At 68.1% G+C, this 55,909-nt stretch carries 58 protein-coding genes and 4 tRNA genes; 25 read left to right on the top strand and 37 right to left on the bottom strand.

All coding sequences use genetic code 11. The features are described from left to right. Positions 1 to 472 precede the first annotated feature (472 nt). The 10 genes from rplL to E1285_RS06430 all read right to left on the bottom strand — a co-directional run bounded on the left by rplL (position 473) and on the right by E1285_RS06430 (position 7,766). Complete coding sequence (gene rplL, locus E1285_RS06475) at positions 473 to 862, bottom strand: 50S ribosomal protein L7/L12 (RefSeq protein ID WP_132149071.1); 390 nt, start codon at positions 860 to 862, stop codon at positions 473 to 475. Positions 863 to 914: 52 nt separating this feature from the next. Continuing rightward, positions 915 to 1,490, bottom strand: a complete 576-nt coding sequence (gene rplJ / locus E1285_RS06470) for a 50S ribosomal protein L10 (RefSeq protein WP_132149069.1) — start codon at positions 1,488 to 1,490, stop codon at positions 915 to 917. Positions 1,491 to 1,792: 302 nt separating this feature from the next. Then, positions 1,793 to 2,638, bottom strand: a complete 846-nt coding sequence (locus E1285_RS06465) for an LppX_LprAFG lipoprotein (RefSeq protein WP_132149067.1) — start codon at positions 2,636 to 2,638, stop codon at positions 1,793 to 1,795. A gap of 162 nt (positions 2,639 to 2,800) precedes the next feature. After that, positions 2,801 to 3,655, bottom strand: coding sequence for a hypothetical protein (locus E1285_RS06460; RefSeq protein WP_243722600.1), 855 nt, complete (start codon positions 3,653 to 3,655; stop codon positions 2,801 to 2,803). A gap of 170 nt (positions 3,656 to 3,825) precedes the next feature. After that, positions 3,826 to 4,713: a hypothetical protein gene (locus E1285_RS06455; protein ID WP_132149065.1), complete on the bottom strand. Its 888-nt coding sequence runs from the start codon at positions 4,711 to 4,713 to the stop codon at positions 3,826 to 3,828. A 201-nt stretch (positions 4,714 to 4,914) separates the two neighbouring features. Then, positions 4,915 to 5,631: a 50S ribosomal protein L1 gene (gene rplA / locus E1285_RS06450; RefSeq protein WP_132149062.1), complete on the bottom strand. Its 717-nt coding sequence runs from the start codon at positions 5,629 to 5,631 to the stop codon at positions 4,915 to 4,917. Between the two features lie 60 nt (positions 5,632 to 5,691). Next, entirely contained in the window at positions 5,692 to 6,123 is a 432-nt protein-coding gene (gene rplK / locus E1285_RS06445) for a 50S ribosomal protein L11 (RefSeq protein ID WP_132149060.1), read from the bottom strand. 222 nt (positions 6,124 to 6,345) lie between these two features. Continuing rightward, positions 6,346 to 7,233, bottom strand: a complete 888-nt coding sequence (gene nusG / locus E1285_RS06440) for a transcription termination/antitermination protein NusG (protein WP_207946442.1) — start codon at positions 7,231 to 7,233, stop codon at positions 6,346 to 6,348. 88 nt (positions 7,234 to 7,321) lie between these two features. Beyond that, a complete protein-coding gene (gene secE / locus E1285_RS06435) occupies positions 7,322 to 7,582 on the bottom strand; it encodes a preprotein translocase subunit SecE (protein ID WP_132149058.1) in 261 nt (86 codons plus the stop codon). 111 nt (positions 7,583 to 7,693) lie between these two features. Then, positions 7,694 to 7,766, bottom strand: a tRNA-Trp gene (locus E1285_RS06430). Between the two features lie 249 nt (positions 7,767 to 8,015). On the opposite strand from E1285_RS06430, the gene E1285_RS06425 reads away from it, so the two are divergent. After that, positions 8,016 to 9,227: a pyridoxal phosphate-dependent aminotransferase gene (locus tag E1285_RS06425; protein ID WP_132149056.1), complete on the top strand. Its 1,212-nt coding sequence runs from the start codon at positions 8,016 to 8,018 to the stop codon at positions 9,225 to 9,227. A gap of 177 nt (positions 9,228 to 9,404) precedes the next feature. Here E1285_RS06425 and E1285_RS06420 read toward each other — a convergent pair whose 3' ends face one another. The 3 genes from E1285_RS06420 to E1285_RS06410 all read right to left on the bottom strand — a co-directional run bounded on the left by E1285_RS06420 (position 9,405) and on the right by E1285_RS06410 (position 11,732). Continuing rightward, entirely contained in the window at positions 9,405 to 10,160 is a 756-nt protein-coding gene (locus E1285_RS06420) for a hypothetical protein (protein WP_132149054.1), read from the bottom strand. A 3-nt stretch (positions 10,161 to 10,163) separates the two neighbouring features. Further along, on the bottom strand, positions 10,164 to 10,673 hold the full coding sequence (locus E1285_RS06415; protein WP_132149052.1) for a SigE family RNA polymerase sigma factor: 510 nt from the start codon (positions 10,671 to 10,673) through the stop codon (positions 10,164 to 10,166). A 114-nt stretch (positions 10,674 to 10,787) separates the two neighbouring features. Continuing rightward, complete coding sequence (locus E1285_RS06410) at positions 10,788 to 11,732, bottom strand: hypothetical protein (protein ID WP_132149050.1); 945 nt, start codon at positions 11,730 to 11,732, stop codon at positions 10,788 to 10,790. A gap of 281 nt (positions 11,733 to 12,013) precedes the next feature. Between E1285_RS06410 and E1285_RS06405 the strand changes: the two genes are divergently transcribed. After that, a complete protein-coding gene (locus tag E1285_RS06405; protein ID WP_279509706.1) occupies positions 12,014 to 13,066 on the top strand; it encodes an adenosine deaminase in 1,053 nt (350 codons plus the stop codon). Positions 13,067 to 13,081: 15 nt separating this feature from the next. On the opposite strand, the gene E1285_RS06400 is transcribed toward E1285_RS06405, so the two are convergent. From E1285_RS06400 to E1285_RS06360, 9 genes are all read right to left on the bottom strand, one after another. After that, positions 13,082 to 13,669, bottom strand: a complete 588-nt coding sequence (locus E1285_RS06400) for a TetR/AcrR family transcriptional regulator (RefSeq protein ID WP_207946441.1) — start codon at positions 13,667 to 13,669, stop codon at positions 13,082 to 13,084. A gap of 11 nt (positions 13,670 to 13,680) precedes the next feature. After that, positions 13,681 to 14,364: a GntR family transcriptional regulator gene (locus E1285_RS06395; RefSeq protein WP_207946440.1), complete on the bottom strand. Its 684-nt coding sequence runs from the start codon at positions 14,362 to 14,364 to the stop codon at positions 13,681 to 13,683. Between the two features lie 155 nt (positions 14,365 to 14,519). Further along, positions 14,520 to 15,587, bottom strand: coding sequence for a UDP-N-acetylmuramate dehydrogenase (locus tag E1285_RS06390; RefSeq protein WP_132149046.1), 1,068 nt, complete (start codon positions 15,585 to 15,587; stop codon positions 14,520 to 14,522). A 124-nt stretch (positions 15,588 to 15,711) separates the two neighbouring features. Then, entirely contained in the window at positions 15,712 to 16,137 is a 426-nt protein-coding gene (locus E1285_RS06385) for a MaoC family dehydratase (protein ID WP_132149044.1), read from the bottom strand. Beyond that, positions 16,137 to 16,574, bottom strand: coding sequence for a MaoC family dehydratase N-terminal domain-containing protein (locus E1285_RS06380; RefSeq protein WP_132149042.1), 438 nt, complete (start codon positions 16,572 to 16,574; stop codon positions 16,137 to 16,139). The genes E1285_RS06385 and E1285_RS06380 overlap by 1 nt, the downstream gene beginning before the upstream one ends. A gap of 357 nt (positions 16,575 to 16,931) precedes the next feature. Next, positions 16,932 to 17,096, bottom strand: coding sequence for a 50S ribosomal protein L33 (rpmG, locus tag E1285_RS06375; protein WP_131876068.1), 165 nt, complete (start codon positions 17,094 to 17,096; stop codon positions 16,932 to 16,934). Between the two features lie 120 nt (positions 17,097 to 17,216). Beyond that, positions 17,217 to 17,290 (bottom strand) — tRNA-Met (locus E1285_RS06370). Between the two features lie 263 nt (positions 17,291 to 17,553). Next, positions 17,554 to 17,626: transfer RNA gene (locus tag E1285_RS06365), tRNA-Thr, on the bottom strand. A gap of 135 nt (positions 17,627 to 17,761) precedes the next feature. Next, entirely contained in the window at positions 17,762 to 18,889 is a 1,128-nt protein-coding gene (locus tag E1285_RS06360; protein ID WP_132149040.1) for an acyl-CoA dehydrogenase family protein, read from the bottom strand. Between the two features lie 88 nt (positions 18,890 to 18,977). Here E1285_RS06360 and E1285_RS06355 point away from each other — a divergent pair, with 88 nt between their 5' ends. Continuing rightward, positions 18,978 to 20,003, top strand: coding sequence for a hypothetical protein (locus E1285_RS06355; protein WP_132149038.1), 1,026 nt, complete (start codon positions 18,978 to 18,980; stop codon positions 20,001 to 20,003). On the opposite strand, the gene E1285_RS06350 is transcribed toward E1285_RS06355, so the two are convergent. Beyond that, positions 20,000 to 20,725 carry a protein phosphatase 2C domain-containing protein gene (locus tag E1285_RS06350; protein WP_243722599.1) on the bottom strand — a complete coding sequence of 242 codons (726 nt, stop codon included), beginning with the start codon at positions 20,723 to 20,725 and terminating at the stop codon, positions 20,000 to 20,002. The two genes, E1285_RS06355 and E1285_RS06350, sit on opposite strands and share 4 nt — an antisense overlap. 143 nt (positions 20,726 to 20,868) lie before the next feature. Here E1285_RS06350 and E1285_RS06345 point away from each other — a divergent pair, with 143 nt between their 5' ends. Genes E1285_RS06345 through E1285_RS06320 form a run of 6 tightly spaced genes read left to right on the top strand, consistent with a single transcriptional unit; the run spans position 20,869 to position 26,475 of the window. After that, a complete protein-coding gene (locus tag E1285_RS06345) occupies positions 20,869 to 21,705 on the top strand; it encodes an STAS domain-containing protein (protein ID WP_207946438.1) in 837 nt (278 codons plus the stop codon). Continuing rightward, positions 21,705 to 22,067, top strand: a complete 363-nt coding sequence (locus E1285_RS06340; protein WP_132149034.1) for an STAS domain-containing protein — start codon at positions 21,705 to 21,707, stop codon at positions 22,065 to 22,067. The genes E1285_RS06345 and E1285_RS06340 overlap by 1 nt, the downstream gene beginning before the upstream one ends. Next, positions 22,064 to 22,474 carry an anti-sigma regulatory factor gene (locus tag E1285_RS06335; protein ID WP_132149032.1) on the top strand — a complete coding sequence of 137 codons (411 nt, stop codon included), beginning with the start codon at positions 22,064 to 22,066 and terminating at the stop codon, positions 22,472 to 22,474. The genes E1285_RS06340 and E1285_RS06335 overlap by 4 nt, the downstream gene beginning before the upstream one ends. Next, positions 22,462 to 23,523: a SpoIIE family protein phosphatase gene (locus tag E1285_RS06330; RefSeq protein WP_132149030.1), complete on the top strand. Its 1,062-nt coding sequence runs from the start codon at positions 22,462 to 22,464 to the stop codon at positions 23,521 to 23,523. The genes E1285_RS06335 and E1285_RS06330 overlap by 13 nt, the downstream gene beginning before the upstream one ends. A gap of 4 nt (positions 23,524 to 23,527) precedes the next feature. Then, complete coding sequence (locus E1285_RS06325; RefSeq protein ID WP_132149028.1) at positions 23,528 to 24,901, top strand: ATP-binding protein; 1,374 nt, start codon at positions 23,528 to 23,530, stop codon at positions 24,899 to 24,901. Next, positions 24,898 to 26,475 (top strand): fused response regulator/phosphatase, encoded by a 1,578-nt coding sequence (locus E1285_RS06320; protein WP_132149026.1) that lies wholly within the window; start codon positions 24,898 to 24,900, stop codon positions 26,473 to 26,475. The genes E1285_RS06325 and E1285_RS06320 overlap by 4 nt, the downstream gene beginning before the upstream one ends. A gap of 127 nt (positions 26,476 to 26,602) precedes the next feature. Here E1285_RS06320 and E1285_RS06315 read toward each other — a convergent pair whose 3' ends face one another. After that, a complete protein-coding gene (locus E1285_RS06315) occupies positions 26,603 to 27,202 on the bottom strand; it encodes a TetR/AcrR family transcriptional regulator (protein ID WP_207946437.1) in 600 nt (199 codons plus the stop codon). 68 nt (positions 27,203 to 27,270) lie between these two features. Between E1285_RS06315 and E1285_RS06310 the strand changes: the two genes are divergently transcribed. After that, positions 27,271 to 28,116 carry an alpha/beta fold hydrolase gene (locus E1285_RS06310; RefSeq protein WP_132149022.1) on the top strand — a complete coding sequence of 282 codons (846 nt, stop codon included), beginning with the start codon at positions 27,271 to 27,273 and terminating at the stop codon, positions 28,114 to 28,116. Between the two features lie 13 nt (positions 28,117 to 28,129). Here E1285_RS06310 and E1285_RS45370 read toward each other — a convergent pair whose 3' ends face one another. Next, complete coding sequence (locus E1285_RS45370) at positions 28,130 to 28,273, bottom strand: hypothetical protein (protein ID WP_165966482.1); 144 nt, start codon at positions 28,271 to 28,273, stop codon at positions 28,130 to 28,132. 373 nt (positions 28,274 to 28,646) lie between these two features. Here E1285_RS45370 and E1285_RS06305 point away from each other — a divergent pair, with 373 nt between their 5' ends. After that, the gene (locus E1285_RS06305) at positions 28,647 to 29,072 is read left to right on the top strand and encodes a DUF6210 family protein (RefSeq protein ID WP_132149020.1); all 426 of its coding nucleotides are present in this window, start codon (positions 28,647 to 28,649) and stop codon (positions 29,070 to 29,072) included. Positions 29,073 to 30,512: 1,440 nt separating this feature from the next. After that, entirely contained in the window at positions 30,513 to 31,295 is a 783-nt protein-coding gene (locus E1285_RS06300; protein ID WP_132149018.1) for a hypothetical protein, read from the top strand. A gap of 309 nt (positions 31,296 to 31,604) precedes the next feature. On the opposite strand, the gene E1285_RS06295 is transcribed toward E1285_RS06300, so the two are convergent. Both E1285_RS06295 and E1285_RS06290 read right to left on the bottom strand, forming a co-directional pair. Beyond that, the gene (locus tag E1285_RS06295) at positions 31,605 to 32,009 is read right to left on the bottom strand and encodes a hypothetical protein (RefSeq protein WP_132149016.1); all 405 of its coding nucleotides are present in this window, start codon (positions 32,007 to 32,009) and stop codon (positions 31,605 to 31,607) included. A 90-nt stretch (positions 32,010 to 32,099) separates the two neighbouring features. Then, positions 32,100 to 32,354, bottom strand: a complete 255-nt coding sequence (locus E1285_RS06290; protein WP_132149014.1) for a winged helix-turn-helix domain-containing protein — start codon at positions 32,352 to 32,354, stop codon at positions 32,100 to 32,102. A 354-nt stretch (positions 32,355 to 32,708) separates the two neighbouring features. On the opposite strand from E1285_RS06290, the gene E1285_RS06285 reads away from it, so the two are divergent. Together E1285_RS06285 and E1285_RS06280 are read left to right on the top strand one after the other, a co-directional pair. Beyond that, positions 32,709 to 33,584 (top strand): GntR family transcriptional regulator, encoded by an 876-nt coding sequence (locus tag E1285_RS06285; RefSeq protein WP_132149012.1) that lies wholly within the window; start codon positions 32,709 to 32,711, stop codon positions 33,582 to 33,584. A gap of 38 nt (positions 33,585 to 33,622) precedes the next feature. Continuing rightward, complete coding sequence (locus E1285_RS06280) at positions 33,623 to 34,642, top strand: hypothetical protein (protein ID WP_132149010.1); 1,020 nt, start codon at positions 33,623 to 33,625, stop codon at positions 34,640 to 34,642. Between the two features lie 225 nt (positions 34,643 to 34,867). Here the strand turns inward: E1285_RS06280 and E1285_RS06275 are convergent, their stop codons facing one another. Further along, positions 34,868 to 35,389: a hypothetical protein gene (locus E1285_RS06275; protein WP_132149008.1), complete on the bottom strand. Its 522-nt coding sequence runs from the start codon at positions 35,387 to 35,389 to the stop codon at positions 34,868 to 34,870. 5 nt (positions 35,390 to 35,394) lie between these two features. After that, positions 35,395 to 36,009 (bottom strand): GntR family transcriptional regulator, encoded by a 615-nt coding sequence (locus E1285_RS06270; RefSeq protein WP_132149006.1) that lies wholly within the window; start codon positions 36,007 to 36,009, stop codon positions 35,395 to 35,397. A 248-nt stretch (positions 36,010 to 36,257) separates the two neighbouring features. Between E1285_RS06270 and E1285_RS45365 the strand changes: the two genes are divergently transcribed. The 10 genes from E1285_RS45365 (at position 36,258) to E1285_RS06225 (ending at position 47,202) form a co-directional block, all read left to right on the top strand. After that, a complete protein-coding gene (locus E1285_RS45365; RefSeq protein WP_165966481.1) occupies positions 36,258 to 36,401 on the top strand; it encodes a hypothetical protein in 144 nt (47 codons plus the stop codon). Between the two features lie 91 nt (positions 36,402 to 36,492). Beyond that, positions 36,493 to 36,804, top strand: coding sequence for a WhiB family transcriptional regulator (locus E1285_RS06265; protein ID WP_132149004.1), 312 nt, complete (start codon positions 36,493 to 36,495; stop codon positions 36,802 to 36,804). A gap of 357 nt (positions 36,805 to 37,161) precedes the next feature. Further along, positions 37,162 to 37,311: a hypothetical protein gene (locus E1285_RS45360; protein ID WP_165966480.1), complete on the top strand. Its 150-nt coding sequence runs from the start codon at positions 37,162 to 37,164 to the stop codon at positions 37,309 to 37,311. Further along, entirely contained in the window at positions 37,311 to 38,435 is a 1,125-nt protein-coding gene (locus E1285_RS06260; protein ID WP_165966479.1) for a DUF2637 domain-containing protein, read from the top strand. Before E1285_RS45360 ends, E1285_RS06260 begins: the two co-directional genes overlap by 1 nt. Then, the gene (locus tag E1285_RS06255; RefSeq protein WP_132149000.1) at positions 38,432 to 40,636 is read left to right on the top strand and encodes an FtsK/SpoIIIE domain-containing protein; all 2,205 of its coding nucleotides are present in this window, start codon (positions 38,432 to 38,434) and stop codon (positions 40,634 to 40,636) included. Before E1285_RS06260 ends, E1285_RS06255 begins: the two co-directional genes overlap by 4 nt. A 505-nt stretch (positions 40,637 to 41,141) precedes the next feature. Next, a complete protein-coding gene (locus E1285_RS06245) occupies positions 41,142 to 43,124 on the top strand; it encodes a DUF3987 domain-containing protein (RefSeq protein ID WP_132148996.1) in 1,983 nt (660 codons plus the stop codon). Positions 43,125 to 43,363: 239 nt separating this feature from the next. Next, positions 43,364 to 43,561: a helix-turn-helix domain-containing protein gene (locus E1285_RS06240; RefSeq protein WP_132148994.1), complete on the top strand. Its 198-nt coding sequence runs from the start codon at positions 43,364 to 43,366 to the stop codon at positions 43,559 to 43,561. After that, positions 43,561 to 44,997: a tyrosine-type recombinase/integrase gene (locus E1285_RS47180; RefSeq protein ID WP_132148992.1), complete on the top strand. Its 1,437-nt coding sequence runs from the start codon at positions 43,561 to 43,563 to the stop codon at positions 44,995 to 44,997. The genes E1285_RS06240 and E1285_RS47180 overlap by 1 nt, the downstream gene beginning before the upstream one ends. Before the next feature lie 466 nt (positions 44,998 to 45,463). After that, positions 45,464 to 46,687: a hypothetical protein gene (locus E1285_RS06230; protein ID WP_132148990.1), complete on the top strand. Its 1,224-nt coding sequence runs from the start codon at positions 45,464 to 45,466 to the stop codon at positions 46,685 to 46,687. 245 nt (positions 46,688 to 46,932) lie between these two features. Continuing rightward, positions 46,933 to 47,202, top strand: a complete 270-nt coding sequence (locus tag E1285_RS06225) for a hypothetical protein (RefSeq protein ID WP_243722598.1) — start codon at positions 46,933 to 46,935, stop codon at positions 47,200 to 47,202. Positions 47,203 to 47,332: 130 nt separating this feature from the next. Here the strand turns inward: E1285_RS06225 and E1285_RS06220 are convergent. Further along, positions 47,333 to 47,414 (bottom strand) — tRNA-Tyr (locus tag E1285_RS06220). A gap of 128 nt (positions 47,415 to 47,542) precedes the next feature. On the opposite strand from E1285_RS06220, the gene E1285_RS06215 reads away from it, so the two are divergent. Beyond that, entirely contained in the window at positions 47,543 to 48,031 is a 489-nt protein-coding gene (locus E1285_RS06215) for a YajQ family cyclic di-GMP-binding protein (protein ID WP_132148988.1), read from the top strand. 108 nt (positions 48,032 to 48,139) lie between these two features. On the opposite strand, the gene htpX is transcribed toward E1285_RS06215, so the two are convergent. From htpX to E1285_RS06180, 7 genes are all read right to left on the bottom strand, one after another. Next, positions 48,140 to 49,000, bottom strand: coding sequence for a zinc metalloprotease HtpX (gene htpX, locus E1285_RS06210; protein ID WP_132148986.1), 861 nt, complete (start codon positions 48,998 to 49,000; stop codon positions 48,140 to 48,142). Positions 49,001 to 49,066: 66 nt separating this feature from the next. Beyond that, positions 49,067 to 50,557: an NADH-quinone oxidoreductase subunit N gene (locus E1285_RS06205; RefSeq protein WP_132148984.1), complete on the bottom strand. Its 1,491-nt coding sequence runs from the start codon at positions 50,555 to 50,557 to the stop codon at positions 49,067 to 49,069. Beyond that, positions 50,557 to 52,065: an NADH-quinone oxidoreductase subunit M gene (locus E1285_RS06200; RefSeq protein ID WP_347814058.1), complete on the bottom strand. Its 1,509-nt coding sequence runs from the start codon at positions 52,063 to 52,065 to the stop codon at positions 50,557 to 50,559. The genes E1285_RS06205 and E1285_RS06200 overlap by 1 nt, the downstream gene beginning before the upstream one ends. Further along, entirely contained in the window at positions 52,062 to 54,053 is a 1,992-nt protein-coding gene (locus E1285_RS06195; RefSeq protein WP_132148982.1) for an NADH-quinone oxidoreductase subunit L, read from the bottom strand. Before E1285_RS06195 ends, E1285_RS06200 begins: the two co-directional genes overlap by 4 nt. After that, on the bottom strand, positions 54,050 to 54,439 hold the full coding sequence (gene nuoK, locus E1285_RS06190) for an NADH-quinone oxidoreductase subunit NuoK (RefSeq protein WP_132148980.1): 390 nt from the start codon (positions 54,437 to 54,439) through the stop codon (positions 54,050 to 54,052). Before nuoK ends, E1285_RS06195 begins: the two co-directional genes overlap by 4 nt. After that, positions 54,439 to 55,050, bottom strand: a complete 612-nt coding sequence (locus tag E1285_RS06185) for an NADH-quinone oxidoreductase subunit J (RefSeq protein ID WP_132148978.1) — start codon at positions 55,048 to 55,050, stop codon at positions 54,439 to 54,441. Before E1285_RS06185 ends, nuoK begins: the two co-directional genes overlap by 1 nt. Then, positions 55,047 to 55,559, bottom strand: coding sequence for an NADH-quinone oxidoreductase subunit I (locus E1285_RS06180; RefSeq protein ID WP_207946436.1), 513 nt, complete (start codon positions 55,557 to 55,559; stop codon positions 55,047 to 55,049). The genes E1285_RS06185 and E1285_RS06180 overlap by 4 nt, the downstream gene beginning before the upstream one ends. Between the last annotated feature and the right edge of the window lie 350 nt (positions 55,560 to 55,909).

The following is a 55,909-nucleotide window of genomic DNA, read 5'->3' as shown; positions in this document are numbered from 1 at the left end:
CCAGATCAGCGGCTAAATGCGACGTCGTAAGACAATCGTTACTTACGCGCCTATGAGACTAGCGGTCCAAGAACCGGCGTCTCAAGCGGGTCGTGCTGTTCACCGGGGACCGGACGGCTCCGTCGCGGCCACCGTGACAAGGCGGCCCTCCTGTGGCCACAGCGTCGGAACGGGACGCTACGCGCCGTCCCGAGAACCGCACAACCCGCGCGGGCACACGGTTTCCCACAGACGTTTATCACTCCCGCACAGGAAATCGACGGCCGCCCGACCGCCCCTTCACCCCTAGCGACAACCGCTCTGTCAGCGGACGGCGAACACGATCCGTACGTCCTCGAAGAGGGCCCGCTGCCGGCCTCCGGGGAACGCGGAAAGCCTCCAGGAAACGAAAGAGGCGGCCGTCCCACCGTGGTGGAACGACCGCCTCCTGAGGAGCGGTGGAGCCCTGCGGGCCCTCCGGCTCTGAAGCGCCCTACTTGACGGTGACCGTCGCGCCGGCCTTCTCCAGGGCCTCCTTGGCCTTGTCGGCCGCTTCCTTGTTGACCTTCTCCAGCAGCGGCTTCGGCGCGCCGTCGACCAGGTCCTTGGCCTCCTTCAGGCCGAGGCTCGTCAGCGCGCGAACCTCCTTGATGACCTGGATCTTCTTGTCGCCGGCGCCCTCGAGGACGACGTCGAACTCGTCCTGCGCGGCGGCCTCTTCCTCGGCCGGGGCGGCCCCGCCCGCGGGGGCGGCGACGGCCGCGACCGGCGCGGCGGCCTTGACGTCGAAGACCTCTTCGAACTGCTTCACGAAGTCCGAGAGCTCAAGAAGGGTCATCTCCTTGAACGCGTCGAGCAGGTCGTCGGTGCTGAGCTTCGCCATGATCTTTCCTCCGCTATGGCTTGAAAACTGGGGATTACGGAACCGCGGATGCCTACTCGGCGGATGCCTCGGCAGGCGCCTCGGCGGCGGTCGCCTCGGCGGTCTCGCCGCCTGCCTCGCGCTTGGCGCGCAGCGCCTCGGCGAGCTGCGCCGTCTGCGTCGGCAGCGCGTTGAAGAGCGCGGCCGCGTTGGACAGCGAGCCCTTCATCGCACCCGCGAGCTTCGCGAGCAGCACCTCGCGCGACTCCAGGTCCGCGAGCTTGGTGACCTCGGCCGCGCTCATCGCCCGGCCGTCGATGAACCCGCCCTTGATCACCAGCGGCGGGTTGGCCTTGGCGAAATCACGCAGGCCCTTGGCGGCCTCGACCACGTCGCCCCGGACGAACGTGATGGCGGACGGGCCCACGAGCAGGTCGTGGAACTGCTCGTCGACACCGGCCTCGTTCGCGGCGCGCTTGGTCAGCGTGTTCTTCACCACGCGAAACCGTGCGGTCTCGCCGAGGTTGCCGCGCAGCTCCTGCACCTGCGCGACCGACAGCCCGCGGTACTCGGTCAGCACGGCGCCGTTGGAGCTCTCGAACTCGTTCTTGAGCTCGGCTATCGCCGCGTCCTTATCGGCCCTGGCCATCCGGCCTCCTTCCGATTACCTGGGTGGGTACCAAAAAACGCCCCGGCGCAGGCGCACGGGGCGTCCAGGCAAGGCACGGAGGCCAAGCGGAAGCTCTCGTCTCACCTGCGCAGGCCGCCCGAACGAATCGGGACCTTCGGTCACCTCGGCATGAGGTGACGACCGGCGGTCTTCGGCACCGAACAGGGTACGTGCTGGGAACCTGCTTTAACAAATCAGCGGAACGGGCGAGGGACCGTCCCCTTTCGGAGTGCAGTCCCTCGCCCGTTGGCCGGTCGTGCGTCAACCGCCGGGTCCGCGCATCATCCCGGCATGTCGGTGACCTGGCCCGCCGGCGGCGCGGCGATCTGCACCGGCTTTCCGTAGTCGCGGTACGTGATCGTCATTGCCATGGAGCCCGCGGCGGACCTGTCCGCCTTTACCGCCAGCTTGCGGGGAAGCTGCTCATCGTCCACCCACAGGTCGAAGTGCGCTTGGCTCATGCCCGACGCGCCGACGCTCTTGCGGTACGCGTCCTGCGACTCCGCCGGAAGCTTCGCGATCGCGTCCTCCGTACGGTATGTCCCGGTGTAGCGGGTCGTCTCGACCCCGTCCACCGTCTCCTCACCGACCTTCTTCACGTCCTTGGACGCGGTCAGCAGCACGGTGTTCTGCAGCGGGTCCATATCGCGCGACTCCTGGAGCAGCTTGTCGAAGCCGATGCCCGACCCGGACTTCTGACCGATCGCGTCCAGCGACATCTTGACCCACGGCTTGGAAGACTGGACGCCGCCGCCGTCCGTCGGCGCGGGCAGTTTGATGTACATGTTCTGGCCCACGAGGCGCTGCTCGCCGCCCGACAACGACTTGCCGGCAACCGATATCTCGTCGAACAACATGCTGTAGGCCAGCTCCGGCTTCAGCTGGTACTTCATCGTGCCGTTCTGCGTGATGTCGCCCTGCGGTGAGCCCGTTACCTTCAACGACACGCCCGCCTGGAAAGAGTCGACCTCTCCAGTCTTGTCCGCGGCCTTGCCGAGCACCTGCGAGGCGGTGAGCTTGAGGTTCTCGCCGGCCTCGTCCACCGTGTTCCCGGCCTCACCGCAGCCGGTCACTGAGAGGGCGAGGCCGGCGGCCAGCGCGACGCCCGTGGCGAAACGACGGATCATCGTGGGGGTCTCCTTGCTCTGCTTGCCCCGGCCCGCTATGTGTGCGCCGGGGCATTTGGGTCGAATGCTAGGTCAGACGCCCAGGAGATCCTCGATGTTCGCACTGTCCTCTTATGGCTAATGTGCTGGTCTTACTTGTTTTTTTCGGATGTACCGTAAAGGTCAGTTCCCGCCGAGGAACGAGCCGAGCGACAGCTGCCCGACCTGGTCGGACGGCGGCGGATTCACGGTGAACGACTCGCCGTAGTCGCTGTAGAGGACGGTCACCGTGCCGTTCTCACCCTGCGAGCCGTTCGTCTTCGACACGAGCTTGCGGGGCAGGTTCTCCCCGTCCGTCCACAGGTCGAAATTGATCTTGCCGTTGGCCTTGTCCTTCGGCAGCCACTTGCCGACGTCCTCGCGCGCCTCCGCGTCGAGGCGGTTCAGCGCGTCCTGGACGGTCACCGTCCCGGTGTAGTGCGTCGTCTGGACCCCGTCGACCGACTCGGTGCCGACCCGCCGGGCGTCCTTGGAACCGGTGAACATCTTCGTCTGCTCGGCCGGGTCCACCTTCTGCACCTGGTTGACCAGGCTTTGGACGTCGAACCCGGTGCGCTGCGACGCCTCGTTCACGTCGATCTTCACCCACGGCTTGCCGCCGCTGACGAACTGGCCGAGCTTCGGGACCTTCGCGTACAGGACGTTCCCGGTGAACAGCGCCTGGCCGTTGGCGCCGGGAAGCGTCTTCCCGCCGCGGCTGACCTCGTCCAGCTTCGCGCTGAACTTCAGCTCGGGACGCAGCTGGAACTGCCCGTCGGCATGGATCTCGCCGTTGCCGCCCGCGTCGGTGCCGGTCACCGTGAGGTCGGCCTTGAACGTGTCGGCCTCACCGGTCTTCTTCGATGTCTTCAGCAGCGCCTCACTGGCGCTGAGCCGCATGTTCTCCGTGCTCTCGGTGCCACCACCGCCGCATCCGGTCAGGAGGAGCGCGGCGCTCACGGCGGTGCCGCCGGCCGCCACCACGAGTCGTCGGTTCATGAGGGTTGAGCCTCCCTTGTCGCCCTGCTGGTGTCCCCAGTCTGTCGGCGCGCTAACAGCGCCACATCCCCCGGTGGTACGAACAGCCGAACGAAGCGTACGACCTAGGGGCTACGGGCGGACGCGCCGGTCGGCACCGCCGTCGAGCCGATTCTGGAAGGGCTGCGGGGTCAGCGGTAGGAGCCGAAGGTCATTGCGCCCTTGAGGGTGGCGCCTCCGGACTGGGCGTCCAGGCCGATCCAGGTGGGGCGGGCCTTGCTGTCGGCCCACAGGTCGAGCCCGCAGGCGGCTTCCGCGGGTATCCACTCGCGGATCGCGGCGGCCACGTCCTGCGGCAGCAGCGGATACACGTTGCCCATCCCGGCCTGCGCGGTGAACCGGGTCTTGCCGCTCCCGTCCGGCTCGCTCGCGGTCACACCCGGGAGCGTCCCGATCAAGAAGGTGAACTGGCGGGGGTCGGAGCCGTTCTGCAGCGTGGCGAGCTGCTTCGCCGAGAGCTTGGACTGGGTCCACTTCTCGCCGTCGAAGCCCTTGACCGAGCTGCCGCTCACGATCACCTTCTCGGTGACCTTGCTGAGTTCGCCGTCCTGCATGGTGCGCGTGACGCCGGTCGCGTTCAGCGCGAACTTCGGCCACAGCGTGAACGTCGCGGTCTCGGTGGCGTGCCGGTAGTCGTCGCCCGATCCGAGCGTCACCTTCACGTCCGTCTTGCGGGTGAAGGCGTGCAGGCTCGGGCCTGGTTGGGGCGGCGCCGTGGGCAGGCCCTCCAGTCCGCTTCCCGACGGGGTCCCCGGGGCGCCGGAGCCGTCGCCCGCTCCCCCGGGGCCACCGGAACCGTTGCCCGTACCCGGCGCCGCGGAGGCGCCCGGGGTGACGATGCCGGTCGCCGTGCCGTTCGGGTTGGCCGGGTCCTGCTGGGCCATGGCCGCGGACGCCGGAACCGAGCCGTCCTCGGTCGAACCGCCGCCGACCTTGACCACCATCAGGACCGCCGTGGGCACGACGGCGACGGCGGTGACTACGGAGATGGCGATGGCCCGATCGGTTCGACGCTTCACGAGGAAGATTCAACACCAGATTCCCCATCGGTAACAAAGCAATCTGGTTACCAATTTGTCCGGTACCGGACGCCGATCTATGTATCCACGGCGTTCGGTGCTAAGGGCACCGGAAACGAGCAGGGCGCCCCCGGTGTGTCGGGGACGCCCTGCTCGGTGAGACGAACTCGGTGAGACGAACTCGGTGAGACGATCGCGCGGTCAGGCGCCTTCGAGGTCCGCGGTGAGGTTGCGGACCGCGTTCGGGTCCACCGGGATGCTCGGGCCCATCGAGGTCGTCATCGACGCCTTCTTGACGTAGCGGCCCTTCGCGGCGGACGGCTTGAGCCGCTGGATCTCATCGACCGCCGCGGCGTAGTTCTCCACCAGCTGGAGCGGGTCGAAGGACGCCTTGCCGATGATGAAGTGCAGGTTCGCGTGCCGGTCGACCCGGAACTCGATCTTGCCGCCCTTGATGTCGGACACGGCCTTGGCCACGTCCATCGTGACCGTGCCGGTCTTCGGGTTCGGCATCAGGCCGCGCGGTCCGAGCACCCGGCCCAGCCGCCCGACCTTGCCCATCTGGTCCGGCGTCGCCACGACCGCGTCGAACTCCAGGAAACCGCCCTGGATCCGCTGGATCATGTCGTCGGAGCCGACCAGGTCGGCGCCCGCCGCCTCGGCCTCCTTCGCCTTGTCGCCGACGGCGAAGACCAGCACGCGGGCGGTCTTACCGGTGCCGTGCGGCAGGTTGACCGTGCCGCGCACCATCTGGTCGGCCTTGCGGGGGTCGACGCCCAGCCGCAGGGCGACCTCCACGGTCGGGTCGAACTTGACGACCGTGGTGTCCTTGGCGAGCTTCACGGCCTCGGCCGGGCTGTACAGCCGGTCCCGGTCGATCTTCTCCGACGCGGAGCGGTAGCTCTTGCTGCGCTGCATTCTCGTTCCTCCACTGGAACTCGTGGTACGGGCCGCGCAGGCCCTTCCACCGGGGTTTGCCTACTTGACCTCGATGCCCATGGACCGCGCGGTGCCGGCGACGATCTTCTGGGCGGCCTCCAGGTTCTTGGCGTTGAGGTCGGGCATCTTGGTCGTGGCGATCTCGCGGACCTGGTCGGCGGTGACCGAGCCGACCTTGGTCTTGTGCGGCTCGCCGCTGCCCTTCTCGACGCCCGCGGCCTTCAGGATGAGCTGCGCGGCCGGCGGGGTCTTGGTGACGAAGCTGAACGACCGGTCCTCGTAGATGGTGATCTCTACGGGGATGACGTTGCCGCGCTGGGCCTCCGTCGCAGCGTTGTACTGCTTGCAGAAGTCCATGATGTTGACGCCGTGCGGACCGAGCGCGGTACCGACCGGCGGCGCCGGCGTCGCGGCCCCAGCCTGCAACTGGACCTTCACCAGTGCGGCGATCTTCTTCTTCTTGGGAGGCATGCCTCTCCCTCAGTGTTCCGTTTGCTGTGGTCCCGACTCCCGGATACCGGGCAACGCGGCGGGCGGAACGTAACCGCCGTGTTGGGACCCTTGTTGACCCCAGGCCCCGCATGCGCGGAGTGCAATGACGCTGGACGTTCACGAACGCAGCGATCTTGGGGTCATCCCCGCGTGCGCGGGGAGACAACCCGTCCAGGATACGGCCTGGTCGAGGTGGGTCGGTCAGATCTTGGAGACCTGGTTGAAAGACAGCTCGACCGGCGTTTCGCGGCCGAAGATCGAGACCAGGACCTTGAGCTTCTGCTGTTCGGCGTTGATCTCGTTCACGGTGGCGGGGAGGGTGGCGAACGGGCCGTCCATGACGGTGACCGACTCGCCGACCTCGTAGTCCACGGTGGCCTGCACCTTGGCCTGCTCCTTGGCCTTGACCGCGCCCTCCTCGGGCTCGGGGGCCAGCAGGTTGGCGACCTCGTCCAGGCTCAGCGGGGACGGCTTGTTCAGCAGGCCGACGAACCCGGTCACGCCCGGCGTGTTGCGGACCGCGGCCCACGACTCGTCGGTCAGCTCCATGCGGACCAGGATGTAGCCCGGCAGGACCTTCTCGTTGACCTTCTGCCGCTTGCCCTGCTTGATCTCGGTCACCTCGTGCTGCGGGACCTCGATCTGGAAGATGTAGTCCTCCATGTTGAGGGTCTGCGTCCGGGTCTCGATGTTGGTCTTGACCCGGTTCTCGTAGCCCGCGTAGGAGTGCACGACGTACCAGTCGCCCGGCTGGAGCCGGAGCTGCATCTTGAACTCGGCGTACGGGTCGACCGGCGGTCCGGCGGGCGCCTCTTCCTCCGGCTCCCCTTCTTCCCCCGGCTCCCCTTCGCCTTCCTCGGCTTCGACGGCCTCGGCTTCGACGGCCTCGGCGAGATCGCCGGCGTCCGCGGCGGGGTCCGGCTCGGGGCCCTCGCCCTCGAGCTTGGTGTCCGCAGGCTCGCCCTCACCGGCGATGACGGCCGCCTCGGCCGCCTCGTCGGCGGGCTCGGCCGCCTGATCTGCCGCAGCAGCCGCAGCGGACTGGGCCTCTTCAACGGCCTCGTCGTATGGCTGTGAGGACTCGGACACGGTGTCTCTTTCTCTCGGTCAGCGGTGATAGAGCTTGCGATGGTACGGCGGTGGCTCGTCCGGGCGCCGCGATACCGCGGCCGCGACGTCAGCCGAAGATGGCGTAGACGCCCTGCTGCAGCCCGTAGTCGACGCCGGACACGATCCCGACCATGATCAGCACGAAGATGAGAGCGGCGACGGTGTAGGTGATGAGCTCCCGCCGCGTGGGCCAGATGACCTTGCGCAGCTCAGCGATGATCTGGCGCACGAAGAGTGGCGGAGTCGTCCGCTTCGGGGACTTCTCCTTCTTGCGCTTGCCTTCGCCCTTGGCCTCAGGCTCGTCGCGCTCGTCGGTCTCAGTCGCCATTTGCCGCCGTTCACCTCATAGGTCGTGATCCAACCACCATGTGGTTGCCGCACGGTCCCGTGCCGCGGGGTGCGGCCGCACCGCCGTGACGGGTGCGCGCACCGCACCTCGCAGGGCAGGAGGGACTCGAACCCCCAACCGCCGGTTTTGGAGACCGGTGCTCTGCCAATTGAGCCACTGCCCTTCATTCTCCGGGTCACGGAGAACCCCCGGCCATGGGACCGGGATGGTGCCGGACCCCAGCTTACGGCCTCTGGTGACGTCCGCGTGCGGACAGGCTCGTATACCGGTGACACGCCACTAGGAAGTGGAGTCTACGTCTCGGAGCCCCCCGCGTCGAACCGGATGGCCGCAGCGCCATCCAACCGACGAGCTCCGCCGAGGCCTGGATATATGGCTCGGGTGGTGGGAGGCCATCTGTAACGATGGGGACATGAGCATTGACCGTCCTCGCATCTCCAAGCGCATCGCCGCGATATCCGAATCCGCCACGCTGGCCGTCGACGCCAAGGCCAAGGCGCTGAAGGCGGCGGGCCGCCCGGTCATCGGGTTCGGCGCGGGCGAGCCCGACTTCCCCACGCCCGACTACATCGTCGAGGCGGCGGTGACCGCGTGCAGGGTTCCGCGGTTCCACAAGTACACGCCGGCGGGCGGGCTGCCCGAGCTGCGCACCGCCATCGCCGAGAAGACCGAGCGCGACTCCGGCCACAAGGTCGAGGCGTCCCAGGTCCTGGTGACCAACGGCGGCAAGCAGGCGGTGTACGAGGCGTTCGCCGCGCTGCTCGACCCGGGCGACGAGGTGCTCGTGCCGACGCCGTACTGGACGACCTACCCCGAGTCGATCAAGCTGGCGGGCGGGGTGCCCGTGGACGTGGTCGCCGACGAGACCACCGGCTACAAGGTGAGCGTCGAGCAGCTCGAGGCGGCCCGCACGGACCGGACGAAGGTGCTGCTGTTCGTGTCGCCGTCCAACCCGACCGGCGCCGTGTACTCCCGCGCCGAGATCGAGGCGATCGGGCGCTGGGCCGACGGGCACGGGCTGTGGGTCGTCACGGACGAGATCTACGAGCACCTCGTGTACGGCGACGCCGAGTTCCACTCGATGCCGGTCGTCGTCCCGGAGCTCGCCGACCGGACGCTCGTCCTGAACGGCGTCGCCAAGACGTACGCCATGACGGGCTGGCGGGTGGGCTGGATGGTCGGCCCGGCGGACGTGGTGAAGGCCGCGGCCAACCTGCAGTCGCACGCGACGTCCAACGTGGCGAACGTGTCGCAGGCGGCGGCGCTCGCGGCGGTGACCGGCGACCTGTCGGCGGTGGCGGAGATGCGCGCGTCGTTCGACCGGCGCCGCAAGACGATCGTGCGGATGCTGAACGAGATCCAGGGCGTGGTCTGCCCCGAGCCGGAGGGCGCGTTCTACGCCTACCCGTCGGTGAAGGCGCTGCTGGGCAAGGAGATCCGCGGCAAGCGCCCGGAGACGTCGGTGGAGCTGGCGTCGCTGATCCTGGAGGAGGCGGAGGTCGCGCTCGTGCCGGGCGAGGCGTTCGGCACACCGGGCTACTTCCGGCTCTCGTACGCGCTGGGCGACGACGACCTCGTCGAGGGCGTCTCGCGCGTGGCGAAGCTGCTCGCCGAGGCGAGCTGACACTCCCCTGCCGCGAAAGGACCGGCCCCGGGCACGTGCCCGGGGCCGGTCCTTTCGCGGAACGGGCGGCCGCCTCCGCCCCCGTTCCCAGGAGGTCCCGGCCGGGTGTCCCGCCGCGGCCCCTCTCCGCCGCAGGACACCCGACCGGAACGGGTCATCGTCCGGCCGGCGCGGGGATCATGGGCGGACGCCCTCGGCTATGCGCATGAGGCGCCCCTTGACCGAGCCGCCGCCCGACACGGTCACCCCGACGCCGGGCCTGGCCAGCCAGGAGATCTGGCGTCCCGAGCCGGGACGGTCGCCGATGAGCGCCGGCATCCCCCGCACGGACGTGCGGCCGGGGAGTCCGGGTGTCTTCATCAGGTCCTGCGGGCCGGTGAGCCCGCTCCCCTTCACCATGCCGATCTCAAGCCACCCGGTGCCGCCGCGCCACTTGCACGTCGTCGTCCTGCGCTTCGCGTCGCCCTTCACGGTGCACGGCCCGGTGGCGGTGAGACCGTCCGGGACGTAGGCGATCCAGCGCGGCAGGCCGTCCAGGGCCCCGCCCGTGCCGGGCTTGCGCGGCTCGCCCCCGGACCCTCCCGGCGACGGGTGGGTCTCCGGCTTCCGTGAGGTTCCCGCCCCGGGCTCCTCCTTGGCTGACGGGGACGCGGAGGCGCCCGGGGCGGGAGGCCGTTCCGGCTTCCGGAGCGTCGAGCCGCCGTCCGCGGGGCCGGCGGTCTCGGGGTTTCCGGCAGGTGTGGCCCGGAACGACTGATAGGTGGGCACGAGGGCGAGCGCGGCGACCGCGGCCGCGGCGACTCCGGCGGCGGCGTGGATCCGGGCCTTCCTGCGCCGGTGGCGGCGTTTGACGTCCGCGGCCAGCGACGGCGACGCGGTCGCCTCGGCCGCCCGCTCGGCCATCGCCCTGCGCAGTTCACTCTCCAGATCCATCGCTCATCTCCCCAGTGGCGCCAGGTTCTTGTCGAGGCGCTCCCGGAGCCTGGCGAGCCCCCGGGACGCCTGGCTCTTGACCGTTCCGACCGAACAGCCGAGCGCCTGCGCCGTCTCCGCCTCCGAAAGGTCCTCCCAGAAGCGCAGGACCAGTACCGCCCGCTGCCGCGGGCCGAGCTTGCGCAGTTCGTCCATGAGCGTCCCCCTCAGCTCGACGGCGTTGTCCGAAGAGACCGCGGGTGTCTCTGGGAGCCGCGCCATCTGGATCTCCCGCAGCACCTTCCATCGCCGGGACCGGCTGATCACGAGGTTGACCAGGATCCGGCGGACGTAGGGCTCCGGGTCGCTTCCGGCCTCCAGCCGTCCCCAGTGCCGGTAGGCCTTCTCCAGTGCGGTCTGCAGGATGTCCTCGGCGTCCTGCCGGGCCCCGCACATCAGCGCCGCGGTGCGCAGCAGGGCATCGCCGCGTGCCGCCACGAACTCCACGAACGACTCGTCGTCTCGACGCCCCACTGTGCTCCATCCCGGGCTAGAGCAAATCCGGCTCGTCTTTGTCGGGGAGGGTGGGCGGCTCCGCGCCGAGCCGCCCACCCGTCTCTTGTCGGGCCCGCTTGCCGGGCCCCGCCCCTACCGGCCCTGGCGCAGGGCGGTCGCGACGTCCTTCAGGGCACCGCCGGTCAGGGCGGGGCTGCCGTTGACGAGCATCGAGGTGCCGTTCGGGTCGAACAGCAGGACGCCGTTGCCGCCTTCGGGGAGCCTCATCGCCTGCCGGAGCTGATTCTGCGTCATGCCTGCGGGCGTCTTCAGCGTTTCGACGGTGATCCACCGGGCGTTGCCGCCGACCGTCCCGGCCTTGGCGACCCACTTCTGCGTGACGGCGCAGATGTTCTTCTTGCGCAGGTCGGCGGAGCCGGGGACGGTCGAGACGTGGCGCAGGCCCTTGGCCAGCATGACGGTCTTCTCGACCGGGCCGCCGACCTTCACCGCGGGTGCCAGCTTGCTGCAGTCGAGCTTGGGGACGGCGGGCAGGCCGGGCTTGGCGGGGACGCGGGCGTCCGGCCTGTCCACCGGGCGGCCCTTCGGCAGGTCCTCGGTGGAGGGCGCGCAGGTCGGCAGGTCGGCCGGGAGCTTCGACCTGGCGTCCGGCGCCTTCACGCCGGGGACCCCGGTGTCGGGCAGGCCGGTGTCGGGCAGGCCCGTGTCCGGCAGGCCCGTCCCGGGCAGGCCGGGCTTGGGCAGGTCCTTGGGCGGGACGTCGGCGCCGGGCAGGTCCCTCGTGGCCCTGTTCTGCTCCAGCTGCTTCTCGACCTGCTGCTTCTGCTTCTCGAGCTGCTTCTTCGCGCCGGTCTCCGGGACCTTGGCCTTCGGCAGGTCGGGCCTGGCCGGAAGGCAGGTCGGGTCGGCCTTGGGCACGGCGTCCTGGACCTTGCGCTCCGCCGCGGGGGCCTTGGCTCCGTGGGACTGGAGGCCCGCCTCCTGATGGGTGCCGGTCATCGCCCACGTCGCTCCGCCGCCCACGGCGACAGTGCCGATGGCGGACGCCGCGATCACGGCGGCCTTCAGCGTCATCATGATGTATCCCTTCGCCCGTCGTTCCTTCTGCGGGGGTGCCTGTTCTCTCTCTGGCGCCCCTCGTATACGCACGGTGGCGGGATGGGGTTGCACGCGATTCCAAAGTTTTTTCGGATGCCCATGGGTGGGGATGGCCGTGGCGTGTCATAGGAGGTAGTCCGGTGTGGTGATCCTGGCCGCATGGGGGTACGACGAGGACGATGATCCGGCAGCATTGGCTCATGGAGGCCCGTACCGTTTCAGCTCGTCCGGCCCAGGAACGTTCCACGCAAGATCCTTCGGTGCCGGACCATCGGAGGCCCGCCCCCGCGCGCGGCCCCGCCCGCTCGGACGTGGCCCTGCTCCCCAAGGCCCACCTGCATCTGCACTTCACCGGGTCGATGCGGCATTCCACGCTCGTCGAACTCGCCGGCGAGCGCGGCGTGCACCTGCCGGACGCCCTCGTCGAGGACTGGCCGCCCAAGCTGCACGCGACCGACGAGCGGGGATGGTTCCGGTTCCAGCGGCTCTACGACATCGCCCGCTCGGTGCTGCAGACACCGGACGACCTGCGCCGCCTGCTGCGCGAGACCGCCGAGGACGAGGCGGCGGAAGGCTCGGGCTGGCTGGAGATCCAGGTCGACCCGAGCGGGTACGCGTCCACGTTCGGCGGCCTGACCCCGACGGTCGAGCTGATCCTGGACGCGGCGAAGGAGGCGGCGAGGTCGGCCGGCATCGGCATCGGCGTGGTGATCGCGGCGAACCGGACGCGGCACCCGCTGGACGCCAAGACCCTCGCGCGGCTCGCCGTCCGGTACACCGGCGACGGCGTCGTCGGGTTCGGGCTGTCCAACGACGAGCGGCGAGGCCGGGCCTACGACTTCGAGGGGGCGTTCCGGATCGCCAAGCGCGGCGGGCTGCTGTCGAACCCGCACGGCGGTGAGCTGCTCGGCCCGGCGAGCGTCCGGGAGTGCCTGGAGACGCTGGACGCCGACCGGATCGGGCACGGGGTGCGCGCCGTGGAGGACCCGCGGCTGCTGGCGCAGATCATCGACCGGGGCGTGACGCTGGAGGTCTGCCCGGCGTCGAACGTGGGGCTCGGGGTGGCGGCGACGGCGGCGGACGTCCCCGTACGGCGCCTGTACGAGGCGGGCGCGTCCATCGCGCTGGGCGCGGACGACCCGCTGCTGTTCGGTTCGCGGCTGGCCGTCCAGTACGAACTCGCCCGGACCGAGCACGGCTTCGCCGACGCGGAGCTGGCCGAGCTGGCGCGGCAGTCGATCCGGGCATCGGCGGCGCCGGACGACGTGCGGGCTCGGCTGATGGCGGGGATCGACGCCTGGCTGGCGCGCTGACGCCCGCCCCTCTCCTTACAGCGGGTCGGGGTGGTCGCTGAGCGTTTCGACGCCGCGGAGACCCTCCGCCCAGTCCGCGATCGAGCGGGGAAGGTCGTCCCCGGTGGCGTGGGGGACGCCGAACGCGGTGACGACGTTCAGCAGCAGGCCCGCCGACAGGAAGCCGGCGATCTCGCCGGGCTCCTCGCCGGACAGCTCGCTCACCACCCGCCACAGCCGCGCCCAGCGGATACGGCCGAGCCTGCCGACCTCCTCGTCCCGGACGGCGATCGCGTGCACCTTGAGCTGCATCCGCAGAAGATCGGGCTCGTCCAGCGGCAGCCGTCCGTACGCCTCCGCCATCGCGGCCATCGCGTCCTCGCCGTGCAGGCCGGCGGCGGCGGCGCGCAGGACGTCCTCGATGCCGTCGAAGCAGCGTTCGGCGGCGGCGAGGAACAGGGCGTGCTTGGTCGGGAAGAGCCGGAACATGTAGGGCTGGGAGACGCCGACGCGCCGCGCGATGGTCCACGTGGACGTGCCGTCGTAGCCGCCGTGGGCGAACTCGGCCATCGCGGCCTCGACCGCCAGCTCGCGGCGCGCCCCGGCACTCATCCTCGGGCTCATGCGACCCCAAGTTAGTCGGTGAGCGGAGCTCGCCCTGCAACATGTTCAGAGGTCCACAGTCCGCGGCGTTCGAGATGGGCGACCAGAAGTTCACCGGCCCGGACGATGTGGTCCCGCATCTGCGCGCCCGCGGCCGGCGCGTCCCCGTCGCGCAGGGCGGTCAGGATGCGCTCGTGATCGCGGACGGCGAGGCGGGGCCAGTCTGGGAGCCTCCCGTACAGCCCGCGCGGGACGTACCGTGCGGCGGTGCCGAGCGACCAGGCCAGCTTCGCCGAGTCGGCCGCGAGATTGATCTCCCGGTGGAAGTGGTGGTTGTGCTCCTCCATCAGGTCGGGCCTGCGGGCGGCATCGGCACGTTCCAAATCGTGCTGGAGCGCGTCCAGGGCCCGGAGGGTCTCGGGGCCGATCCGCGGGGTGGCCCGCGTGGCCAGTTCGGCGGCGATGCCCGCCTGCACCCAGAAGAGGTCCTGTACGTCGCGTTTCGACAGCGGCGCGACGACGAACCCGCGTCTCGGCTCCAGGACGACGAACCCCTCGCTGCGCAGCGATTTCAGCGCCTCCCGGACGGGGGTGACGCTGATACCGAAGTCCATCGCCAGCCGTTCGAGCCGCAGGTAGTCGCCGGGACGGACGCGCCCGTCCATGATCAGCTCGCGGATGCGGGCGGCGGCCTCGTCGCTCAGCTGGAGTCGCATGCCGGGTGTCCGCCGGGGGGCGGGTGCGGGTAGGGCCACTTGTCGTACTCCCGTCCGGGCCCTTCCGCGGCCCCGGGCCGCGGTCGTCGAGGGCCCTGACTTCATGGTTCCCGCTCGATGCCCGTTTCAGCCCGCCCGCCGTCGCGGAAGGGGAGTCAGAGGGTCACGCCCACCAGGACGGGCTCGTTGACCAGCTCGACGCCGAACGCGTCGCGGACGCCTCCGCGGACCTCGCGGGCCAGTGCCAGCAGATCGGCGGTGCTGGCGCCGCCCGGGTTGGTGAGCGCCAGGGTGTGCTTGGTGGAGATGCGCACCGGGCCGACGGTGTGGCCCTTGGTGAAACCGGCACGGTCGATCAGCCAGGCGGCGGACGTCTTCACCCGGTCGCCGATCTCCGGGTAGCGCGGGAAGGCCGCGTCCGGGCCGAGCCGGTCGGCGACGCGGCGCTCCAGCTCGGTGAGCTGGCCGGGCTCCAGGACCGGGTTGGTGAAGAAGGATCCGGCGCTGCGGGTGTCGGGGTCGGCGGCGTCCAGGACCATGCCCTTGCCGCGCCTCAGTTCGAGGACGGCGTCGCGCGCCTCCTTCAGCGTCACCCTGTCCCCCGGGTGGACGCCGAGCTTGTTCGCCAGCTCGGCGTAGGCGACCGGCTGCGACTCCTCGGCCTCGTGCAGCGCGTACGTCACGTCCAGGACGACGTACCGGTCGTCGCCCTTGAACACGCTGTGCCGGTAGGTGAAGCGGCAGGCGTCGCGGTCGAGCGTGACGACGGTGCGGGCGTGCCGGTCGTAGGCACGGACCTCGACGATCGTCTCGCTGACGTCCTGGCCGTAGGCGCCGACGTTCTGGATCGGCGTCGCGCCGACCCGTCCGGGGATGCCCGAAAGGCACTCGACGCCGGCGAGGCCCTCGGCGACGCAGCGGGCGACGAACGGGTCCCAGTCCTCGCCGGCCTGGACCCGGACGTGGACGGTGCCGCCGGACGACGCGACGCGTTCGGTGCCCCGGGTGCCGACGTGGACGACCGTGCCGGGGAACCCGTCGTCGGAGACGACCAGGTTGCTGCCGCCGCCGAGCACGAGGACGGGCTCGCCCCGCTCGTCGGCCTTGCGGATCTCGGTGACCAGTTCCGCCTCGGTCGTCGCCTCGACGAAGCGCCGGGCGGGGCCGCCGAGCCGCAGCGTGGTGAATCCGGCCAGTTTCACCTCTTCAGCGAACACCGCCACGTCGTGTTCCCCTCCCGTACGTGCCCGGCCACCCACTGCGGCGCCCGTCTTCCGCTCCGCCCGCCTTCCGCCGCCCGCCCGCACCGGCCGGTTCGTCCCGGCCGGTGCGTCGCCCCGGTGCGGTTCAGGCGAGCTTGACGACCGCCTTCGCGCGCGTGAGGACCTTCTGGTCGTTCGACTTGGCGGTGAGCGCGACGACGACCTTGTTGCCGTCGAGCTTCTCCTCCACCTGGCCGCTGATCTCCAGCGTCGCGCCGCCCTCGTCGGGCACGACGACCGGCGAGGAGAACCGTACCCCGTAGTCCACCACGGCACCCGGGTCGCCCGCCCAGTCGGTCACGAACCGGCCGCCCTGCGCCATCGTGTACATGCCGTGCGCGATGACGTCCGGCAGGCCCACGGCCTTCGCGACGGACTCGCGCCAGTGGATGGGGTTGAAGTCCCCGGACGCGCCCGCGTACATGACGAGGTTCGCGCGGTCGACCGCGTACGTCTGCGCGGGGATCTCCGTGCCGACCTCGACGTCGGCGTAGTTCACCTTGGCGGTCATCAGGCCCCCCGCTCCACGATCGTGTTGAAGGTCTTGCAGATCAGCTCGCCCTCGACGGTCTTGACGTCGGTCTCGACGACCATCTTCTCGTTGCTGCCGATCGACTTGATCTCGGTGATCGTCGAGGTGCAGGTCACGACGTCGCCGGCGCGGACCGGGCGCGCGTACTCGAACCGCTGCTCACCGTGCACGACCATCGCGTAGTTCAGCCCGAGGTCGGGGTCGGCGAGGCCCGCGTTGCCGAGCGAGACGACGATCGGGAAGGTCGGCGGCGCGATGACGTCGGGGTGCCCGGCCGCCTTCGCCGCCTCCTGATCCCGGTAGACCGGGTTGCGGTCGCCGATCGCGTCGGCGAACTCCCGGATCTTCACTCGGCTGACCTCGTACGGCTCGCTGGGCGGGAAGCTCCGCCCGATGAAATCACGGTTGAGTGCCATGCAATCCCGTCCCTCCAGGTCCAACAGGGCCTCGGTGCCCGCCCGGGCACACGTCGGTGCCGTTTCGAACGGACGGTAACAGAACGACGTTCAGCCCGCCCTCGCGGGTCTCACCGGCGAGGACGGGCTGATCACGTTGGGGCAAGCGTGCGCCGAAGCAGCCGTTTCGCGGGCCGCGTCGGCGCGCTCAACTGCCGGTTCTTCCACGGCGGACGGCTGGGTCCTGCCGGGCGCTCGATTCGGACGCTCGGTTCGGACGCGGCCGGATCAGCGGTGTCCAGGGTGCAAGCGGTGCGTGCGTGCCGACCCCGCGGGAGCGCAGCGGGCAGTTCGTCTTCCGTCCGGAAGCCGCTGTTGTCAGCGGTGTTCGCGGTGGAGACGGTGCGTGCGGCAGTTGGGGCAGTACTTCTTCATCTCCAGGCGGTCCGGGTCGTTGCGCCGGTTCTTCCGGGTGATGTAGTTGCGGTGCTTGCACTCCTGGCAGGCCAGCGTGATCTTCGGCCGGACGTCGGTGGCAGCCACGATGGAGTGCCTTTCTGAGCTGGTGACATGGGACTGCGAACCTCGGCCGCCCGGGGAGGGTGGCCGGTGGTTCGACCCAAGCCTGCTCACCCCCGGGACGGAGCTGAGAGACATGGGTAGTAGCGAGGGCCGGACTTGAACCGGCGACACAGCGATTATGAGCCGCTTGCTCTGCCTGACTGAGCTACCCCGCCGTGATGGTCGGTGTGGACCGGAATGTAAGGATACCGGATGCTCACCGAACCCCGGAAACACGAAAACCCGGATCGCGATCGGGGAATCGGCTTCGAGGGTTCCCGGACCGCTCCCCAGGTTAACGGGTGCGCCGACGACCTGCGAAACGTCCTACTGGAACCGGTGGGACGCTACCACAGCGCCATGTATGGAGCGAATCAGCCGATGCGCCGCCGGAAACGCCGAAGGCCGCCCCGGTACCGGGACGGCCTCTGCGCTGATGAGCCCCTTTACGGAATCGAACCGTAGACCTTCTCCTTACCATGGAGACGCTCTGCCGACTGAGCTAAAGGGGCCTGCGTCGTTCGCGCAGTGAAACCATACACGGAGTCGGGGCCACTTGCGAACTCGTTAACCGCCCCGCCGCGGGCCCCGGGAGGCGTCCGCCCGGCATGCCGCGACCCCGGCCGGGCGGACGGCGTCTTCGCTGGTCAGCGCAACAGGTTGCGGGCGATGACGAGCTGCTGGATCTGGCTCGTCCCCTCGTAGATGCGGAACAGCCTGACGTCGCGGTAGAGGCGCTCGACGGCGACGCCGCGCATGTAGCCCATGCCGCCGTAGACCTGCACGGCGCGGTCGGCGACGCGTCCGACCATCTCGGAGCAGAAGTACTTGGCGGACGAAGGTCCGATCTTGGTGTCCTCGCCCGCGTCGTAGGCCCGCGCCGCTTCGATGACCATCGAGCGTCCCGCGTACAGCTCCGCCTGCGAGTCGGCGATGAGCCCTTGGACGAGCTGGTATTCGCCGATCACGTTGCCGCCCTGGTTGCGTTCCTTCGCGTAGGCGACGGTCTCGTCCAGGATCCTCTGGGCGAGACCCACGCAGACGGCGGAGATGCTGACCCGTCCGTGGGCGAGGGATGCCATGGCGGTGCGGAAGCCGGTTCCCTCCGTCCCGATCAGGTTGCCGGCGGGGACGCGCACGCCGTCGAAGAAGACCTCGGCGGTGTGGGCTCCGCGCTGGCCCATCTTCTGGTCGGACGGGCCGACCTCCAGGCCGCCGGCGCCCTTCTCGACGAGGAACGTGGAGATCCCGCGGGCGCCTTCGCCGCCCGTCCTGGCGAAGACCATGAAGACGTCGGCCTCGGGGGCGTTGGTGATGAACCGCTTCGAGCCGTTGATCACGTAGTCGCCGCCGTCGCGGACCGCGGACGTGGTGAGGGTGCTCGGGTCGGAGCCCGCCTCGGCCTCGGTGAGCGCGAAGGCCCCGATGACCTCGCCGGACGCGAGCTTCGGCAGCCAGGCGTCCTTCTGCTCGCCGGTCCCCGCGTTGACGAGGACCTGCCCGGCGATGCCGTTGCTGGTACCGAACATGGACCGGAAGGCCGGGCTGGCGTAGCCGATCTCGAAGACCAGCCGCACCTCCTCGCTGAGCGAGAGCCCCAGGCCGCCGTACTGCTCGGGCAGTGCGTATCCGAACAGGCCCATCTCCCGGGACGTGCGCCGCAGCCGCTCCGGGATCGCGTCGGTCTCCTCGATCTCCTCCTCGCTGGGGACCACCTGGTCGCGGACGAAGCTGCGGACGGCCTTGAGCACGTCGGCGAAATCCTGAGACTCCATGGAATCATTCTAGAATCAGATTCCAGGATTGGGGCGGGCTTCCGGAGAGTTCCGCGGTGCGCCGCCCGCCTGTGCCAGGGTGATCGACATGCCGTTCCAGCAACGCGTCGATGATGCCGTCCGCGCCGCGCTCGCCGAAGACCGCTCCTTCGGCGACCTCCTGCAGCCGCTCATGGAGGCGACGCGGTCCGCCTCGCCCGCCGAACTGACGGCCGCGCTCCCCCGGCTCGCCGAGGGCATCGCGGAGGCGCCGCCGAACCTCGGCGGCTGGCTCGCCGTCATCTGCGGCGCCTGGATCGAGAACGGCGCCGACCCGGCGCCGGTAGGCCCCGCGCTCGTCAGGCGGATCACCGAGGTCACCGCCGCCGCGCTCGCGTTCGCGAACGCCTGGGAGGAGGCGACCGGCCAGCCGCCGCCCGACATGGAGGGCCGGCCGTCCCAGCAGATCGTCGACACCCTCGTGCCCGCCCTCGAAGGCGACGCGGTGGTCGTCATGCTGGCGTGGTTCGCGCTGCCGCAGTACGCGCTGGCGGGCTGCACGCTCCTGCAGACCGCACCGGACGTGCGGGCCTCGACGGACGACCGCGACCTCCACATCCGGGCCGCCGGGCGGGCCGCCGAGTACCACGGCCAGATGGACCACTACCAGGCGCTGCTGCGCGTCCTGGACGGCGAGCGCCTGCTCGTCCTCGACCGGGCGAGCCGCAGGGGCTGGACGGTCACGATCGGCGGCATCGGCGACAACTTCCAGCTCCACATGCTGCTCGGCGGGGCCCTCATCGGGCGCCCCGGCGGGCCGTCCGGCGACCGCCCCGCACCGGAGGTCCTCGCGACGTTCCTGAACGCCGACGCCCCGCCCGAGCCGCCGACCGTGTCCAGCCCGTGGAACCTCGTCGACGCCCACGGCGAATGGATCTGGAACGAAGGGGTGCCGGCCGACATCCCCGTCGTCAACGGTACCCGCGTCGTCGTGATCGACCCGCCGTCCTACAACCGGTCGTTCCCGGCCGGGCGGCGCTTCCCGATGATGCCGGCCACGCTCCGCGTCGACGCGGAGCACCAGCCGGAGGACCTCGGCACCTGGTGGACGCACGTCAAACCCGCGACGCGTTAGAAGCGCACGAAGACCGCGGTCGCGTCGTCGTGCCGTTTTCCCCGCGGCCCGGTCTCGGTCGTCTCCTCGGCCTCCCTGGTGCGCCTCACGAGTTCCCGCGGCCCGTGCTCGTCAAGGAGGCGCAGGAGGTCGTCCCATCCCATCCGCCCGAACCGCTCCACGAGCCTGGACGCGCCGTCGCTCAGCACCGCCGCCCGCCTCAGGCTTTCGACCGGGACCTCACCGGTCAGCCCTTCATAGGCGGCCTCCGGTCTCGTGCTCGCGACCCAGAAGCCGCCCGGACTGTTGCGCGACCTCCGGACACCCTCCAGCGTGTAGCTGGGCAGATGATCGACACGATCGTCCCGGAAGACCCGCACCTCGCCGACGTCCATCACGATCGGGGAATCGGCCAGGACGAACCACTCCACCGCGCCGCCGCACCGGCGCAGCAGCGACACCGTCGCCGACGGGCTGTCCGGGTTCTCCAGATCGCACGTACCCGTGTGCGCCTCCCCCGTCACCTTGATCGCCTCCGCCACCAGGTCGGGGAGCGGCTGGCCGTCCTCCAGCGCGAGCAGCGCCGCGATCCGGCCGCCGAGCCTGCGCACCAGCCACGCCGGATCGTGCCGGCACCCGCTGTCCACCCCCGCCGGCGCCGTCGCCCCGTCCAGCAGCACGACCCAGCCGGGTCCCGCCGCGACGAAGTCCTCGTTCTCCCGCCCCGGAGTCGCCTCACTCACATAACTCACCTGCACAGATGGAGGTCTACCCCCTGAACCGCCCCGCCGGTGACCGGTAGACCAAAACTCACCCCCGGTCCACATCGAGCGCGAGGCCGTGGGAAGGAAGCCAGGCGAACACGGCATAGTTGGGAGCACTGACGATGAGCGATGACACGGGCGAGAGGCACATCCCGGGCCTGCTGCGCTCGCGGCGCGACGCCGTGCTCGACCGCTGGGTGGAGCTGGCGACGGAGGGGATACACGGCCGCATCACCGAACGCGAGATGCGAACGGAGCTGACCGAGCTGTACGGCCTGGTCGAGCGGGCCCTCGGCGCGGGCGACGGCGACGCCGCCGGCGAACTGCGGGCGGCTCTCGCGGAGATCTCCCGCAACCGCGCCCGCCAGGGCTTCAGCCCCAGCGAGACCGCGATCTGCGTGTTCACGCTCAAACGGGCCGTCCACGAGCAGGTCGAAGCCTCCGGCGGAGGCGGAGCGTATGCCGGGTTCACCGAGTTCTCCAGCTACATCGACGACCTCGGGCTCACGACGTTCGAAACGTACGTCGCCACCCGCGAGCAGGTCATCACCGACCAGGCCGCGCAACTGCTGGAGCTGTCCACGCCGGTGGTGAAGATGTGGGACGGCGTCCTCGGGGTGCCGCTGGTCGGCACCCTGGACTCGGCACGCACCCAGGTCGTGATGGAGACGATGCTGCAGATGCTCGCCGACACGGGCTCGCGGTTCGCCGTGATCGACATCACCGGCGTCGCGGCGGTCGACACCCAGGTCGCGCAGCACCTGCTGAAGACGGCGAGGGCGGCACGGCTGATGGGCGCCGAATGCGTCATCTCGGGCATCCGGCCGCAGATCGCGCACACGATCGCGGCGCTCGGCATCGAGTTCGGCGACATCGTCACCAAGGCGTCCCTGGCCGACGCGCTGGCGCACGCGCTGCGGGGCCTCGACCTGCGGATCGTCGCCAGGACGGACGCCTGATGGAACGCGTGCCGATCCTCAAGCTCGGGCGGTTCCTGCTGGTGTCGATCCAGATCGACCTGGAGGATCAGTCCGTTCTCAGGCTCCAGGAGGAACTGGCGGAGGAGATCGTCCGCACCGGGGCCCACGGGGTGATCATCGACATCTCCGCCGTCGACATCGTCGACTCCTTCATCGGCCGGACGTTCTCCACCATCGCCGCGATGTCGCGGCTGATGGACGCCGCGACCGTGGTCGTCGGGATGCGTCCCGCCGTCGCGATCACCCTGGTGGAACTCGGCCTGTCGCTGGACGGCGTCCGCACCGCCCTGGACCTGGAGCAGGGGATGCGGCTGCTAGAGGCATCGCTGGACGACCGGTGACCACCCCGTCCGCCGCCGAGGTCCCCATCGCCTCCAACGAGGACGTGGTCCGCGTGCGGCAGCTCGTGCGGGCCGCCGCGTCCGAGGCCGGCCTGTCGCTCGTCAACCAGACCAAGATCATCACGGCGGCCAGCGAGCTGGCCCGCAACACCCTGGTGTACGGCGGGGGCGGCTCGGCCCGCATCGAGCGGACCGTGGGCGCCCGCGGCCAGGCCTGCCTCCGCGTCACCTTCACCGACGACGGGCCCGGCATCGCCGACACCGCACAGGCCATGGCCGACGGATGGACCACCGGCGACGGCCTCGGCCTCGGCCTGTCCGGTGCCCGCCGCCTGGCCGACGAGTTCGAACTGGAGAGCAGCCCGGGCAAGGGCACCAGAGTGGTGGTGGTCCAGTGGATCCGCTGACCGCCACCGGCTGGACGGCCAGCCCGGCCGCGGACGAGTCGAGGTGGTTGCGGGCCGAGGACGCCAGCGCCGCCGCCGGGGCGCGGCGCGAGATCACCGTGCTCGCCGAGCGGCTCGGCTTCGCCGGGGAACGGCTCGGCCAGGTCCAGCTCGTGGCCAGCGAGTCCGCCACCAACCTCGTCAAGCACGCCGAGAAGGGCGAGCTGCTGGTGCGGATCGTCCGCCGCGGCCGCACCGCGGCCCTGGAGATCGTCTGCCTCGACCACGGTCCCGGCATCGCCGACGTGTCACGCTCCCGTCTGGGCGGGTACTCGACCAGCGGCACGCTGGGCCTCGGGCTCGGCGCCATCGAGCGGCTCGCCGACCAGAGCGGGCTGCATTCGCTCCCCCGGGCCGGGACCACGCTGTTCGCCCGTTTCCGGCAGCCGGACGAGGCCTCCGGGACGGCCGCGCCCGTGTCCGGCCCGCCGTTCGCCGGACTGACCCGGCCCATCGACGGCGAGCGGGAATGCGGCGACGCCTACGCGGCGACCGCCGCGGACGGCACGGTGTACGCGATGCTCTGCGATGGCCTCGGGCACGGCCCCATGGCGGCGCATGCGGCCCAGGAGGCCGTCCGCGCGATGCGGGACACCCCGCTCCCGGCGCGTCCCGCCGAGATCCTGGAACGGATCCACCGGCGGCTGCGCCCCACCAGGGGCGGCACGGTCGCCGTCGCGGCGATCGACCCGGACGCCGGACGGGTGCGCTACGCCGGGCTCGGGAACATCGCCGGCTGGATCGTCCACCCGGCCGGCCGGACCGGAATGATCTCGGTTCCCGGCATCGCCGGCACGGGCGCGCACCTGCGCGAACAGGTCTACGACCTGCCGCCGGGGGCGGCCGTGGTGCTGCACTCCGACGGCCTCACCGACCGCTGGGACCCCGCCCGCCTCCCGGCGCCCACCGGCGCCGACCCCCTGCTGTTCGCGGCGGTCCTGTTGCGCGACGCCGGGGTCCGGCACGATGACCGTTGCGTGCTCGCGGTGACCACGCCCGGAAAGGGGTGACGGCGTGCGCGACGACCTGGTGAGCATCGAGATCAGTGAAGCGACGGGCGTCTTCGCCGTCCGGCAGGCCGGCCGGCACGCCGCCGCCGCGCTCCACTTCACCGACCACGACCAGGTCAGGGTCGCCACCGCGCTCAGCGAGGTCGGCCGGGAACTGTTCAGCCATTCCGGTGGGGCCACAGCCGCCTTCACGCTGGACTGGGACGGAGCCCCCGCCCTGGTCATCGAGTTCGACTGCAAGGAACGTCCCGGGGTGGACATCCCCCGGGACGGCATTCTGGCCGCCACCCGGCTGGTCGACCACGTCGAGGAGGACGACACCGGAGACCGCCACCTCGTCCGGGTCCGCAAGAACCTCCCGGCAGGCGGCGCCCGCATCACCGGCACCGAGCTGGAGGACCTGCGCACCATGCTGCGCGGGCTGTACCCCGTCTCGGCTCTGGAGGAACTGCGCACGCAGAACGCCGAGCTGATCGAAGCCCTGGAAGAAGCCCGGCGCAAACGCGAGGAGGTCCGGCACCCCAACTCCGAGCTGGAGGAGACCGACCACGGCGTGGTGGCGCTCTACACGGAGCTCTCCGAAGAGCTGGAGAAGACCAACCAGGGGGTGGTGGCGCTGTACGCGGAACTGGACGAGAAGACCGACCAGCTGCGCGAGGCCGGGGAGTCCAAGAACCGGTTCTGGGCCTCCATCAGCCACGAGCTGCGCACCCCCGTCAACTCGATCATCGGCCTCGCCCGGCTGCTGCTCGATCCGGCCGCGGACCCTCTCCACGACGAGCAACGGCGGCAGATCTCACTGATCGACGACACCGGCCAGACCCTGCTCGCGCTGGTGAACGAACTGCTGGACATGGCCAAGGCCGAACAGGGCCACCTGGAGCCGCACCCGTCCCCGGTGGACCCCCGCGCCCTGGCGGACCAGTTGTCCGCGCTCATGGCGCCGACGGCGGAACGGACCGGCCCGACCCTCACCGTGGACACCGACGGCGCTCCGCCCGTCCTGGTCACCGACGAGGTGATGCTGACGCGGCTGCTGCGCAACCTGCTCGGAAACGGGCTGAAGTTCACGGACGAGGGCGAGGTGCGGCTGACCGTCCGGTCCACGCCGGAGCACGTGGAGTTCGCCGTGGCCGACACCGGCAGAGGCATCCCGCCCGCCGAACTGGAACGGGTCTTCGAGGAGTTCTACCAGGTACCCGGGTACAAAACGGAGGGGACGGGCCTCGGCCTCCCCTACTCCAGGCACCTCGCCCGGCTGCTCGGCGGCGACCTCACCCTGGACAGCACGGTCGGCGAGGGAACGACGGCCACGCTGCGGCTGCCGTCGCGGCCACCCCCGCACGCCGGCGAACCGCAGGCACGGGAGGACCGATGACGGACGGGGAGCACATCACCACGCTGGTCGTCGACGACAACGACACCAAGCGGTACATCATCGCCAGCTGGCTGCGGCGCGCCGGTCACACCGTCGTGAACGCCACCACCGCCGCCGAGGCCTGGCAGCGGCTCGCCGAACACGACGTGAACCTGATCGTCCTGGACGTCAAACTGCCCGACGTGAGCGGCATCGAGGTGAGCGCGCGGCTCAGGGCGGACCCGGAGGCCTCCTCCGTGCCCATCATCCAGATCTCGGCCTGGGCCGTGAAGTCCACCGACCGCACGCACGGGCTCCGGCAGGGCGCCGACGCCTACCTCACCGACCCGATCGACCCGGACGAGTTCCTCGCGACGGTCGAGTCGGTCCTGCGCTACTCCCGGGCGCGGGTACGGGCCGAGCTGATGGCCGAGCGGATGGCCGCGTTCACCCGCACGTCCCTCGCCATCAACGCGGCCGAGACCTTCGAGGAACTCACGATGGTCACGGCGCACGGCGCCTTCGAGATCTTCGGCGAGCCCGCCTCCGTGCTCGTCCTGCCCCCGGACGAGCGCCCCCGGCGGGCGGTCACCCTGGACGGCACCCCCGCCCAGCGCACGAGCCCGGCCAGGGTGTTCGACCGGCTGCCCGGCCTCCTGGAACTCGGCGACGAGGCCGGGACGGACGTGGCCTTCGTGACGGCGGCACAGTGGAAGTCCGTGCTGCCCGACGCGGTCGCCCAAGGCGACGTCGCCGTGGTGATGTCACGCCCCAAACGCGGCGACACCCCGGTCTGCATCGGCATCGAGGCCGCCGGCGAGCCGGACGACGTGGACCTCATCGTCCTGCGCCAGCTCGGTCAGGCACTCGCCCTGGCCATGGGCGCGCTGCGGTCCTTCACCGAACAGCGCCTGATCTCGCTGACCCTGCAGCGCAGCCTGCTCCCGTCGCAGCACCCGTCCGTCCCCGGCTGGACGTTCTCCGTCCGCTACGAGCCCGCCAGCGAGCAGGCCGAGGTGGGCGGCGACTTCTACGAGGTGCTCGACCGCGGCGACCACGTCCTGGTCGCGATCGGCGACGTGCAGGGGCACTCCCTGTACGCGGCCACGGTGATGGCGGAGATCCGGCACGCATTGCGCGCCTACGCCGCCGAAGGCCACGACGCCGTCACGATCCTGCGGCTCCTGAACGGCCTCATGCTGCGCTACCACGACGACCAGACGGCCACGATGAGCCTGATGACCCTGGACCCCCGGACCGGCTCCGTCCAGATCGCCAACGCCGGGCACCTGGCCCCGCTGTACGTCAACGACGGCGAGGCCCACTACGGCGCGGGCGGCGGCGTCCTCCTCGGCTTCCCCATCGACAGGGTGGCGATCGAGCAGACCGAGGTCCCACCCGGCGGCACGGTCGTGCTGATCACCGACGGCCTGATCGAGGACCGCGGCATCCCCCTGTCGGACAACTTGGAACGCCTCCGCACCATCGCCGTCCCCGTCAACGACGACCTGGAACACTACAGCGACCGCCTCATCGCCGAATTCGGCCACCGGGAAGACGACGTAGCCCTGATCGCCCTCCGCCGCTCCCATTGACGGAAGTCTCCCTGACCACGTTCGTCTGGGACGACACGGCGCCCCTCAGCGGCACACCATGCCGCCGCCGCGACCATCAACGAGACCAGGCTGACCATTCCCAGCAGAATCCCCGGGGCGTCGGCGGTCACGGCACCACAAGGGCCCGGACCATGGTCTCGACGATCTGCGCGATCTCCCGCCGCGCGGCGGACCGGTCGGGAGCGGCGTTCAGGTACAGCGCGGCCTCATCAGCGATCGCGAGCAGGATATGGGCCAACGGCTTGACCTGCAGCGGGAGCAGTACGCCGTCGGTCGCGGCCTTCGCGAGCACGAACTCGATCAGCCCGAGGACGTGCGGCTGGCAGATGGCCCGCCAGCGCGCCCAGCCGAGCACCGACGGGCCGTCTATCAGCACGATCTGCTGCACCTCGGGGCTCTCGCAGGCTTCGAACCACGCATCCATGGCGCGCAGCATGACCGCGACGAGATCGTCGTCGCCGTCCGACGGCATCACCGCCACCAGGCGCTGGGTGACGGAGGCCTCGACATCGGCCAGCACCTCGGCGAACAGCTCGGTCTTGTCGCCGAACTGGTGGTAGAGCGCTCCCCGGCTGACCCCGGCCTCACGGACCAGGGTCTCGGTGGCGACGGCCGCGTACCCCTGTTCGGCGAAGAGCGTCCTGCCCGCCGCGATCAGGGCGGCACGGGTCGCCGCAGTCCGATCCGCTTGCGTCCGCCGCGACACTTTCATACACTCTGCCCGTAAGTAACATGCACACTGTATGTTACTTCACCGGGTGAAGGAGTCATCCCATGCCAGCGATCGACCTTCCCAGCGGTACCGTCCACTACCGCGTCACAGGGCCCGGTACACCCGCCGCACCGCCCGTCGTGTTCGTCCACGCGTTCCTCCTCAACGGCGCGGTGTGGTCCGACGTCGCCGACCTCCTCGCCGAAAAGGGCGTCCGGTCGTACGCACCGGACTGGCCGCTCGGCGCCCACCAAGCGCCGATGCACGCCGATGCCGATCAGTCGCCACGCGGAGTCGCCCGCCAGATACTGGCATTCCTCGAAGCGCTGGACCTGCACGACGTCACACTCGTCGGCAGCGACACGGGAGGGGCGCTCGTCCAGTTCCTCCTCGACACCGACCCGAGCCGGGTCGGACGCGTGGTGCTAACGAACTGCGACGCGTTCGACACGTTCCCACCGTTCCCATTCAGCATCATCTTCAGGCTGCTCAAGGGGAGCCGGCGGATGAAGGCCAACCTCCTTCCGATGCGCAACCGGATCTTCCGCCACTCACCACTGGGATTCGGATTGCTCGCGGGCAGCCTCGACGCCGACATGACCCGCTCATGGATCGAGCCTGCCCTCACGCAGCCCGAGATCCGCAGGGACGCCGTCCGCTTCCTCCGTGCCGCCGACCCGCGCGAACTCCTCGACGTGTCGACCCGCTTGAAGAACTACCGAGGACAGGTCCGCATCCTGTGGGGCATGGCAGACCGTTCATTCAAGCCCGCCCTCGGACGGCGCCTCCAGCAAGCCTTCAACGACGCCGAATTCGTAGAAGTGCCGGGCGCCAAGACCCTCGTCCAGATCGACGCACCACACACTCTGGCCGACCAAATCGCCGATGCCTCACTCCCGATGCACTAGGCGCGGTCGACGGTCAACCCTGCTCGCTATTGATAGGAAAGAAACGTTCCGTGCCCGCCATCCAGGCGGCGAGCACAAGCGCACCTGTTTCGAACGCGACGAGATCGGCGTCCCACCGCGAGTCCCTGCCCTGCCGCGCCCGGCGCAGCAGCACCACGCCCCCCACGAGGTTCACCCCCGCCCACACGGCGTTGACGGCCGGCCCGGAGTCCCGTCCTGCCAACGGCGTCAGATGCCGTCGCCCAGTAACCGCAGTAGCGAGATGCGGGGCAACGTTGGCGACCAGTACCCCGGCAACGAATGACTGGACTCGCGAAGCTCTCATCCCGAAAGGCTAATGCCAACGCACCGGCGAGCGCGGCCGGGAACCAGCCATGGCAGGCCTCGTCCTGGGCTCGCTCGGCCTCACGCTCTGGATCATCCTGATGGGCGTCATGGCCGCCTTCTCCCCCTGGCCATGAAGCAACTCCAGCGGCCAGGGCCCCCGTGACCCGGTTGAGGGCGTGGTCAACCTGCCGGAGACTGCCGCTATGGCCCCCACCTTCGTCCTCCTTGATCCCGACGGCACCGGCGGCGCCCGCTGGCTCTACGTCGTGGTCGAAGCCAAGACGCGGGTCATCTACCAGCAGCAGTACGGCGGAACCGCCTGCCGCCTGGGCCAGACGGAGGGCTTCGTCGTCCCGCTGTCCGCCCCCGACGAGCTGGACGCGCTGCGCGAACTGTTCGAGAAGTACTTCCGTGGCGCCGGCACCTGGAACCACACGTGGCCGGATGACGAGCGAGACAGGCTCCGCAGAACCATCGAATCCATCCGCTACTGGGTGTGCGACGGGACGACCGAGGAACCACATGACCTCACCTTGGACGAGAGCCGGATCCACGAAGCCGACGAGGCCTGGATCCCGGTGATCACCCCGGACGGCCCCGGCATGCTCGTGTGGCACAACTCAGACTGACCCCCTGGCCCCCCTCTGAGCGGCCCTGTATCTGAAGTCGACGAAGGACGTCGCATGACGTCGGTCCGGGTACGTCCTGAGCACTGGTACACCCGGGACTACAAGCCTTGCCGGCACCCGGCAGCTCGGCGCGCCCGCCCCCGCTAATGCAGTTGCCGCAGTCCCCAGGCCAGGTCGGCCGGTGGGCTGCGTCCGAGGGAAGGAGCCTCCCGCGAACGCGCGTGCGACACTTCACTACCTAACGCGGTCAGGCCTCTGTATGGCTGCTCATTAGTCCGCTGATGATCGGAGGGCTGCCCCCCTGGGCCGCTCCAGGGGCTCCGGTTGCGCCGGGCCCCTTCGCCGTTCCCGGCGCGACCCGCGGGGACGCACTCGGACTCATTCCGCGTACATTCCGCGGCCGGTGACACCCGGGGGATCTTGGAAAGCGAACAGCCTCTGACCGTTTGCACTGGTCAGAGGCTGTTCCAGCGTGTGTGGCGGGTGCAGGGTTCGAACCTGCGTAGGCTAAGCCGACGGATTTACAGTCCCACCGCCAAACCGTCCTGACCTGCACGTTCGCTGCTCCAGGCCCAAACTTCGGCCCGTATTCGGCCCAAAGGGTGCGTCACGCGAACGGTCGAGTGGTCGGGCGAGGGGACCGAGCCCGCAGAACCCCCGCGCAACAGCGCTGAATGTCGCGCGGCATCGATCGGTCTCCGCCACACACCCGCACCGATCAGGCAGGACGATCGCCTGACCTGGGCAATCTCGAACAAGACTCACCACTGACCTCCCGTTTCACACCTCTTGACGCCGTCCGCACCGGCTGATCCATGTAGATTCACGGAAACCAATTGCGACCATCTCAAACCACTGATAAACACTTAGGGCCTGCACCACACCATCAATGAACGGAGACACGCCATATTCGTCAACACTGTCTTTACTTTGAATACGGAACCGCCAGCCGCAACAGGAGGTCCCCAACGTCGCGAGGCATAATCAATCCAAGCCCTTCCAAGGGCCCCACCCGGCGTATCGAACCCTGCTGCAAAGCCGACTGGAGCAGCGAACCCGGGAAATTGCTTTCTATGGCTGTTTCATCCAGAAAGAAAGGCAACCATGTTTCCCGCACCGCAAACCCCCTCGGGTTCCCCTTCACCAGGAAATGCACCCTCAGAGCCGCACGCCGAGCTATACAGACTAGCTCTGGTCGTGATGCACATTGTTGTATTCTTCTCACTGCTCGGCCAGGGTTACTCCGCCCAGCATGCCGTTGGCCTAGCCTTGGCAGTCAGTCTGAGCGCCACCACTGTCGCCAATCGATTCAGAGACCGAACAGAGGATCCGAGGTAGGCCGCAATGGAACCCTTCCCCTCCGCAGTATCAGTTACAGAGAACACTGATATACGCAGTACGTTATGGGGCACTCCCCTCTATTCTCTGAGGCTAATTGTCGTGAAAGTCGACGACGAAACCTTTAAGGAAATGACAAAGGAGGTGTATACGATTTGGGAGCATACGGTACTTCAAGGCATCGCTTTGCTGATGAATGCAATATGCGACCCAAATCCGAAGATCTCACTATATACCGCAGTAAAAGATGTCGGATTCAAAGCAGACGTGCGCCATGACGATGTCTGGCGTCTCTTGACTCTGGATTACTTCGGTGTCTACCGCGATCGTCTTCGAGAGACAACGCTTCAGCATGCCGTTGAAAGAGCTCGCAAGATTCTCATTGCCTGCGAAAGAGAGGATCTCGTCACGCTTTACGAGCAGGTAATGGAAGAGGTAGAGAACGTCACTGCACGTAAGGCGATCATCAGGGAGCGTCAGCAGCGGGAACGCACTAAAGAGCCCCGCCTCCGACCAAATCTAGTACTGCAACCGACCAATAAGGCCGCTCCCGACGCTAATGTCTCAACGAGACTCATCCCGGATGCTCCCGGACAAGACCTCAAGCCTGATCCAATCGATGTTGCCACAGTCGAACAACTGGTGGAGTTGTTGAGAGAGCTGCACCATTATGCGGGAGATGTGCCTCTACGGGAACTGGCCCGCAGAATTGACCAAAAAGTCGCACACTCGACTTTTAGTGTAATGCTCAGCAATCATAATAAACTTCCGAGGCAGCGAACAATGGTGGCCTTTGTACGCGCTCTTGGATGCACCGAGGAAGACGTTAGCAGTTGGGTGAGCGCATTGCGCCGGGTGGAGAATATTCGTCGCGGACGCTTCTGAAGATCTCGAATAATCCTCGGCCGCGTAGGACTACGACCAGCTCACGTTCGACCGGGACTTCTACGGCACGCTTGATTGTTGCCTAGCTGTCTTCCGGCGAAATGACTGCTTGAGGCTCCCCGCCGGCGTCGCCCTGGGGTGGCTTGGCTACGAACGTGCCCTTGCCGTGCACGGTGACTATCAGGCCACGGTCACGAAACTCCTGTGTCCCGGCACAACCACCCGTAGAAGCCCGCAAACGATCAGCGACAACCGGACACAACGACTCGTCCAGCTTCAACCCGCACTCAGCCCAGTCCCGCTACCGATCTAACGGTCTTCTGGGGTTATGCAGTCCGTGTGTCCCCCAGTGCATGGATGACCGTCGATGAGCATCGCACCCGTATGAGTGAGCAGGGTGTTCGTCCTTGCTTCGTTCGCCTTGTCTGAGGTGGCGTGCAAGCCCGCGATTTCGGCCAGCATGTTGGCCGCCATAGTGGCCATCGTCAGAGCTACAAGGGGCTGGCTCGAACCAGCCTCTTTCCAGACCTCTTGGAAGGACGAAGGACACTCCGGACAGCGGTCGACACTGTGGATCAAGCGCACGGTGGTACGCGTCGCTGCCAGCCAGTGAAGGTCATTAAGCTCTTCCTCGCTGACGACGTCTCGCTTCCCTCCGGTGTCTTCGCCTGATGCTTGCTCTATTTTCGCCGACTCTGGGGTATCGGTGGCCATGGGACGAAGTAGAACCCAAATCCTCCGCAGCGTCGACTAGCCTTGGCGGAACCTTTACGGGACCTTGGCGTGCACGCACCTAGCGCCCAATCATGACTGGCGGCGGACGAAGGTTCCGCGACCGCGTAGGACTACAACCAGCCCGCGTTCAACCAGGACCTCTACGGCGCGCTTGATCGTCATTCGGGCTACGCCGTACTCCTCGCCGAGAGCCGGGATCGACAGCAGTGCGGCGCCCTCAGCAAGGACCCCATCCCTGATCTGCTGCTCGATGTGATCCGCAATCTGGATATAGCGGTATTCAGTGGGATCCCACTCGATCGGGTACTCACGGTCATCAGCCACATAGATCAACCTAGACAGGCCCTGACCTGCGTAAACAGACAGGGCTTTCTATAGTTGTCTACGTCGACCTATAGTGACCCTCATGCAGGTGAAGCGCGTACCAAGGATCGCCGGTTGGTCAGTAGCCCTCGAAGATCAGACGTACGTCGCGACGAGGGCTGACGTCCTCACCGACTATCAGCGCCAGTGGGGCGCAGTCTCCGAGGTAGAGGCACGGACCGACGTGGAACTGTGGGTCCTGTGCGACGCACAGACGCGCCTGGCTGAGCGCCTCACCCTCGCGGAGGCAGCAAGGCCGAGGATCACGCCGCATCCCAAGATCCTCGCTCGTCGGGCTAGCCAGGATGGCCGGTCATGACCGGCCCCGGTGCGCAGGAAGCGCACGGCCGGCGCCCGGCGTACGTGAAGGCGGCGGAAGATCTACGCGACCGGATCCTGAGCGGAGAGTTCGCCAGCGGTTCAGCGCTTCCGAGCGAACTCGCGTTGGCGGTGCAGTACGGCATTTCAAGGACGAGCGTTCGGAACAGCATCCGACGACTCCGAGAATGGGAACTCGTCGAGACCCGGCGAGGCTCTGGAACTTATGTCTTGTGGCGTGCCAAGAGGCCCATAAGTGTGGTCGGTTCCGAGGGAACGCTTAGCGGCAGCCTGGATCCCGAAGATTCACGCGCCCCGTCCAAGCAAATCGCAGACCAGTTGAGATCGGCGATTCTCGCTGGACGCCTTCAACCAAACACGAAGCTACCTTCTCAGAATCAACTCTCCGCGCTGTACGGGGTTGCTCGGGAGACCGTCAAGACGGCTTTGCGGCACCTTGCTGCAGAAGGTCTCATCGTGAGCCGCCAAGGGAGCGGCTCATACGTTCACGCGGGCACCTCTGACGCTAAAGGGTCTGGGGCGGCTTCCTCCGAACACTCGGACGCCGAAGCTTTCAATACGGCGATGAAAAGCTTTGAAGAAGTCCACGGAAAAGTAGCACACGTGATCCAAACGACGCCGGAGCCGAGCCGGGCCTTCGACTATTCGTCACAACTCGCCAACAAGTTGCGCGACTTGGCGGAGGGAGCGGCTGATTTGCGCGCGCAAGCCGCGGTGAGAATCGCCGAACACGAAAAACTCTCACTCACCGTTCTGGCCATGAAGATCAGCACTTCCAGAGCCCGCGCCGGACAACTCATGCAGAGAGGAAAGAGGATAAGGCAGGAGTCGGAGATACCACGTAAGGACTAGCGATGCGTGAACACGGATCAGCGCCTACAAGAGGTGACATGGAACGTCGACAGGTTCTTTCCGGGGTCGCACTAGTTGGGCTAATGCCCGTCATCAGCAAAGGAAGAAATTTGAACCACTCACCACACGTCGAAAAGGTGCGGAACGAACTCGACATCTCCGACTATCGGAAGCGCATCTTCTACCAATGGGCGCCCGCCGCCGCACATGGTGAGCCGACGACGCCACTACTTGGCGAGGTTCATGCCGACTTCCTCGTCACCCGCTCCCTGACCATTCGAGCCAATGACCCCTCACGCCAACGGGAGGGCTACCACGTAATGGCCTGGCAGGGGGTACTTCTCACGGCACTTCACACGAAACTCGGCAACATCATGCAGGCCCGCCAATCGGCGAATGTGGCACGGGAGTTCGGTTACCAATGCGGTGACCGTGCAGCGGTGGCCAGCGCCTACGACCGCGAATCAATCGGCGAGATCTGGTATGGAACGCCGGAGCGTGGTGTGCAGGCAGCCACGCGCGGTATCCACCTCGCCGAGACCGGAAGTGGTGCGCACTTCTGGCCTATTCTCGCCGGTCTCCACTCACAAGCGATGGTCCATTACGCCAGATCATCGAACCACATTGCCCTATCCGAAGAGCATGAAAGGCGGGTGCTGGACTGGCAACAGCGGTTGCCTGAGACGCGCAGGCCGAACGCCTTCGAACTCGTGCCGTCACAAATGTACAACTCGCTGGCAATCGCGCATGCGTTCCGTCGACACGAGGACGCAGCAGAGCTATTCAGCGTCGGTTTCCGGGCGACCGGATACTCAGCGCGAGGGCGAAAGGGTTTCCGGAAACTCCTTCGATTGAATCAGGCATGGGCCGAAGGCTCAAAACAACCGCGTAAGGGGGTCGAAATTGCGTGTGACGTGATGCACTCGTTCGCCCAGGAAGGTGCCGCGCCGGATCCGATCTATCGGCACCGGGCACTCCGGGTGCTTGACGCCCTCCCGGCGTCTTTCCCACAACGAGAGACAACCGAACTGCGGAAACTCATCGACCAGGCTTCATAAGCCTGTTCGTCGCGCGTCCACAGCCGCGCTCGGGTGAGGTCCACACGTGGTCATCTGTCGAAACTGCCGACGGCCCCTCCGATTGTCGAGACACTTGCACTTAGAGTTTTGGGTGCATGAGGACGGCAACGTTGCGTGTCACTGGGGGCCAGACATCATGACGCTTTATGGCACGAACGCAGATCCGGTGCGAACAGATGGCACTGATCCGCACGCAGGTAGCGATCAGGACCCGTCTGGTTGATGATGCTGGTCGTACATACCAGCCAGGGCCGGTGCAAGCCCGGAGAGGTGCCGACGCCAGTTCTCATCGAGTGCGGCCGCGTTCGTGGCATCGGTTTCCAGAAGGAACCTCAGGTGACGGAGGCCATGAATAAGGACGTCGATATGCCGAGGTGCCGGCGGATCCAGAGGCGAATGCGTAGGAGGCTTTCCTACGGCCGTCGCCAGGTCGAGACTGACCGGCAACGCATTCGGCCATCTATCCCGGATAAGGCCGGTGACGCCGATCACTGCCATATAGGTCACTAGAAGGGCGGGACCGTCGACCCGCCAGGAAGTGGAGTGAAGCAAGGCCGCCTTATCGACTGCGTCGTGGTCACCAAGGATGAACTCAACTTCGGTGTGCGGCTCACTGTCGGACCTGACATTACCGGAACGCCATGCGTCTTCCCCGCTGAGTAGCCACATTCCGACTCTGTCGGCAGCCACGGGCCAGATCTCGACACGTACCGGCATGTTCTCCAACAGTCTTATCCTTCCTCTGGATTCTTCGGTGCATGTCGTTGCTTCTTGCCCCGCTGGACGAGTTGTCCCGCTCTTGCCCGTGATGTGCTGATCCGTTTGGCGAGAACCGTGAGCGTCAGCTTTTCGTGTTCTGCAATCCGGACCGCCGTCTGTGCGCGTAGATCGGCTGCGTCCTCCGCCAACAGACGCAACTTGTCGGCCAACTCTGTGGAGTACTCGAAAGCCTGCTGAGGCTCTGGCATCGCCCGGATTACTGAGGCTGCCCTCTCTTGGGCCTCCTCCAGGCTTTCCAGCGCCGCACCGAACGCTCGCGACGCAGACCGATCGGGCACGGCCGACCCTCCGGGCACGGCCGTGCTGCCACGGGCGCTGACGAAGGAACCACTCCCCTGGCGACTCTCGATGAGTCCTTCCGCCGCCAACTGCCGCAACGCAGCCTTGACGGTCTCGCGCGCCACCCCGTACCGCTCTGAGAGCTGTTTCTGGGAAGGCAGCTTGGCCAACGGCCGCAGCCGCCCGGACGTGATCGCCGCCCGCAACTGATCGGCGATCTGCTTGGACGGGGACCGTGGATCCTCCGAGTCCAGGTCACTCAGGTAATCACCAGCACCCGAAGCCATGCGGGGAGGCTACTACATGGCTAGTCAAGATCCTGGGCGGGCTGGCTAGGCCGCAACATACCTGGCTAGCCATGCTAAAAGATCTTCGAATTTTCTGATCACCACTCTGACCTGCAAGTTTTAGACGAACCGTGCCCTTCACTTGTCCATTGAGCGCAAGAGGGGGCTTGACGGTCGCCTAGCCATCTTCCTACGTTCTTCACAAGCCGCTTGGCAGACAGGCCAAGGAGTTCACAGGGAGGCCCGAGATGTTCCCGCAGCCCAAGAAGTACGGCCCCACGGTCTTCGGCGTGGTCGCCCTGATCTTCGCCTTCAACAACCCCGAGAAGGCCGCCCAGTTCATCAACCAGGCGTTCGACGCCATCGAGAGGTTCGCGAACGCCCTTGGCTGACCGTCTTTCCAGCGCCGTTCCGGTTCACAGCCACCAAGCACGAACCCGGATCAGCGGCTCAACCGATCACGAATCGACCAGCGAGGATGTCATGACCGTTCACCCGTCCAAGCTCTCTCTCACGTCCCGTGAGGCTCTCGGCTTCACCGAAGCGGAGTGCCTCTACGACCCGGAGCTTCACACCGGTCCCGAGGCCGTCGACGAGAGCCCGGAGGAAGAGGCTGCCCGGCACCTGATCGCCACTGAGGTGTGCCTCGCCTGCCCGCTCCTGGGGCAGTGCCTCCGCCGCGCGGTCGCCGGTTCGCCGGAGCCCGGTATCTGGGGCACCTTCGACGCCGAGTCGCTGACCGCGATCATCGACGACGGCAACACGGCTGATCACGCCCTGAGCGAGGTGGCCTGAGCCGTGACAGTTCCCATCCCGGCCGTAGACCAGCTACGTAGCTTCGCCGCGTCGGCAGAAGACCTCGCGAGCGCCGTTCTGAGCGCCTACGAGTCCTTTCGCAACACGAGTGACCAGGACGGGGACCCGAACTCCGTTCGCATGCAAGCTTTCCGCTTGCCCCACGCTGCCGGGGAGATACTCCAGGCCGCAGAGGACTTGCGGGTAGCCGCGAACTACGTCGATGGCATCCCGCAGTTCGCCACCAACCCATGCGAGTTCCCTTGGGGCGTGTGCCCCGAACACGGCGCTTCTCTCGTGTCCAGCGGGGGATGCACGTGGTGCCGGACGTGTCGACGCGCGTGGAACTACCCCCGCTTGGCGTTGCCATGCCGCGAGGCGGCCCGGTGGCTGCTAACCGACCAGGCCGGCGACACCCGCCATGTCTGCGACGGGCACGCGACGGCCGCGCGAGCGCAACTCATCGGCGCCCATGTCGTCCCTCTCCCCGACCGGGAGGACGTGTGATGAGCACTATCGAGAGCCTCTCGCCGCCGCCACCGTCGTTCGGGCAGACCGGCTCTGACGTTCGGCAGGCACGCAAGCTGTCCAGCAACGAGTTCACCGCCGTTGCCGTCGTCGCCGCCCTGGTCGCCGTTCTCGGTTTGCTGGGATTCGTCAACAGCTTCGCGGCAGTCGCCGAAGCGGCGCGCCCGTCGTTCGGGCGCCTCGCGTGGACGGTCCCGCTAGGGGTCGACCTAGGGATTGCGATCTTCGCCGCCCTAGACATCGTCCTCGCGCGCCTCAACATGCGTATGCGGTGGCTCCGGCTCATCCCCTGGACGCTCACAGCGGCGACGGTCTACATGAACGTTGCCGGGGAGTCGTCCGCATTCGGCAAGGTCGCTCACGCCGTCCTGCCATGCCTGTGGGTCGTCGCTGTAGAGGTCGCCTCTCATGTCGTTCGGGTGCGGGCGGGGATCGAAGCTGGCACCCGCATGGACCGGATCCGGTTCTCGCGGTGGCTTCTGTCCCCGCTCCGGACGGCCGCCCTGTGGCGCCGCATGGTGCTCTGGGAGGTCCGTTCCTACTCGGACGCGCTCACCCGCGAACGCGCGAGGCTCCTAACGCTCACCGACCTACAGGACGCCTACGGCACGGTGGCATGGCGCTGGCACGCTCCGCGCAGGGTCCGTGCCCTCTACCGGCTCGGCGAACTCACGTCCAACAAGGACGCGGACCGCACGGACGGTCGTCCGGCCGCCGCGCCGATCGAGACGGACAACCGTCCGGCGATCGAGCCGCCGTCCGGCCCGTCGTCCCGGACCGACAAGCGGACGAACGCGCGGACGGCACGCCGGACGGTCCCGGCGAGACCGCGTGGACGGTCCGCACCGAGCAAGCGGGCCGTCCCCGACGTGGACGACCTCATGCAGCTCGGATGGCGCATCGCCGCAGACCTCGAATCGCGCAGCGTCGCCCTCAACCGGGACAACCTCGCCGCCGCCCTGCGTGACAGCGACCAGGCCGTGAGCAACGCGCGTGCCAGCGCTCTCCTCGCCCGACTCAAGACGGAGGCCCTTACCGAACCGACCCGTCCAAACGCCGCTGACGCTCCGGCCGAACACGACCTGATCGAGGGAGACCGATGAACTTCAGCAAGCCCATGGCCGAGGTGCTCCGCCTTCCCGTTCCGTACGCCGACCAGTCGACCGACGCTGACGAGACGCTCACGGACAGCGCCGGAAGTGGCGAGGACAACGGGGGCGACATCGGAGGCCACCCGGCCGCCCCGTCCTCTGCGGACGGCCCGGAGGACGGGGACGACGCCCTAGAGGGGACAGTCCTGGTCGACCAGGCCACGCCCCGCCGCCAAGAGTTCCGGACACGCTTCCTCGCGGGGCGAGGCGCCCGGCGTCGTCCGATCATCGTCCCATGGCTCCGTGACCGCGAGGAGGCGAAGACCACCGTCCGGTGGGCGGTCGACTACGGCGCCCACATCGCCGGATACCACGCCGCCCGGATCCCGCTGTACGCCACGACTCTCGCCTTTCGCTCGCCCCGTGGTGTCTGGCGACTGATCGCCGGAACGTGGCGCTGGACGTGCGACGCGGAGGCCCTGCCGCTCCGCCTGGGCGCGGTGGACGGCAACGACGCAGACACTTACCTCCGGCTACTGCGCGAGCGTGACAACCGCGTCCGGTGGCGTCGCCTGGTCGCCTCCGGCGGTCTGGTCGGCGCCGGTTTCGCCGCCTCCGCTGTGGCGGCCGCGGGAGGGGTCACACAAGCCACAGCCCTCGCCGCCCTGGTCGCGGTACTCGGCTGGATCGGCTCCCCTGCGGACAAGCCGCTCATGGGTCCGGCCGTCGTCTCGACCAGCGCGCCGAAGCTGACGAGTGGGATCGTCGTCCGTGCTCTGGGCGCCCTGGGCATCGCTGAGATCAACAAGGCGCTAGGCAAGGGTGGCGCCGGAATCACGTTCCCCGCGCCGATCACCCGTGACGGTCCCGGATGGCGCGCTGACGTTGACCTCCCGTACGGGGTCACCGTCACCGACATCATGGACCGGCGTGAGCGCCTCGCGTCCGGCCTCCGGCGCCCTCTCGGTTGTGTCTGGCCGGAGCCTGCCCACGACCAGCACGCCGGACGGCTCGTCCTGTGGGTCGGCGACCAGGACATGAACCAGGTCAAGCCTCCGGCGTGGCCGCTGGCCAAGTCCGGTACAGCTGACCTTTTCAAGGCGATCCCGTTCGGCACCGACCAGCGCGGCCGGACGATCACCCTCACGCTCATGTACGCGAACGCGCTGATCGCTGCCATGCCGGGCATGGGCAAGACGTTCGCTCTCCGCATCCTCGCCCTGGCGGCCGCACTGGATGCCCTCGCCGAACTCCGCACCTTCGAACTCAAAGGCTCCGGTGACCTGTCCGCCCTAGAAAAGGTGGCTCACCACTACGGATCCGGACAGGACGACGAGACGATAGCCGCGTGCCTCGCCTCGCTCCGAGAGATCCGTAAGGAACTGGAACGGCGCGCCCAGACTCTCCGCAAGCTGCCCAAGGACGTCTGCCCGGAGAACAAGGTCACGCCCCAACTCGCCGCGAAGAAGTCACTCGGCCTCCGGCCCCTGGTCTTCATCATCGACGAGTGCCAGAACCTCTTCGCCCACCCGACCTACGGCGCCGAGGCCGCCGAACTCTGCACCGCGATCATCAAGCTTGGCCGCGCCTTTGGCGTGATCCTGCTTCTGGCCACGCAACGCCCCGACAAGGACTCTCTACCGACCGGCGTCTCTGCCAACGTCGGGATCCGGTTCTGTCTGCGGGTCATGGGACAAGTCGAGAACGACATGGTTCTTGGCACCTCCGCATACCGCAACGGGCTCCGCGCCACCACGTTCGGCCTCCGAGACAAGGGCATCGGCTACCTGGTCGGAGACGCCGACGACCCCCAGACCGGCCGCTCCTACTACATCGACAACCTGACCGCTGAGCACATCTGCGAGCGCGCCCGCACCCTCCGGAAGGCCGCCGGCACCCTGACCGGCTACGCGGCCGGAGAGGACTCGACGACGGCGGACGCCGGAATCTCGCTCCTCGATGACGTGGCCGCCGTCATCGCCTCCGACGAAGACAAGATCTGGTCGGAGACCGTCGTCAAGCGCCTCGCCGAACTCCGCCCTGGTCTCTACTCCGGATGGACGCCCGGCCAACTCACCGACGCTCTCAAGCCCTATGGGGTCACCACCCGGCAAGTCTGGGGCCAGGACGACGACGGCAAGGGAGCGAACCGGCGCGGCATCGTCCGTGAGGACGTCCAGGAGGCCGCCCGGAAGGCAACCGGCACGCCCTGATCAACGCCGTAGGCGCCGCTAGGTCTAGCGCCCACCCCCGCTAGACCTAGCGGCCCCGCTAGCGGCCTAACTGCCACCTGACCAGCGAACAAGCGTTCTAGCGCCCTAGCTACAGCCTTGCCCGAAACACCCCTAGGAGGCTCTGTGACCCCCATGATCCTCGCCGCTAGCGACGGTGGATCGGACACCGGATCGTTCGTCCTCTTCGTCATCGTCGCTGCCGTCGCGTACGTCGTTCACTGCCTTGTCTGGCCGTTCCGAGCGTGCCGGAAGTGCGGAGGCGCCGGACGATTCCGGTCGCCCTCCGGCCGCGCGTGGCGCTACTGCGACCAGTGCGGAGGGCGCGCCGCTCAAGTCCGTCTAGGCCGACGCGCCTGGACGTACGTGATGAACACACGAGACCGCAGCAAGCACTAGACGCAAAGCGGCCCCGGCGCCACAGCCACCAAGCACGAGCACCGGAGCCGCGCCCCAACCGATCACAACCGATGGAGGCACCTACATCATGGCGTCCGCGCGTCACCCGGTCGATAGCGACCAGGACACACCGGCCGACCTCGCCGACTTCGTTCGGCCCCGTCCGCACAACATCGACGCTGAGCAACACGTCTTGGGCGCGGTCATGATCTCGCCGCCCGCTCTGCCAGAGGTTCGCTCGCTCCTGGACGGAAGCGACTTCTACCGGCCCGCTCATCAACAGATCTGGGCGGCCATCACAAGCCTCGCCGACCGTGGCGCGCCCTTTGAGCCGGTCGCGGTGGCCGCAGCCATCGAGCCGCGCGAGCTAGCCAAGATCGGCGGTGCGCCATACCTGCACACGCTCATCAGTCAGGTACCGAGCGCCACGAACGCCACGTACTACGCCCAGCTCGTTCGCCGCCTCGCCTACGCCCGACGCGTGACCGCCACGGGGACACGGCTCATGCAGATCGGCTACAGCGCGACGGGCGACGTTGACCACGACATGCGCAGCGCCGTCGCTGACGAACTGTCCGCCCTCGCCGCGATGGACGCGCAGGGTTGGCCTTCCCCGGCGCCGCTTTCCGCCACTCCCGAACTGCCGACCTTCCCTGTCTGGGCGTTCCCTGACTGGCTTGGCGAGTATGCGGCCCGCCTAGCCGAGGTCACCCAGACCCCGGCCGATCTCGCCGGTTGCCTCGCCCTCGCCGTCCTGGGAGTGGCGGCCGGAGGCAAGGTTTGGGTACAGGGGCCCGCTTGGGCTGAACCGACCAACCTCTTCACCCTGGTCGTGTTGCCGCCCGGCAACCGCAAATCCGAGGTCTACAAGCACATGACGGCCCCGATCAGGGCGGCGGAAGCAACCCTGATCGAGCAGGCAAAGCCGGGCATCGCCGAGGCCGTCATTGCCCGACGCGTCGCGGAGGCGCACGCCGAGAAGGCAGAGAAGGCCGCCGCGAATGCCGTAGACGCCACGCAGCAGGCCGCCGCCCTGGACGACGCGACGACCGCCCGGCTTGCTCTCGACGAGGCGACCGTTCCGGCCGAACCGTGCCTGTTCTCCGATGACGCCACCGTGGAACGGCTGACGTCCCACCTCGCCGAGCAAGGCGGACGGTTCGCGATCCTCTCGCCGGAGGGCGAAATTTTCTCTATCGCCGCAGGGCGCTACTCCGGCGCCCCCAACTTCGCCATCCTCAAGTCTGGCCACGCTGGCGAGGAAATGCGCACCGACCGCGTGGGGCGTTCGTCGGAGCGCATCCCCGCAGCCACGGTCACGCTCGGCATCTGCACACAGCCCGGCGTCCTCACGCGTCTCGGCGAGACGCCGCAGTTCCTCGAACAAGGGCTACTCGGCAGACTGCTCTACTCGGTTCCCAAGTCCCTACTCGGCTACCGAGAGCCCAACCCCGCACCAATGCCGCAAGAGATTCAGGACACCTACCGGGCCAACGTCACAGCGCTAGTTCTGTCGATGCACATGCTTCCCGAGTCGGAGACGGTTCGTTTCACGCCGGACGCTGAGCGCGCCATCATCGCGCTATTGGCAGAAACAGAACCGCGCTTTCGCCCCGGAATCGGCGACCTCGCCCACATGACCGACTGGGGCGGCAAGTACGTAGGTGCCGTTCTCCGCATCGCCGCCCTACTCCACATCGCGAAACACTTCCGCGATGGCTGGGACCGACCCATCACACTCGCCACATTCCAGAACGCACACCAGATCGGCGAATACTTCACGGTTCACGCGCAAGCCGCTTACGACGCCATCGGAGCCGACCCGGCCGTCAACGACGCGCGCACTCTGCTCGACTGGATCGAGCGAACCGGCACAACACAGTTCGGCGCGCGTGACGTGCTCTCGTCCCTCCGGCGCTTCAAGAAGGTCGCAGACCTGGACCCGGCACTCCGCATCTTGGAGTCGCACGGCTGGATTCGACGCGTGCCCACACCACCGAAGAACGGGCGAGGCCGTAAGGCCGGTCCCGTCTACGAGACCCACCCGGACGCCACAGGGACGACGAGATGACTCCCGCGTCCCGCTCGCGCAGCGTCACTGCGCCCGCGGTTGCCGCGCCCTCCGCCAGCAACGCAGCCCGTCAGCAGAAACCAGCAAAACCGATTCTGCGGGATTCCGCTGACGTGCTTCACCGCTGTAGGCCGCCACCTCGCTCCCGTTGACGTCGCTCCCCGTGACCGGTGCGCAGCCACCAGCACGACACCGGCCACCAGTCCGACCGATCACACGCCGAAGAAATGAGGTAGCAATTGCCCGTCAAGACACAACGCGACGAAAAGCTCACCGTCGCCGAGGTATGCGCCGAACTCAAAATCTCCCCCTCAACCTTCTACGACTGGCGCCTAAAGGAGCGCGCCCCTCGCTGCCTCACGCTCCCGAACAAGTCCCTCCGGGTTCTTCGCTCCGAACTCGACCGCTGGCTCTCAACCTGCGAGGACGCCGCCTGATGAAAGACACCACATTCGACGTACGGATTCACGAGACCCACGTTCGACAGGGCGCGAGGGTCACCACGTACACCGTCCGTTGGAAGGTCGGATCGAAGCGGTGGACCGAAGGGTTCCGTCGAAGCGCACAGGCGGAAAGCTTCCGTTCAAGCCTTGTCACCGCCACGAAGAACGGCGAGGCGTTCAGCCTCCGAACCGGGCGCCCTGTCTCCTGGACGCGCGAGGAGAACGCAATCAGCTGGTATGCGTTCTCACTCGACTACGTCACCGCGAAATGGCCGTACGCCTCGCCGAACCATCGGCGAGGCATCGCAGAGGCTCTCACCGACGCGACGGAAGCCCTTCTGACGTCTCAGAAGGGCGCGCCGTCCCGCGAGGAGATCCGCCTAGCCCTCCGAAGCTGGGCGTACAGTGAACGCCTTCAGAAGGGCGGAGAGCCGCCCGAAGCGCTGTTGCCCACCCTCCGTTGGCTGGAACGCAACACCATCGACATGGGCGACCTGGCGCCCGACCGCGACGGCGCCACCATCGCGAGGGCTGTACTCGACAGACTCAGCAGAAAGAAGGACGGGACCCCGGCCGCCGGCACTACGTCCACCCGCAAGCGGGTCACGTTCAACAACGCCATGGAGTACGCGTGTGAGCGTTCAATCCTCCCTGCCAACCCGCTCAAGCGAGTGAAGTGGACCAAGCCCCGTACGGCACAAACACTCGACATGCGAACCGTTGTGAACGCCGAACAGGCCACGCGCCTCCTCGCCGCCGTCAAGCCGCAGGGCAAGCGAGGCGAACGAATGGTGGCGTTCTTCGCCCTCATGTACTACGCCGCTCTACGCCCCGAAGAGGTTGTGGACCTCCGGCGTGACAACCTCGTCTCTCTCCCGCCGGAAGGGTGGGGAGAGTTGCGCCTCACACACTCGGAGCCGCGTAGCGGGTCTAGGTGGACGAACGGCGGCAAGCCACGCGACCGGCAACCACTCAAGCATCGTGCCCCCGGCGAGACACGTCCGGTTCCCCTTCACCCGGAGCTCGTTCGCCTCCTCCGGCATCACATCGAAGCGTTCCGGGTCCAACCTGGTTGCCGTCTGTTCGTCGGGCCACGCGGCGGGATCATGACCGACCGGACGTACCTGGGCGCATGGCGGACGGCGAGAGCCAACGCGCTCACACCCGAAGAGGCCGCCTCACCGCTCGCTGAGACGCCGTATGCCCTCCGGCACGCCGCCGTGTCCACCTGGTTGAGCGCGGGCGTCCCGCCCGCGCAGGTGGCCGAGTGGGCGGGTCACAGCGTGGCCGTGCTCCTCCGGGTCTACGCCAAGTGCGTGGCCGGGCAAGAGGAAGAGGCCAAGCGCAGGATCACGGAGGCAACCAGGGTCGGCCGGAGCCCGGTCAACGGCGAGGAGGACGCGACCGGAGGCCCTGACCGGGCCGCCTAGGGCGTCGGAGATTCATCCCGTATCCAACCCGCACAGCCGTTGACACCGGCAAACGATCAGAGACGGTCGGACGGAACGAGAACAGCCCCTGACCGGGGAACGCCTGGTCAGGGGCTGTTCTTTGCTGGTGCGGCGGGTACTGGGTTCGAACCTCCGCAGGCTATGCCGATGATTTCCAGAGATCTCGATATCGACGATCATGGCGTCGACCTGCGGCGGAGTCTCTTTTGACCGCCCCACGCCGCATCTCCGTTCCGCCCGTGGTTCCGTGAGCGTTTAATCTGGGCCCCGGCCCACATCCCCCATCATCTCTGTTGGGAGATTCGAAGCGGGAGGCCAAAGGTGGCCGACATGTCTAGAAATGCCACCGTGACGGTTGGGAGTCGATAGCATTCCGTCACGGAACTCTTAACCCAAGCAAGAAGACTACAGGAACATTCTATACAAAAATCACGAAAGGACTTCCATGGAGAACGAAAATGCTGGCGACATTTTTGATGCGATTTTCGGTTTCAATGAGACACTCATCTCGCTCCACCATTTGATTCCAAGTTCAGCCCACAGCAGCCTACGTGCCGCGGATCGAAAGTGGAGGCTCGAAGTCATAGCGAAAGCTTTTCAAGGGGACAGGGAGGATGACTTCCAGGGGTTGCTCAAGAAGTTCGCGGCCAACAAGTTGTCGAGAGAGGAAGCGCGAGCCGAATTGGTCGAGATTATTGGCAAGGGATCAACAAATGCAAGCTTTGAACTCTCACTAAAGCAGTTGATCCTTCGCCCGGAACCTACGGCGGTAGTGCACAGAGCAACTTTAATGGTAATGGTCAGTGCTTTCGAGAGTCTTATTTCGTCGATCGTTGAAGTCTTTATGCGACAGAATCCACTCCAGGCACCCATCCAAGAGAAAGAGTTCAGTCTAGCTGAGCTGATCGCCGCCAACGATTTGGATGAAATAATAGAAAACGCACTGACCAAGCGGGTTGAGAACATCCTAAGGGGCGGTCTTGCATCTTGGACGAAATGGTTTGAGGAGCAAGGTCTTGTACTCCAGAATCTATGTATCAACTGGGACGAAGTGGCAGAAATATTCGAGCGACGTCACGCATATGTCCACACCGGAGGGAAAGTGAATCCCTCATACAAACATAAAGTTGCCGGAGCGGGACCGATAGGAAATCTACTGCCACTTGACGAACAGTACCTGCATTCAAGTCTTGGGCATATTGTCTGCCTGGGCAACCTGATAGCGACAAGATTTCTGCCGAAGACCAAAAAGAATATGTCCGCGCTCGCGGTTAGCGGGACCTCAATACTCTATTTCGATGAGCTAATGAAGCTGGACCAATGGGCAGCCATCCAAAAAATGGCTAACACGATAAAAAACGACGAGATGGAGCTCGATGTAAAACTTGAAGTTCGTTGCTTTGAGTGGCTTGCCGCCAAGCAATTGCACGACCTAAAGAAAATCGAACAGCAAATAAGAAGCTGGGACACTAGTGCTCTCAAGTCGAAGCATGCTTTCAAGAAAGCCGCTCTACTCGAAGACGTAGATGAGATGCAGGACGTTCTGTCCGCAGCACATGCGGCCAACGAATCATGGGTGACCTCCATAGAGGATATGCCAGAAGTTCAGTATCAGGAAAACATTCAAGCTTCCGTTTCCCGAATTATGAGCGAATTGCGTGATCATTAAAGGATGGCGTGTCACCCCAGGTACATGGGCATACTTCATGCGAGCGCGCTCTTAACACCATCGACGATCACCGGCCCGTCTTCCGTGAGAACGGCGCTGGTTCCCCCTCGTTGTCGAGGCGAACCAGCCTTTCGTTGCCCCGGACGGACCTCAAGACGGCCGCCGGTTTTCTGGTGGGCGCGAGGAGCGCTCTCCAAGAGCGTCTACGGGCGACGTCTGGCAAAGTGACCCGCGAGAAGGCTCTCATGCCCGCAGAGGCCGCCTCGCCGCTCGCTGAGACGCCGTATGCCCTCCGGCACGCCGCCGTGTCCACGTGGCTGAGCGCGGGTGTCCCACCCGCGCAGGTGGCCGAGTGGGCGGGTCACAGCGTGGCCGTCCTCCTCCGGGTCTACGCCAAGTGCGTGGCCGGTCAGGAGGAGGAAGCCAAGCGCAGGATCACAGAGGCGACCAGAGTCGACCTCAGGCCCGTCGAGAGCGAGGGGGGCACCGCCGGAGGCCCTGACCAACCCGCCTAGGGCCGTCAGAACTTCAACCCGTATTCAACCCGCGCAGCCGTAGGCGTCCGCAAACGATCAGAGACAACCGGACAGAACCAGAACAGCCCCTCACCGCGTATGTGCAGGTGAGGGGCTGTTTTTGCTGGTGTGGCGGGTGCAGGGTTCGAACCTGCGTAGGCTAAGCCGACGGATTTACAGTCCGCTCCCATTGGCCACTCGGGCAACCCGCCGTGGCGTCGCTTGCGCGACGGCTCTGGAAAGAATAGCGGACCGTGGGAGTGGGTGTGACATCGGGGCTTGGGCTTGATCGCTAAGCTCGATGGACCGTGAAAGTTGCTGCTGAGGGGATGTGTGTGCGATGGCGGACAGCTCTTTTGACATCGTCAGCAAGCTCGACCGGCAGGAGGTCGACAACGCGCTGAACCAGGCCGCCAAGGAGGTGGCCAACCGGTTCGACTTCCGGAACGTGGACGCGGGGATCAAGTGGTCGGGTGAGTCGATCGAGATCCAGGCGAACACGGAGGAGCGGGCCAACGCCGTGCTCGACGTGCTGAAGGACAAGCTCGTGAAGCGGGGCATCTCGCTGAAGGCGATCGATGCCGGTGAGCCGAAGCTGTCGGGGAAGGTGCACAAGCTGGGCGTGGGCCTGAAGGAGGGCATCGAGCAGGACGAGGCGAAGAAGATCGGGAAGATCATCCGGGATGAGGGGCCGAAGGGGGTCAAGGCCCAGGTCCAGGGGGACGAGCTGCGGGTCAGCTCGAAGAAGAGGGACGACCTCCAGGAGGTCATCGCGCTGCTCAAGGGGAAGGATCTTGAGGTGGCGCTCCAGTTCGTGAACTACCGGTAGTCGCCGTGGGAGCGCGCCGGCCCCATCCCCCGCAGAAGGGGCCGGCGCGTTCGGGTGTTATGACGCGGCGGCGCCCGGAACGGTTCAGTCGAATTCGTCCGGGGTGCTTCAGGGCCTGGGCCCGCGGCCGGCCATGCGTTCCAGGCGGGCGATGCGGTCGGCGACCGGGGGGTGGGTGGAGAACAGTTTGCCGATCCCCGCGCCGGAGAACGGGTTGGCGATCATCAGGGAGCTGGTGGTGGCGAGTTCGGGGTCCTGGGGCAGCGGCATCGCCCGGGTGCCCGCGTCGATCTTGCGGAGGGCGGAGGCCAGGGCGAGCGGGTCGCCGGTGAGGCGGGCGCCGGCGGCGTCGGCGGAGAATTCGCGGGTCCGGCTGATCGCCATTTGGACGACGGCGGCGGCCACGGGGCCGAGGACGAGGAGCATGAGGGCGCCGAGGAGGCCGGGGCCGTCGTCGTCCTCGGAGCGGCCGGGGATGAAGATCGCCAGGTAGGACAGGTAGGTGATGACGGTCGCGATGGCCGCGGCGACCGACGAGATGAGGATGTCGCGGTTGTAGACGTGCGACAGTTCGTGGCCGAGGACGGCGCGCAGTTCGCGTTCGTCCAGCGTCTGCAGGATGCCGCGGGTGCAGCAGACGGCGGCGTTGCGCGGGTTGCGTCCGGTGGCGAACGCGTTGGGCTGGCGGGTCTCGGAGACGTACAGGCGCGGCATGGGCTGGTGCGCGGAGGTCGCCAGTTCCCGGACGAGGCGGTACAGCATCGGCGCCTCGACCTCGCCGACCGGGTGGGCGCGCATGGAGCGCAGCGCGATCCGGTCGCTGAACGCGTAGGCGACGCCGTTGGTGCCGAGCGCGATGATCAGCGCGATCGTCAGGCCGGCGCCGCCGCCGACGGCCCATCCGGCGGTGAGCATCAATGCCGACAGCGCGGCGATCAGCGCTGCGGTCTTGACACCGTTGAACTGCACTTCCGTTGCCTCCCCGTCGACTCCGGCATGAACATCAACGGTTTGACCTGGGTGAACGTTCCCGGCTCAGGTGGCCTGACTCACTGTTTGCAGGACGATCTGGGGCGCGGCCGACAGGACCAGGGCACCGGCGGCGGTGGCGGTGATGGCGGCGCGGACGGGCAGTCCGGGGGCCGGGTCGTAGGACGGGCCGGGCGCGGGCGTGAACAGCCGCGCGGCCCAGACGAGGTAGTAGTACAGGCCGATCGCCGTGTTGATCGCCATCACGACGGCGAGCCAGGTGACGCCGCCCGCGACGGTCGCGCGGAACACGACGACCTTGGCGAACAGCCCCATGACGCCCGGGGGCAGGCCGGCGAGGCAGATCAGGAAGAAGGCGAGGGCGGTCGCGACGGCGGGGCTGCGGCGGGCGAGGCCGCGGTAGTCGTCGAGGGTGTCCCAGGAGGGGCTGAGACGCCCGGAGGTGCGGCGGCGGAAGCCGATCACCACGGCGAACGCGCCGAGGTTCATGACGGCGTAGAGGGCGACGTAGGCGGTGGTGGCGGCGACGGCTTCGGGGAGCCGGTTCGCGCCGACGGCGAGGGGCGCGAGCATGTAGCCGGACTGCGCGACCGACGACCAGGCGAGCAGCCGGATCGCGGTCCGCTGCCGCAGCGCGACGAGGTTGCCCAGGGTCATCGTGATCGCGGCCAGGACGGCGACGACCGGGCCCCACACGTGCCCGTAGGCGGGCAGCCCGAGCGCGAGGATGATCAGGAGCCCGGCGAACCCGGCGGCCTTGGAGACGACGGCCAGGAACGCGGCGACGGGCAGCGGGGACCCCTGGTAGACGTCCGGCGCCCAGAAGTGGAACGGGACGGCGGCGACCTTGAACGCGAACCCGGCGAGGACGAGGACGGACCCGGTGGCGGCGACGGGGCCGAGGTCCGCGGGGAGGTTCGAGAGGGCGGGGGCGATGCGGTCGAGGTGCATGGCGCCGGTCGCGCCGTACAGGAGGCTGACCCCGAACAGCATGATCGCGGTAGAGACCACGGAGACGAGGAAGAGCTTCAGCGCCGCCTCGGACGACGTCCCGTCGTAGCGGCGCAGGGCGGTGAGCGCGAACACCGGCAGCGCGAGCGTCTCCAGCGCGACGACGAGGAGGACGAGGTCGCGGGCGGCGACGAGGGTGAGCGCGCCGATGACGGCGGCGAGCAGCAGGAAGTGGTACTCGCCGACCGGCATCTTCGAGTCGGTGATCTCCTGGAGGGACAGCAGCACGACGACCACGGCGGCGCCGAGGACGATCCCCTGGAACAGGAGCGTGAAGTCGTCGGCGACGTAGGAGCAGGACGCGGGGCCGTCGCCGCGCAGGCCGTCCGGGAGGCAGAACGTGGCGCGGCGGCCGCCCGGCGCGAGGGCGATCACGGCGATGAGCGCGGCGGTGAGGGCCCCGCCGCTGAGCAGGCCCAGCAGGCGCCGTGGCGCGTCGAAGGCGTCGGCGAGCAGCAGCGCGATCGCGGCGACGGCGAGGATCAGCGGCGGCGCGACCGCCGCGTAGTCGATGCTCTGGATCATCAGCCGCCTCCGAACAGCACGCGGACGGGGCCGGTGGTCACGTCCAGCAGGGTCTTCGGCCACAGGCCGACCAGCAGCGTGAGCGCGATCAGCGGCACCCAGGCGGCGTACTCCTGCATGGACACCGCCGCGGCGGGGCGGCGGGCCTCGGCGACGCCGTCGGGCGGCCCGTGGGTGAGCTTGGAGAGCATGCGCAGGAAGTAGGCGGCGGTGAGCATCGCGCCGAGCGCGGCGACGGCCATGAACGTCACGAACGTCCCGCGCGGCAGGTCGGCGTGCGGGCGGTACGCGCCGAGCAGCGCGAGCATCTCGCCCCAGAAGCCGGCGAGTCCCGGCAGCCCGAGCGAGGCGACGGACGCGAACGTCAGGATCGACGCCAGCCGCGGGGAGGTGCCCAGCATCCCGCCGCCGAGCGCGTTCATGTCGGTGGTGCCCCAGCGTTCCTTGACCGATCCGGCGAGGAAGAACAGCAGGCCGGTGATGAGGCCGTGCGCGATGTTGCCGAACAGCGCGGCGTTGATGCCGACGGGGGTGAGGGTCGCGATGCCGAGCAGGACGAATCCCATGTGCCCGACGGACGAGAAGGCGATCATCCGTTTGAGGTCGCGCTGGGCGAGGCAGGCGAGCGCGCCGTAGACGATGCCGATGACGGCCAGCAGCCCGAGCCACGGCGCCCAGAACCGCGCCCCCTCCGGCGCGAGCGGCAGCGCCACGCGGATGAGGCCGTAGGTGCCCATCTTCAGCAGCACGCCAGCGAGCAGGACGGATCCGACGGTGGGCGCCTCGGTGTGCGCGTCGGGCAGCCAGGTGTGCAGCGGCCACATCGGCGCCTTCACCGCGAGCCCGAGGCCCATCAGGGCGAACGCGGTGATCTGGAGGCCGCGCGTCAGGCCGGACCCGTGCCGGGCTGCCAGTTCGGTCATGTCGAGGGTGCCGGCCGTGGCGCCGACGAGCAGCATCCCGGCGAGGAGCAGCCCGGAGCCGAGGAGGGTGTAGAGGATGAACTTGTAGGCGGCGGCGCGGCGTCCCGCACCGCCCCACAGCATGATCACCACGTACATGGGGATCAGGACGGTCTCGAAGAAGACGAAGAACAGCACGAGGTCGAGCGCGGTGAACGTGCCGAGCATCCCGATCTCGAGGACGAGCAGGAGCGCGGTCAGCAGCCGGATCCGGCCGCCCTCGGGCGGATGCCGCAGCATGTAGAGGAAGCAGAGGAACGTCAGCAGGGCGGTCAGCACGACCAGCGGCAGCGAGATCCCGTCGACGCCGAGGTGGAACCGCAGCCCGATCGCGGGCGCCCACTCCCGGTCGACCTCGTGCTGGACGCGGGAGGTCGCGCCGAAGTCGAAGGCCGTCAGCGCGGAGATCGCGACGAGCAGCGTCGCGGCGGACACGGCGGTCCCGAAGGCGCGGACGGCGAAGCCGGTGCGCAGGAACCGGTTCGCCGGGACGAGCATCGCCAGCGCCCCGGCGAGGGGGATCGCCATCATCAGCACGAAGATCACAGGAAGATCACCACCCCGGCGACGATGACGACGACGCCGGCGAGCAGGCCGGTGAGGTAGGACTGCGCGTTGCCGTTGTGCGGGACGCGGAGCAGTTCGCCGAGGCGGGTCGAGCCGCGTCCGGCCCCGGTGACGGCGGCGTCCACGCGACGCCGGTCGAGGACGACGATGTGGCGTGCCGCGGCTTGGACGGGCCGGACGATCGTCCGCTCGTACAGCTCGTCCACGTAGAAGGCCCGCGCGAAGACCGGACGGACCGGCCCGAGCGCGCGCGCAGGATCCAGAGCGGGGTCACGGTTCCACAGGAGGAACGCGGCCCCGGCACCGGCCGCGAGCAGCAGCACGCTCAGCAGCGCCGGGCCCGCGTGCGGGCGCAGTTCCTCCGCGCCGAGCCCGAAGAAGCCGAGGATCGCGGCGGGGACGGCCAGGGCCGCGACCGTCCACGACATGAGTCTCGACGGCTCCCGGATCTCGTACGAACCGCGCGGCTCGCCGAAGAACGTCATCAGCCACGCGCGCGTCGCATACGCCGCCGTCAACGCGACCGTGAGCAGCAGCCCCAGGTAGACCAGCCAGGCGACCCAGCCCGGCAGCGAGTACACGGGGGCGAGCTCGGACTGGACGAGGCCGCGCATGGTGCCCCCGTCCGGCCAGGAGCCGGGGACGAGCGCGTACCTGGGACGGCCGTCCGCCAGGGGTTCACCGCCGTGCAGGGCGGAGTGCTGGGCGGCCTCGATGACGGAGTCCTTGCTGAACCATCCGCTGAGAGGCGGGACGCCCGCGAGCGCGGCGAACCCCACGGTCATCGACCAGAACGTGACCGGCATGCCGCGCCGGAGCCCGCCGTAGTGGGCGAGCATGTTCGACCCGGCGACGACGATGACGCATCCGGCGGCGAGGAACAGCAGCGCCTTGAACGCGCCGTGGGTGAGCAGGTGGAAGATCGCCGCCGAGTCGGCGCCGACCGCGAGCCCGGCGGCCATCACGGCGAGCTGGCTGATCGTCGAGTACGCCAGGACGCGTTTCAGGTCGTCCTGTGCGAGGGCCGCGCAGGCCGCGCCGACCATGGAGATCACCGCGACGATCCCGAGGACGGCCAGCGCGGCGGGGGCCGCCTCGAACACCGGGAACAGCCGCGCGACGACGTAGACGCCCGCCGCGACCATCGTCGCCGCGTGGATGAGGGCGCTGATCGGCGTCGGGCCCGCCATCGCGTCCGGAAGCCAGGTGTGCAGCGGGAACTGGGCGCTCTTGCCCGCGACCCCGGCGAGCAGCAGCAGCGCCGCCGCCGTCACCGTCGTGCCCGGCAGCTCGCCCGCGCTCCGCACGATCTCGCGGATCTCGAACGTGCCCGCGCCGGCGCCGAGGACGAGTACGCCGATCAGGAACCCGACATCGCCGAGCCGCGTCACCAGGAACGCCTTGACCGCCGCCCGCGAGTTCGCCCGCTCCTCCCAGTGGTGCCCGATCAGGAAGTACGAGCAGATGCCCATGACCTCCCAGCCCGCGTACAGGACGAGGAGGTCTCCGGCGTAGACGACCAGCAGCATCGCGGCCGTGAACAGCGAGATGAACGCGGCGTAGGACGAGTAGCGGCGGTCCCTCTTCGTATCGGCGCCGTCCAGGTAGGCGACCGAGTACACCTGGACGGCGAGCGCCACGCAGCAGACCATGAGCGCGACGACGGCGGACAGCCCGTCCACCTGGAGGCCGACCCGGATCGGCACCGAACCGGTCTCGATCACCGTGAGGACGCCGATCCGCTCCCCCGGCGCCCGCCACACGGTGAACGCGACGATCGCCGCGAGGACGGCCGCCACCGCGATCGGCGCGCACGCGATGAGCGCGGGCCCGCTGCGCAGCGGCGCCACCCGGCCGCCGGAGCCGCCGGAGCCGCCGAGAACGCGGGTGAGGGACGGGCCGAACAGCATCCCGGCGAACGCGGCGAGGAACGGCAGCAGCGCCACCAGCGAGGCGAGCCAGATCACGGGGCGGCCTCCTCGACCGCCTTCTCGTCGGCCGCCTTCTCCTCGGGCCGGGCCTCGTCGGGTCCGGCCGGGCCCGTCCCGCGCTCCGACAGCGCGCGGAGCCGGTCGACGTCGACGTTCTGCCGGTTCCGGAACACCAGCAGGACGATCGCCAGCCCCAGCCCGATCTCCGCCGCCGCGATCACGATGATGAACAGCGTGAGGACCTGCCCGCCGTGCAGCGCGTCCTGGAACCAGATGTCGAACGTGACGAGGTTGAGGTTCACCGCGTTCAGCATCAGCTCGACCGACATCAGCACGAGGATCGCGTTGCGGCGCGCCAGCACCCCGTACACACCGATGGAGAACAGCAGCGCGGCGACGATCGTCGGGTAGGCGAGATGCATCAGCCGTGGTCTCCCTCGCCCGAACCCGCCTTGCCCGTGGTGCCCGTGGTGCCCGTGTCGTCGGTGTTAATGGTCTTGGCGGTCTTGTCGGTCTTGTCGCCGTCCGGGCGGGCGCGGATGTCCGAGCGCGACAGGACGATGGCGCCGACCAGGGACGACAGCAGCAGCACGGACAGGATCTCGAACGGCAGCACCCACGTCCGGAACACGCTCGCGCCGAGCGCCTCGGCCGACCCGCCGCCGTCCTTCAGCGGCATGCGCTCGTCCCCGAACCCCATGACCATCACGGTCACCAGGACGGCGGCGGTGGCGACGGCGACGGCCGCCGCGGCCCACCGGTTGCCGGAGTCCAGGTCGGCGGACTCTCCGATCGGCGCCCGGGTCAGCATGATCCCGAACAGCAGCAGGACGACGATCGCGCCGACGTAGATCAGCACCTGTACCCAGGCGACGAACTCGGCGGTGAGCACCAGGTAGCCGCCGGCGAGCGCGCCGAACGACACGACCAGCCACAGCGCCGCGTGGACGAGCCGCCGCGTCGTCACGACCAGGACCGCGGAGCCGACGGCGACGACGCCGAGCAGCGTGAACACGATCTCCTGGCCGCTCACGCGTCCGCCCCTGACCCTGGCCCCGGCCCGGCTCCCGGTCCCGGCGGTCTGCGCGCCGCCCGCTCGGCGGCCTTCTCTGCCGCGCCCACTTCCTTCGGCGGCTCGGCGGCCGGGTCGTGGGCCTGCGGCGGCGGGACGGTCCACATCCACTCCCGCAGCCGGTCCTTCTCGTGCGTCAGCTCCGCGATGTCGTACTCGGCGTACTCGAACTCCGGCGACCAGAACAGCGCGTCGAACGGGCAGACCTCGATGCAGATGCCGCAGTACATGCACAGCGCGAAGTCGATGGCGAACCGGTCGAGGACGTTGCGGGTGCGGGCCCGCCCGCCGCCCTCGGCAGGGAGGGTCTCCTTGTGCGAGTCGATGTAGATGCACCAGTCGGGGCATTCGCGGGCGCACAGCATGCAGACGGTGCAGTTCTCTTCGAACAGCGCGATGACGCCGCGGCTGCGCGGCGGCAGGTCGGGCTGCACTTCGGGGTATTGACGCGTTATGGAACGCCGCGTCATCGTTCGCAACGTGACCGCCAGCCCCTTGGCCAGCCCGCCTCCTGGTAGCCGTCCCACGCGCCCCATGATTGCGCACGATCGGCCCCCTGGGAACGCGGCGGGCTCCGCGTCCGTCGTACGGGGTATGGACCTCATGGTCGGCGGCAGGTTCGTGGGCAGGGAGGCAGCGTGAGTCATCCCGCAGATCGCCCCTCCGATTCCGGGCGCGGTCGCCGTCCGCAGGGCCCGGCCGGAGTCCCGCACGGCCCGCACGGCACCCATCCGCCGCCGTCGCGGACGTACGGGCCGCCCGGGTGGCGCCGCCCTTACCCGGGTCCGCCGGTTCCGCCGCCGGGCCCCCCGCCGCCGCT

Origin of the sequence: Actinomadura sp. 7K507, assembly GCF_004348425.1 — a bacterium.
Taxonomy (GTDB): domain Bacteria; phylum Actinomycetota; class Actinomycetes; order Streptosporangiales; family Streptosporangiaceae; genus Spirillospora.
This window is presented reverse-complemented; position numbering and strand designations above follow the sequence as displayed.

Excerpts from the sequence above, each read along its gene's own strand:
- rplJ (WP_132149069.1), bottom strand. The coding sequence starts at position 1,490 with ATGGCCAGGGCCGATAAGGACGCGGCGATAGCCGAGCTCAAGAACGAG.
- E1285_RS06245 (WP_132148996.1), top strand. The coding sequence starts at position 41,142 with ATGGCGTCCGCGCGTCACCCGGTCGATAGCGACCAGGACACACCGGCC.
- E1285_RS06360 (WP_132149040.1), bottom strand. The coding sequence starts at position 18,889 with ATGGAGTCTCAGGATTTCGCCGACGTGCTCAAGGCCGTCCGCAGCTTC.
- E1285_RS06285 (WP_132149012.1), top strand. The coding sequence starts at position 32,709 with ATGACCGGCCCCGGTGCGCAGGAAGCGCACGGCCGGCGCCCGGCGTAC.
- E1285_RS06260 (WP_165966479.1), top strand. The coding sequence starts at position 37,311 with ATGAGCACTATCGAGAGCCTCTCGCCGCCGCCACCGTCGTTCGGGCAG.
- E1285_RS06225 (WP_243722598.1), top strand. The coding sequence starts at position 46,933 with ATGCCCGCAGAGGCCGCCTCGCCGCTCGCTGAGACGCCGTATGCCCTC.
- E1285_RS06385 (WP_132149044.1), bottom strand. The coding sequence starts at position 16,137 with ATGACCGCCAAGGTGAACTACGCCGACGTCGAGGTCGGCACGGAGATC.
- E1285_RS06205 (WP_132148984.1), bottom strand. The coding sequence starts at position 50,557 with ATGATCCAGAGCATCGACTACGCGGCGGTCGCGCCGCCGCTGATCCTC.
- E1285_RS06340 (WP_132149034.1), top strand. The coding sequence starts at position 21,705 with ATGGAACGCGTGCCGATCCTCAAGCTCGGGCGGTTCCTGCTGGTGTCG.
- rplK (WP_132149060.1), bottom strand. The coding sequence starts at position 6,123 with ATGCCTCCCAAGAAGAAGAAGATCGCCGCACTGGTGAAGGTCCAGTTG.
- E1285_RS06420 (WP_132149054.1), bottom strand. The coding sequence starts at position 10,160 with ATGGATCTGGAGAGTGAACTGCGCAGGGCGATGGCCGAGCGGGCGGCC.
- E1285_RS47180 (WP_132148992.1), top strand. The coding sequence starts at position 43,561 with ATGAAAGACACCACATTCGACGTACGGATTCACGAGACCCACGTTCGA.
- E1285_RS06355 (WP_132149038.1), top strand. The coding sequence starts at position 18,978 with ATGCCGTTCCAGCAACGCGTCGATGATGCCGTCCGCGCCGCGCTCGCC.
- E1285_RS06320 (WP_132149026.1), top strand. The coding sequence starts at position 24,898 with ATGACGGACGGGGAGCACATCACCACGCTGGTCGTCGACGACAACGAC.
- E1285_RS06395 (WP_207946440.1), bottom strand. The coding sequence starts at position 14,364 with ATGCGACTCCAGCTGAGCGACGAGGCCGCCGCCCGCATCCGCGAGCTG.
- E1285_RS06465 (WP_132149067.1), bottom strand. The coding sequence starts at position 2,638 with ATGATCCGTCGTTTCGCCACGGGCGTCGCGCTGGCCGCCGGCCTCGCC.
- E1285_RS06425 (WP_132149056.1), top strand. The coding sequence starts at position 8,016 with ATGAGCATTGACCGTCCTCGCATCTCCAAGCGCATCGCCGCGATATCC.
- E1285_RS06410 (WP_132149050.1), bottom strand. The coding sequence starts at position 11,732 with ATGATGACGCTGAAGGCCGCCGTGATCGCGGCGTCCGCCATCGGCACT.
- E1285_RS06400 (WP_207946441.1), bottom strand. The coding sequence starts at position 13,669 with ATGAGCCCGAGGATGAGTGCCGGGGCGCGCCGCGAGCTGGCGGTCGAG.
- rplA (WP_132149062.1), bottom strand. The coding sequence starts at position 5,631 with ATGCAGCGCAGCAAGAGCTACCGCTCCGCGTCGGAGAAGATCGACCGG.
- E1285_RS06230 (WP_132148990.1), top strand. The coding sequence starts at position 45,464 with ATGGAGAACGAAAATGCTGGCGACATTTTTGATGCGATTTTCGGTTTC.
- E1285_RS06380 (WP_132149042.1), bottom strand. The coding sequence starts at position 16,574 with ATGGCACTCAACCGTGATTTCATCGGGCGGAGCTTCCCGCCCAGCGAG.
- E1285_RS06460 (WP_243722600.1), bottom strand. The coding sequence starts at position 3,655 with ATGAACCGACGACTCGTGGTGGCGGCCGGCGGCACCGCCGTGAGCGCC.
- E1285_RS06215 (WP_132148988.1), top strand. The coding sequence starts at position 47,543 with ATGGCGGACAGCTCTTTTGACATCGTCAGCAAGCTCGACCGGCAGGAG.
- E1285_RS06270 (WP_132149006.1), bottom strand. The coding sequence starts at position 36,009 with ATGGCTTCGGGTGCTGGTGATTACCTGAGTGACCTGGACTCGGAGGAT.
- E1285_RS45365 (WP_165966481.1), top strand. The coding sequence starts at position 36,258 with ATGTTCCCGCAGCCCAAGAAGTACGGCCCCACGGTCTTCGGCGTGGTC.
- E1285_RS06295 (WP_132149016.1), bottom strand. The coding sequence starts at position 32,009 with ATGGCCACCGATACCCCAGAGTCGGCGAAAATAGAGCAAGCATCAGGC.
- secE (WP_132149058.1), bottom strand. The coding sequence starts at position 7,582 with ATGGCGACTGAGACCGACGAGCGCGACGAGCCTGAGGCCAAGGGCGAA.
- rplL (WP_132149071.1), bottom strand. The coding sequence starts at position 862 with ATGGCGAAGCTCAGCACCGACGACCTGCTCGACGCGTTCAAGGAGATG.
- E1285_RS06345 (WP_207946438.1), top strand. The coding sequence starts at position 20,869 with ATGAGCGATGACACGGGCGAGAGGCACATCCCGGGCCTGCTGCGCTCG.
- E1285_RS06280 (WP_132149010.1), top strand. The coding sequence starts at position 33,623 with ATGGAACGTCGACAGGTTCTTTCCGGGGTCGCACTAGTTGGGCTAATG.
- E1285_RS06310 (WP_132149022.1), top strand. The coding sequence starts at position 27,271 with ATGCCAGCGATCGACCTTCCCAGCGGTACCGTCCACTACCGCGTCACA.
- E1285_RS06180 (WP_207946436.1), bottom strand. The coding sequence starts at position 55,559 with ATGACGCGGCGTTCCATAACGCGTCAATACCCCGAAGTGCAGCCCGAC.
- E1285_RS06255 (WP_132149000.1), top strand. The coding sequence starts at position 38,432 with ATGAACTTCAGCAAGCCCATGGCCGAGGTGCTCCGCCTTCCCGTTCCG.
- E1285_RS06265 (WP_132149004.1), top strand. The coding sequence starts at position 36,493 with ATGACCGTTCACCCGTCCAAGCTCTCTCTCACGTCCCGTGAGGCTCTC.
- nuoK (WP_132148980.1), bottom strand. The coding sequence starts at position 54,439 with ATGCATCTCGCCTACCCGACGATCGTCGCCGCGCTGCTGTTCTCCATC.
- E1285_RS06305 (WP_132149020.1), top strand. The coding sequence starts at position 28,647 with ATGGCCCCCACCTTCGTCCTCCTTGATCCCGACGGCACCGGCGGCGCC.